At 53.7% G+C, this 56,481-nt stretch carries 58 protein-coding genes (1 of these 58 only partly in view); 42 read left to right on the top strand and 16 right to left on the bottom strand.

Annotated elements, in window-relative coordinates:
* From ACFPOF_RS13160 to ACFPOF_RS13110, 11 genes are all read left to right on the top strand, one after another.
* Positions 1-947 carry the 3' portion of a ribonuclease H-like domain-containing protein gene (locus tag ACFPOF_RS13160; protein ID WP_378133293.1) on the top strand. The gene continues 439 nt to the left of window position 1, outside the view, so only the last 947 of its 1,386 coding nucleotides appear in the window; the start codon falls outside the window, past its left edge; it ends in the stop codon at positions 945-947.
* 4 nt (positions 948-951) lie between these two features.
* Positions 952-1,833, top strand: coding sequence for an HAD-IIA family hydrolase (locus ACFPOF_RS13155; protein ID WP_378133291.1), 882 nt, complete (start codon positions 952-954; stop codon positions 1,831-1,833).
* 61 nt (positions 1,834-1,894) lie between these two features.
* A complete protein-coding gene (locus ACFPOF_RS13150; RefSeq protein ID WP_378133289.1) occupies positions 1,895-2,722 on the top strand; it encodes an Fpg/Nei family DNA glycosylase in 828 nt (275 codons plus the stop codon).
* Positions 2,723-2,765: 43 nt separating this feature from the next.
* Positions 2,766-3,116, top strand: coding sequence for a cyclic-phosphate processing receiver domain-containing protein (locus ACFPOF_RS13145; protein WP_378133287.1), 351 nt, complete (start codon positions 2,766-2,768; stop codon positions 3,114-3,116).
* Positions 3,109-3,429 carry a thioredoxin family protein gene (locus tag ACFPOF_RS13140; protein WP_378133285.1) on the top strand — a complete coding sequence of 107 codons (321 nt, stop codon included), beginning with the start codon at positions 3,109-3,111 and terminating at the stop codon, positions 3,427-3,429. Before ACFPOF_RS13145 ends, ACFPOF_RS13140 begins: the two co-directional genes overlap by 8 nt.
* Positions 3,426-4,205, top strand: coding sequence for an ABC transporter ATP-binding protein (locus ACFPOF_RS13135; protein ID WP_378133283.1), 780 nt, complete (start codon positions 3,426-3,428; stop codon positions 4,203-4,205). The genes ACFPOF_RS13140 and ACFPOF_RS13135 overlap by 4 nt, the downstream gene beginning before the upstream one ends.
* Complete coding sequence (locus tag ACFPOF_RS13130) at positions 4,172-5,224, top strand: SAM-dependent methyltransferase (protein WP_378133281.1); 1,053 nt, start codon at positions 4,172-4,174, stop codon at positions 5,222-5,224. Before ACFPOF_RS13135 ends, ACFPOF_RS13130 begins: the two co-directional genes overlap by 34 nt.
* A 111-nt stretch (positions 5,225-5,335) precedes the next feature.
* Positions 5,336-7,018, top strand: a complete 1,683-nt coding sequence (locus ACFPOF_RS13125) for a serine/threonine protein kinase (protein WP_378133279.1) — start codon at positions 5,336-5,338, stop codon at positions 7,016-7,018.
* A 110-nt stretch (positions 7,019-7,128) separates the two neighbouring features.
* On the top strand, positions 7,129-8,343 hold the full coding sequence (chrA, locus tag ACFPOF_RS13120) for a chromate efflux transporter (protein WP_378133277.1): 1,215 nt from the start codon (positions 7,129-7,131) through the stop codon (positions 8,341-8,343).
* A gap of 22 nt (positions 8,344-8,365) precedes the next feature.
* The gene (locus tag ACFPOF_RS13115; RefSeq protein WP_378133275.1) at positions 8,366-9,064 is read left to right on the top strand and encodes a response regulator transcription factor; all 699 of its coding nucleotides are present in this window, start codon (positions 8,366-8,368) and stop codon (positions 9,062-9,064) included.
* Positions 9,061-10,410: a sensor histidine kinase gene (locus ACFPOF_RS13110; RefSeq protein WP_378133273.1), complete on the top strand. Its 1,350-nt coding sequence runs from the start codon at positions 9,061-9,063 to the stop codon at positions 10,408-10,410. The genes ACFPOF_RS13115 and ACFPOF_RS13110 overlap by 4 nt, the downstream gene beginning before the upstream one ends.
* 68 nt (positions 10,411-10,478) lie before the next feature.
* On the opposite strand, the gene ACFPOF_RS13105 is transcribed toward ACFPOF_RS13110, so the two are convergent.
* Entirely contained in the window at positions 10,479-10,988 is a 510-nt protein-coding gene (locus ACFPOF_RS13105; protein WP_378133271.1) for a C40 family peptidase, read from the bottom strand.
* Between the two features lie 341 nt (positions 10,989-11,329).
* On the opposite strand from ACFPOF_RS13105, the gene ACFPOF_RS13100 reads away from it, so the two are divergent.
* Positions 11,330-12,004 carry a GNAT family N-acetyltransferase gene (locus tag ACFPOF_RS13100; protein ID WP_378134385.1) on the top strand — a complete coding sequence of 225 codons (675 nt, stop codon included), beginning with the start codon at positions 11,330-11,332 and terminating at the stop codon, positions 12,002-12,004.
* A gap of 1 nt (position 12,005) precedes the next feature.
* Positions 12,006-12,677, top strand: coding sequence for a GNAT family N-acetyltransferase (locus ACFPOF_RS13095; protein ID WP_378133269.1), 672 nt, complete (start codon positions 12,006-12,008; stop codon positions 12,675-12,677).
* A gap of 27 nt (positions 12,678-12,704) precedes the next feature.
* Here ACFPOF_RS13095 and ACFPOF_RS13090 read toward each other — a convergent pair whose 3' ends face one another.
* Genes ACFPOF_RS13090 through ACFPOF_RS13080 form a run of 3 tightly spaced genes read right to left on the bottom strand, consistent with a single transcriptional unit; the run spans position 12,705 to position 16,379 of the window.
* Entirely contained in the window at positions 12,705-13,865 is a 1,161-nt protein-coding gene (locus ACFPOF_RS13090) for a Ger(x)C family spore germination protein (protein WP_378133267.1), read from the bottom strand.
* Positions 13,866-13,878: 13 nt separating this feature from the next.
* Positions 13,879-15,300 (bottom strand): spore germination protein, encoded by a 1,422-nt coding sequence (locus ACFPOF_RS13085; protein ID WP_378133265.1) that lies wholly within the window; start codon positions 15,298-15,300, stop codon positions 13,879-13,881.
* Positions 15,297-16,379 carry a GerAB/ArcD/ProY family transporter gene (locus tag ACFPOF_RS13080; protein ID WP_378133263.1) on the bottom strand — a complete coding sequence of 361 codons (1,083 nt, stop codon included), beginning with the start codon at positions 16,377-16,379 and terminating at the stop codon, positions 15,297-15,299. Before ACFPOF_RS13080 ends, ACFPOF_RS13085 begins: the two co-directional genes overlap by 4 nt.
* Positions 16,380-16,470: 91 nt before the next feature.
* Between ACFPOF_RS13080 and ACFPOF_RS13075 the strand changes: the two genes are divergently transcribed.
* Complete coding sequence (locus ACFPOF_RS13075) at positions 16,471-17,244, top strand: MBL fold metallo-hydrolase (protein ID WP_378133261.1); 774 nt, start codon at positions 16,471-16,473, stop codon at positions 17,242-17,244.
* Here the strand turns inward: ACFPOF_RS13075 and ACFPOF_RS13070 are convergent.
* A complete protein-coding gene (locus ACFPOF_RS13070) occupies positions 17,241-17,915 on the bottom strand; it encodes a thiamine diphosphokinase (RefSeq protein WP_378133259.1) in 675 nt (224 codons plus the stop codon). The two genes, ACFPOF_RS13075 and ACFPOF_RS13070, sit on opposite strands and share 4 nt — an antisense overlap.
* A 135-nt stretch (positions 17,916-18,050) precedes the next feature.
* Between ACFPOF_RS13070 and ACFPOF_RS13065 the strand changes: the two genes are divergently transcribed.
* Positions 18,051-18,692 carry a trimeric intracellular cation channel family protein gene (locus ACFPOF_RS13065; protein WP_378133257.1) on the top strand — a complete coding sequence of 214 codons (642 nt, stop codon included), beginning with the start codon at positions 18,051-18,053 and terminating at the stop codon, positions 18,690-18,692.
* The gene (locus ACFPOF_RS13060; protein ID WP_378133255.1) at positions 18,689-19,165 is read left to right on the top strand and encodes a low molecular weight protein-tyrosine-phosphatase; all 477 of its coding nucleotides are present in this window, start codon (positions 18,689-18,691) and stop codon (positions 19,163-19,165) included. The genes ACFPOF_RS13065 and ACFPOF_RS13060 overlap by 4 nt, the downstream gene beginning before the upstream one ends.
* Here the strand turns inward: ACFPOF_RS13060 and ACFPOF_RS13055 are convergent.
* Positions 19,162-19,917: an alpha/beta hydrolase gene (locus ACFPOF_RS13055; RefSeq protein ID WP_378133253.1), complete on the bottom strand. Its 756-nt coding sequence runs from the start codon at positions 19,915-19,917 to the stop codon at positions 19,162-19,164. The genes ACFPOF_RS13060 and ACFPOF_RS13055 overlap by 4 nt on opposite strands.
* Before the next feature lie 243 nt (positions 19,918-20,160).
* Here ACFPOF_RS13055 and pdhA point away from each other — a divergent pair, with 243 nt between their 5' ends.
* The 15 genes from pdhA to ACFPOF_RS12980 all read left to right on the top strand — a co-directional run bounded on the left by pdhA (position 20,161) and on the right by ACFPOF_RS12980 (position 36,905).
* Complete coding sequence (pdhA, locus tag ACFPOF_RS13050; protein ID WP_378133251.1) at positions 20,161-21,264, top strand: pyruvate dehydrogenase (acetyl-transferring) E1 component subunit alpha; 1,104 nt, start codon at positions 20,161-20,163, stop codon at positions 21,262-21,264.
* Positions 21,265-21,296: 32 nt separating this feature from the next.
* Complete coding sequence (locus ACFPOF_RS13045; protein WP_378133249.1) at positions 21,297-22,274, top strand: alpha-ketoacid dehydrogenase subunit beta; 978 nt, start codon at positions 21,297-21,299, stop codon at positions 22,272-22,274.
* Between the two features lie 17 nt (positions 22,275-22,291).
* Positions 22,292-23,641: a dihydrolipoamide acetyltransferase family protein gene (locus ACFPOF_RS13040; protein ID WP_378133247.1), complete on the top strand. Its 1,350-nt coding sequence runs from the start codon at positions 22,292-22,294 to the stop codon at positions 23,639-23,641.
* Between the two features lie 2 nt (positions 23,642-23,643).
* Positions 23,644-25,065 (top strand): dihydrolipoyl dehydrogenase, encoded by a 1,422-nt coding sequence (lpdA, locus tag ACFPOF_RS13035; RefSeq protein ID WP_378133245.1) that lies wholly within the window; start codon positions 23,644-23,646, stop codon positions 25,063-25,065.
* A 144-nt stretch (positions 25,066-25,209) separates the two neighbouring features.
* Positions 25,210-25,704 carry an acyl-CoA thioesterase gene (locus ACFPOF_RS13030; protein ID WP_378133243.1) on the top strand — a complete coding sequence of 165 codons (495 nt, stop codon included), beginning with the start codon at positions 25,210-25,212 and terminating at the stop codon, positions 25,702-25,704.
* A 100-nt stretch (positions 25,705-25,804) separates the two neighbouring features.
* Entirely contained in the window at positions 25,805-26,599 is a 795-nt protein-coding gene (locus ACFPOF_RS13025; RefSeq protein WP_378133241.1) for a thymidylate synthase, read from the top strand.
* A 150-nt stretch (positions 26,600-26,749) separates the two neighbouring features.
* Complete coding sequence (locus tag ACFPOF_RS13020) at positions 26,750-28,390, top strand: plastocyanin/azurin family copper-binding protein (RefSeq protein WP_378133239.1); 1,641 nt, start codon at positions 26,750-26,752, stop codon at positions 28,388-28,390.
* Positions 28,387-29,094 carry a plastocyanin/azurin family copper-binding protein gene (locus ACFPOF_RS13015; protein WP_378133237.1) on the top strand — a complete coding sequence of 236 codons (708 nt, stop codon included), beginning with the start codon at positions 28,387-28,389 and terminating at the stop codon, positions 29,092-29,094. The genes ACFPOF_RS13020 and ACFPOF_RS13015 overlap by 4 nt, the downstream gene beginning before the upstream one ends.
* A gap of 61 nt (positions 29,095-29,155) precedes the next feature.
* A complete protein-coding gene (locus ACFPOF_RS13010) occupies positions 29,156-29,722 on the top strand; it encodes an RNA polymerase sigma factor (protein ID WP_378133235.1) in 567 nt (188 codons plus the stop codon).
* A 2-nt stretch (positions 29,723-29,724) separates the two neighbouring features.
* Positions 29,725-30,516: an anti-sigma factor domain-containing protein gene (locus ACFPOF_RS13005; protein ID WP_378133233.1), complete on the top strand. Its 792-nt coding sequence runs from the start codon at positions 29,725-29,727 to the stop codon at positions 30,514-30,516.
* Positions 30,517-30,644: 128 nt separating this feature from the next.
* Complete coding sequence (locus tag ACFPOF_RS13000; RefSeq protein ID WP_378133231.1) at positions 30,645-31,127, top strand: dihydrofolate reductase; 483 nt, start codon at positions 30,645-30,647, stop codon at positions 31,125-31,127.
* Between the two features lie 143 nt (positions 31,128-31,270).
* Positions 31,271-32,761, top strand: coding sequence for a glutamate synthase subunit beta (locus ACFPOF_RS12995; RefSeq protein WP_378133229.1), 1,491 nt, complete (start codon positions 31,271-31,273; stop codon positions 32,759-32,761).
* 92 nt (positions 32,762-32,853) lie between these two features.
* Entirely contained in the window at positions 32,854-33,183 is a 330-nt protein-coding gene (locus ACFPOF_RS12990) for a hypothetical protein (RefSeq protein ID WP_378133227.1), read from the top strand.
* Between the two features lie 76 nt (positions 33,184-33,259).
* Complete coding sequence (locus tag ACFPOF_RS12985) at positions 33,260-34,393, top strand: hypothetical protein (protein ID WP_378133225.1); 1,134 nt, start codon at positions 33,260-33,262, stop codon at positions 34,391-34,393.
* 220 nt (positions 34,394-34,613) lie between these two features.
* The gene (locus tag ACFPOF_RS12980; protein ID WP_378133223.1) at positions 34,614-36,905 is read left to right on the top strand and encodes a beta-glucosidase; all 2,292 of its coding nucleotides are present in this window, start codon (positions 34,614-34,616) and stop codon (positions 36,903-36,905) included.
* Between the two features lie 138 nt (positions 36,906-37,043).
* Here ACFPOF_RS12980 and ACFPOF_RS12975 read toward each other — a convergent pair whose 3' ends face one another.
* Positions 37,044-37,796 carry an HAD family hydrolase gene (locus tag ACFPOF_RS12975; RefSeq protein WP_378133221.1) on the bottom strand — a complete coding sequence of 251 codons (753 nt, stop codon included), beginning with the start codon at positions 37,794-37,796 and terminating at the stop codon, positions 37,044-37,046.
* Positions 37,797-38,002: 206 nt separating this feature from the next.
* Here ACFPOF_RS12975 and ACFPOF_RS12970 point away from each other — a divergent pair, with 206 nt between their 5' ends.
* The gene (locus ACFPOF_RS12970; protein WP_378133219.1) at positions 38,003-38,140 is read left to right on the top strand and encodes a hypothetical protein; all 138 of its coding nucleotides are present in this window, start codon (positions 38,003-38,005) and stop codon (positions 38,138-38,140) included.
* 82 nt (positions 38,141-38,222) lie between these two features.
* Here ACFPOF_RS12970 and ACFPOF_RS12965 read toward each other — a convergent pair whose 3' ends face one another.
* The gene (locus ACFPOF_RS12965; RefSeq protein WP_378133217.1) at positions 38,223-38,453 is read right to left on the bottom strand and encodes a hypothetical protein; all 231 of its coding nucleotides are present in this window, start codon (positions 38,451-38,453) and stop codon (positions 38,223-38,225) included.
* A gap of 137 nt (positions 38,454-38,590) precedes the next feature.
* Here ACFPOF_RS12965 and ACFPOF_RS12960 point away from each other — a divergent pair, with 137 nt between their 5' ends.
* Positions 38,591-39,319 carry a phosphonate ABC transporter ATP-binding protein gene (locus ACFPOF_RS12960; protein ID WP_378133215.1) on the top strand — a complete coding sequence of 243 codons (729 nt, stop codon included), beginning with the start codon at positions 38,591-38,593 and terminating at the stop codon, positions 39,317-39,319.
* Between the two features lie 83 nt (positions 39,320-39,402).
* On the opposite strand, the gene ACFPOF_RS12955 is transcribed toward ACFPOF_RS12960, so the two are convergent.
* A complete protein-coding gene (locus ACFPOF_RS12955; protein WP_378133213.1) occupies positions 39,403-39,543 on the bottom strand; it encodes a DUF6254 family protein in 141 nt (46 codons plus the stop codon).
* A gap of 133 nt (positions 39,544-39,676) precedes the next feature.
* On the opposite strand from ACFPOF_RS12955, the gene ACFPOF_RS12950 reads away from it, so the two are divergent.
* The 6 genes from ACFPOF_RS12950 (at position 39,677) to ACFPOF_RS12925 (ending at position 45,968) form a co-directional block, all read left to right on the top strand.
* Positions 39,677-40,348 (top strand): MOSC domain-containing protein, encoded by a 672-nt coding sequence (locus ACFPOF_RS12950; protein WP_378134383.1) that lies wholly within the window; start codon positions 39,677-39,679, stop codon positions 40,346-40,348.
* Between the two features lie 134 nt (positions 40,349-40,482).
* Positions 40,483-41,397: a polysaccharide deacetylase family protein gene (locus ACFPOF_RS12945; RefSeq protein ID WP_378133211.1), complete on the top strand. Its 915-nt coding sequence runs from the start codon at positions 40,483-40,485 to the stop codon at positions 41,395-41,397.
* Between the two features lie 150 nt (positions 41,398-41,547).
* Positions 41,548-42,552, top strand: a complete 1,005-nt coding sequence (locus tag ACFPOF_RS12940; RefSeq protein ID WP_378133209.1) for a 2-oxoacid:acceptor oxidoreductase family protein — start codon at positions 41,548-41,550, stop codon at positions 42,550-42,552.
* 58 nt (positions 42,553-42,610) lie between these two features.
* Positions 42,611-44,920: a thiamine pyrophosphate-dependent enzyme gene (locus tag ACFPOF_RS12935; RefSeq protein ID WP_378133207.1), complete on the top strand. Its 2,310-nt coding sequence runs from the start codon at positions 42,611-42,613 to the stop codon at positions 44,918-44,920.
* A 22-nt stretch (positions 44,921-44,942) separates the two neighbouring features.
* On the top strand, positions 44,943-45,242 hold the full coding sequence (locus ACFPOF_RS12930) for a hypothetical protein (RefSeq protein ID WP_378133205.1): 300 nt from the start codon (positions 44,943-44,945) through the stop codon (positions 45,240-45,242).
* Between the two features lie 327 nt (positions 45,243-45,569).
* Complete coding sequence (locus ACFPOF_RS12925; RefSeq protein WP_378133203.1) at positions 45,570-45,968, top strand: VOC family protein; 399 nt, start codon at positions 45,570-45,572, stop codon at positions 45,966-45,968.
* Here ACFPOF_RS12925 and ACFPOF_RS12920 read toward each other — a convergent pair.
* Both ACFPOF_RS12920 and ACFPOF_RS12915 read right to left on the bottom strand, forming a co-directional pair.
* Complete coding sequence (locus ACFPOF_RS12920; RefSeq protein WP_378133201.1) at positions 45,928-46,899, bottom strand: serine hydrolase domain-containing protein; 972 nt, start codon at positions 46,897-46,899, stop codon at positions 45,928-45,930. The two genes, ACFPOF_RS12925 and ACFPOF_RS12920, sit on opposite strands and share 41 nt — an antisense overlap.
* Positions 46,900-46,929: 30 nt before the next feature.
* Complete coding sequence (locus tag ACFPOF_RS12915; RefSeq protein WP_378133199.1) at positions 46,930-47,439, bottom strand: hypothetical protein; 510 nt, start codon at positions 47,437-47,439, stop codon at positions 46,930-46,932.
* A gap of 147 nt (positions 47,440-47,586) precedes the next feature.
* Between ACFPOF_RS12915 and ACFPOF_RS12910 the strand changes: the two genes are divergently transcribed.
* Genes ACFPOF_RS12910 through ACFPOF_RS12900 form a run of 3 tightly spaced genes read left to right on the top strand, consistent with a single transcriptional unit; the run spans position 47,587 to position 51,168 of the window.
* Positions 47,587-48,111, top strand: a complete 525-nt coding sequence (locus ACFPOF_RS12910; protein ID WP_378133197.1) for an ADP-heptose synthase — start codon at positions 47,587-47,589, stop codon at positions 48,109-48,111.
* 53 nt (positions 48,112-48,164) lie between these two features.
* Positions 48,165-50,129, top strand: coding sequence for a tetratricopeptide repeat protein (locus tag ACFPOF_RS12905; RefSeq protein WP_378133195.1), 1,965 nt, complete (start codon positions 48,165-48,167; stop codon positions 50,127-50,129).
* Between the two features lie 43 nt (positions 50,130-50,172).
* A complete protein-coding gene (locus ACFPOF_RS12900; RefSeq protein WP_378133193.1) occupies positions 50,173-51,168 on the top strand; it encodes a CobW family GTP-binding protein in 996 nt (331 codons plus the stop codon).
* Positions 51,169-51,200: 32 nt separating this feature from the next.
* On the opposite strand, the gene ACFPOF_RS12895 is transcribed toward ACFPOF_RS12900, so the two are convergent.
* From ACFPOF_RS12895 to ACFPOF_RS12875, 5 genes are all read right to left on the bottom strand, one after another.
* Entirely contained in the window at positions 51,201-52,376 is a 1,176-nt protein-coding gene (locus tag ACFPOF_RS12895; RefSeq protein ID WP_378133191.1) for a Ger(x)C family spore germination protein, read from the bottom strand.
* The gene (locus ACFPOF_RS12890; RefSeq protein ID WP_378133189.1) at positions 52,373-53,929 is read right to left on the bottom strand and encodes a spore germination protein; all 1,557 of its coding nucleotides are present in this window, start codon (positions 53,927-53,929) and stop codon (positions 52,373-52,375) included. Before ACFPOF_RS12890 ends, ACFPOF_RS12895 begins: the two co-directional genes overlap by 4 nt.
* Complete coding sequence (locus ACFPOF_RS12885) at positions 53,926-55,008, bottom strand: GerAB/ArcD/ProY family transporter (protein ID WP_378133187.1); 1,083 nt, start codon at positions 55,006-55,008, stop codon at positions 53,926-53,928. Before ACFPOF_RS12885 ends, ACFPOF_RS12890 begins: the two co-directional genes overlap by 4 nt.
* 196 nt (positions 55,009-55,204) lie before the next feature.
* Positions 55,205-55,711 (bottom strand): SRPBCC family protein, encoded by a 507-nt coding sequence (locus ACFPOF_RS12880; protein ID WP_378133185.1) that lies wholly within the window; start codon positions 55,709-55,711, stop codon positions 55,205-55,207.
* 63 nt (positions 55,712-55,774) lie between these two features.
* Positions 55,775-56,188 carry a GNAT family N-acetyltransferase gene (locus ACFPOF_RS12875; protein WP_378133183.1) on the bottom strand — a complete coding sequence of 138 codons (414 nt, stop codon included), beginning with the start codon at positions 56,186-56,188 and terminating at the stop codon, positions 55,775-55,777.
* Positions 56,189-56,481 lie beyond the last annotated feature (293 nt).

Below are 56,481 nucleotides of genomic sequence, written 5' to 3'. Positions count from 1 at the left end.
TCATGATCGGCTTTGGCTATTGCGAATCCAATGCGTTTGTCGTTGAACAGGCGCTTATTCGTCACCCGGGTGAAGAAAAGGCGATGCTCAGCTATCTGCTAGGCAAAATGGGCGAGCGCAGCCACCTCGTCACCTACAACGGACGGACGTTCGACTGGCCCGTGCTTGTGAACCGCTTTATATTAAACGGGTGGCGCAAAAACGGGACTGAGCCGGCCCATCTCGACTTTCTGCATCCGTCCAGGGCGCTTTGGCGCAATACGCTCGCTTCGTGCCGCCTTGCGACAGTGGAGGTGGAGAGGCTCGGATTCGTCCGCGAAGACGACGTTCCGGGTTCGCTTGCGCCCACTTTATATTTCCGCTATTTAAGCGACGGAGATCCCGAGCATTTGCGAGGGGTATTCGTTCATAACGAGCAAGATATTTTAACGCTTGCTTCCCTATCTGTACATTTTGGAGTATTGTTAAGCGAACGAGAGTTGGCTACACATGCGAACGAGGCCGGGAGCGAGGAATTGTACCGAACGGCGTGTTGGCTGGAGCTGCACGGCAAATCGGACATCGCGGAGACGTTGTTCGCGAGATTGGCGGAACGGGGCGACATTGGAGACGGCAATTGGTGCTTGGCGCTAGCATCCCGATACAAGAAAACCGGGCGCCATGAACTTGCCCTGCCGCTTTGGCAGCAAGCAGCCGAACGGGCGGAACAATCGGCTGCCCCGAAGCTGGAGGCGCATCTTGAACTTGCCATCTATTATGAGCATCGGGACAAGAGGCTCGACATCGCGATCGGCTACTCAGAGAAAGCACTGGAGCTCGTTCGTCGCCGGGCGAAACTTGTGGCTGCGAATGCGGCCAAGCATCGGGAAGAGAAAGAAAGCTGGCAGCGACGTCTGGCCCGGATTCGGGAGAAAGCGGCGCGGCTGGGAGAAAGGGAGAGGGAATGACCGCATGGCGTCTATCGCTTCACATACGCAAGAAATGAATTTAATGGCATTAAAGAAATTCCCGACTCCGTGCGCGCTGCTGTTCGACCTGGACGGCACTTTGTATCGCGGAGACGAGCCGGTGTCGGGTGCTTCGGAGCTTGTTGCATATGCGCGCACGAAATCGCTCACGCCATTATTCGTCACGAACAATTCTACGCGAACGCCGTCTGAAGTTGCCGATCATCTTCTACGAATGAATATTGTCGCGCATCATGAAGAAATCGTCACCTCCGCGCTGGCAGCCGCTTACGATATTCAAGCGAGGTCGCCAGGGGCTGCAGTGTTCGCGATCGGGGAACACGGGTTAAAGACAGCGCTTCGTGAAGCCGGACTGCGTCTAATTGGGGAACAGTCGGAGGAGGGGAAGTCGCGGGAGCTCGCCATAGCTGACTTTGTCGTGCAAGGCCTGGACCGAGCATTGTCTTATTCCCGACTGGCGGAAGCGACGAGACAATTGCTTGCGGGTGCCGGTTTCGTGCAGACGAACCCGGATCGGCTTTTGCCGGTTGGAGACGGTTTTCTCCCAGGAGCAGGCAGCCTCGGAGCGATGCTGGAAGCGGCGAGCGGCCAATCTCCGCGCGTCATCGGGAAGCCGTCGACGATCATTATGGACTTTGCCTTAGAACTCGCCGGAACGACGGCGGAACAAGCTTGGGTTATCGGCGACAACCCTTACACGGACCTGGCTGCCGCACGTAACTCGGGCTGTCCGTCCGTACTTGTGCTGACCGGACTTTGTACGCCGGATAATTGGCGAGAACTTTGCGTCGACGCGAATGTGAAGCCGGACGCGGTGTGCGAAGGTCCGGAACAAGTCATGCAATTGCTGGACAATATGCTATAATGAACGCCATCGAGGCAAGAATGAACATGCGCGCGGCTCAAGCGGAAGGGAAGATCACAGCATGCCGGAAATTCCGGAAATAGAGTATTACCGAACGAAATTGTCTGAAGGGTTGTGCGGCCGAAGCATCACGGATGTCGCCGTTGCAAAACCGGCAACCGTCAATGAAACACCCGAAGTGTTCGGTGAAGCGTTAAAAGGGCGAGTATTGCTGTTCGTTGAGCGGAAGGGCAAAATGATATTGTTCCATCTAGACGACGGTTATCGGCTTGTGATGACGTTGTCAGCTGACAGCAGGGTTCAATATGGCGATCTTTCATCCGATACGGAAGGAGTTCGCGTCGACATCGCGCTGACGTTCGATGACGGTAAATCGCTTCGGCTTAGCGGTATGAAAGCGGCGTATGTTCACCGCATGACTGCGAAAGCTGCGATCGAGCTGATGAAGCAGAACGGTCCCGACGCACTTGATTCAAGACTGACATTGGAAGTATTCGCGAAGCGATTGGCCGGTAAGAAGGGCAAGCTGAAGACGACGCTGACCGATCAACGGTTCGTGGCGGGAATCGGATCCATGTACGCGGATGAAATCGCTTTTGCGGCCGGTATACACCCCGGAACGCCTGTTAGTGCGCTTTCGTCGGAACAAACGGAAAAGTTGTACCGCGCCATGAGGGATGTTCTTGCGGAAGCGGCCGACAAGGGCGGTTGCGTGCTTCATCCGATGACCACGAACGATGATGATATCGCAGGCGGTTATCGGAAATATCTGAAAGTGCACGGCCGCGCAGGAGAGAATTGTTTCACTTGCGGCACGCCGATTCGTATGGAGACGACAGCTGGACGCAAAATGGAGTTCTGTCCCTCCTGCCAAGATACGGTCGGATAACTCGGATGGAAACCGCTTCGAAGCGAAACGGGGGGACAAACCGATGATCAACGTTTATTTGGATGACATCCGTGCTTGCCCAATAGGGTTCGTTGCCGCCAGGTCGGCGGAAGAATGCTTGTTGCTGCTTGCGGAGTGTGACGTGAACGTGCTATCGCTTGACTTCGAGCTCGGATATGGGCAACCAAACGGACTTGCAGTCGTTCACGGGATGGTCGTCAGAGGCTTGTATCCGAAAGAAGTATACGTCCATTCGTCCAGCTTGTACGGACGCGAGCAGATGGTGCGCGAGTTGCGTGCCGCGAATCCGGCGGGCGTCATCGTTCATGACGGACCGATGCCTCAGCGCGTGCTCGATGCCGCTGCGGCAAGCGGGGGCGATGCGAATGCGTGATTGGGAGCCGGCGAGTTGGATGAAAGAATGGTCGTTCGCCCCGGCGCCGTTCGCCGTTTTCGTGCACACGCCCTTATGCGGGACATGCCTGGCAGTGAAGAAAATGCTTGCGGTCGCGGAACAGCTTGTGCCTGAGCTGCCGGTGAATGCAGCGAATTTGAACGCGATGCCGGAGCTTGCTCAGAAGTTTCGCATCGAAAGCGTACCGTGTTTGCTTGTGAAGAAAGCTTCTGGAGAGTGGACAAAAAATTACCGTTTCCCTTCCGTTACGGAATTGGTAGAGACGATGAGAAATGCGAGGGATGAACGATGATCCAACTGCAAGGACTAACTTTCCGCAGAGAAGATCGTTTGATTTTGCAAGGCGTAGATCTGAATGTGAACCCGGGCGAGCACTGGACGCTGCTCGGGCGCAACGGCTGCGGCAAGTCGACGATATTGGAAATCATTACGGGGTATCAGTTCCCGACGTCCGGCACGGTTGATGTGCTCGGGGAACGTTACGGACAAGTGGACGTACGGGAAATGCGCAAAAGAATCGGTTACATAAGTCCTGCCCTGATCGAGAAAATGACGCTTCGCGACCCGGTGTGGGAAATTGTGGCTAGCGGAGCTTTCGCATTTTTGCGTTTTTACGTCGAGATTGAAGCTGAAGTTCGGGAGCGCGCGTTCGCCGAGCTAGAGAGAGTTGGCTTGCGTCATCTCGCGGAGCAGCCGTTCGGCACGCTGTCGCAAGGGGAGCGCAAGAAGGCCCTGCTTGCGCGTACGATGATGGCTTCCCCCGAGCTTCTAATTTTGGACGAGCCTTGCGCCGGCTTGGATTTGTTCGAGCGGGAGAAGTTTCTGGCGACGTTATCGGACTTATCTTCAAGATCATTGTCTATGCTGTATGTGACGCATCATATCGAAGAAATCATTCCAATGGTTACGCATGTAGCGCTTATGGCTGAGGGGCGTATTCTCTCCGCAGGGCCGAAGAAAGAAGTGTTGACGGCGGAAAGGCTTAAAGAAGCCTACGATTTGCCGATCGAAATTCGGTGGAAAGACGAGCGGCCATGGATCGAAGTTGGAAAGGTGACGAGCAAATGACGACTTACGCCGCAACGGCGAACCCGGGGTTCGCGCCTTACGCGATGGAAGAAATCCGCAGGCGCATTCCGGGGACTAAAGTGTCCGGACTGGCGCCGGGAGAAACGTTTACGTTCACGAACGGCGATGTTGAGCCCGAAGCGCTGCTAAAGGACTTGCGTAAGCAAGAACCGGTCTTTCTCCGGCATCTATTCCCGATAGAGCGAGAACTCGACGTTTCTGCCGATCCGGGTGAGACCTCGAAGGCGCTGCGCGATTATGCCGCTACTTTAGGCGAACGTGTGCGGGGAGCCAAAGTTGCGATCCAGGTTCGCAAGGAGCAGCATAGCCCGTTCCCCTTCGGATCGGCCGAAGGGCGAGACGAGGTTGCGGGCGTCGTTCGCGAATTGGGCGGCGAACCGGTCGCTCGAGAAGCGGACTGGATCGTAAGCATCTACGCGACGAAAAAGAAACTGTTTATGGGATGTTCGAAGCCTCGCGACAATTTGTCCGACTGGCCGGGAGGAGCACCGCGCTTTCGGAAAGACGAGGGGATGATTTCCCGAGCGGCGTTTAAGCTTCTCGAAGCCGAGAAGGCGTTCGGGTTGCCGCTTGATCGGTTTTCTCATGCACTCGATCTTGGCGCCGCGCCTGGTGGCTGGACATCCGTGCTGCTCGAGCGCGGCCTGAAGGTGACGGCAGTCGATCCGGCGGAGATGGATCCGTCGCTCGAGATGCATCCGAGACTACGCCATATTCGGCGCAATGCGGCAGAAATGTCGTTCCCGCCGGGTTCGTTCGACCTTCTTGTTTGCGACATGAGTTGGGATCCGCACCATACGTGCAACATTGTGAATGAGCTTGCGGATGCATTGTCCGCCGGAGCATCCGGCATCATTACGCTGAAACTCATGTATCGCAAGCCGTTCCAGAGCATTCAGGAGCTCACGAAGGAATACGGCCGCAGGTTCGATATATTGCAAGTGAAGCAGTTGTTTCACAACAGGGAAGAAGTTACAATGTGGGTAAAAAGAAAATAATTGGCTCGGCAGGGAAAGCATCCCGCGGCCGGACGATCCCTTCAATGATCGAAGGGGCGTCCCGCTCGCGGGATTTTTATGTTTGCGGCAGTAGACGAGGAGGATGAAGCAATGGAAATGGACGGGAAACATACGGGGAATGACCGTGACGAAGGGTTGATGCTCACCCCCGGGGAGCTGTTCGCGGGGCGTTATGTGATCGTTGCGCCAATCGGTCAAGGCGGAATGGGACGCGTCTATCTGGCGGAAGATACGCGGCTTGGAGGCAAACGTCGCGCGCTAAAGCTGACGCGTCCGTTACCAGAGGAAAGCCGTGCTTTCCTCCCGGAAGCGAGGCTGCTGAGCGAGCTGGAGCATCCGAGTCTGCCGGCGATCGTTGATTATTATTCGCCGGAAGAGAACGGCGGGGTCGCTTGTATCGTGATGGACTACATCGCCGGAGACACGCTGGCCGACAGATTCGAGAAATTTGGCCGCGATCTACCTTTTTCGCTCGTACTGCGGGCTGTCTCTGACTTGTGCGATGTGCTCGTCTACTTGCATGCACAGCGGCCGCCCATCGTATTTCGCGACTTGAAGCCTGCGAATGTGCTGTTGGATCGGAAAGGAACAGCGATACTCGTTGACTTTGGCATTGCCCGCCGTTACAGGCCTTGGGCGAACAAGGATACGTTAATGCTTGGCACACCCGGCTTCGCCGCGCCAGAGCAGCTTCGCGGGGAACAGTCCGATCAACGGACGGACTTATACGGACTTGGCGCGCTAGCCTACTTCTTGCTGTCGGGCGGTCAGTCCGCATTACGCTTGAAGGGGGTTATACGTGGCAAGCTCCGGGCCGATGTTCCAGAAACGTTCGTCCGCCTGTTGGGGGGGCTCTTGGCGGATGATCCGACTCACCGCCCGCAATCTGCAAGAGAGCTGGCGGACGAGCTGCGCCTGTGCTGCGACAGTGCTGACGGTTGGAGGCATCCGGAAGAGGCGAGAGAGCATAGGAGCAGCAGCTACAATGTAGGTGAACCAATCAATCGGAATGGGAGAAACGATACGTATATCATCGCGCTGGTGTCCGCTTATCCCGGTGCGGGCGCTTCGACGGTTGCGCTTGGTTTGTCAGCGACGCTTGACTCTATCGGTGTCACGCATGCACTCGTGGAATGGCCTGGCATCGAAGCTGAGCTATACGCCCGCCTTGACGGCGCGAAGCGTATGCCTGGAGGCGCTGTATTCTCCAGAGCGAACGGCGGGGAAGCTGCCGTGCCCGCCTGGCGATGCGGCAGGGCTGCGTATTATCCGAACGACCCCGAGGAACCGGCAAGCGGGGAAAGTCCGAGCGAGGCTTTTGCGGCATGGCTTGGCGTATTGGGCGTGCCAGTTGTCGTGCTTGACATCTCTGGAGGTTGGGATCGCTCCGAATCGGCGGAATGGCTAATGCGTCACGCCGACCGTATCGTTTTCGTGGCGGACTGCTTTCCGGTCAAGTGGACGGCGCGAAGGCAGGCGGCTTGCGAGGAAATTCATAGGGAAGCGGCCGATTACGGCGTCGCCTGCGATTGGGTTGCGAACCGGGATCGCGCATTCCGCGAACGGGTCGCATGGCTTCGCATGTTTCCATTCGCTCCAACGGTTTGTTTTCCGGAACTGCCGACGGATATGATGTTAAGCGCGTTGTGGAACGGAGAAGGGATTCCGGTGGACGAACGGTCGAAGCAAGCGATTTCGGGAGCGTTTACCGCATGGATATCGACCTGGAATGCCGCATCCGTTCGCATGGCAGCGAGAATCGACGGCAGGTGACGAAAACCCGGCATACCATGCTCTAGAAGCGAGAGTATGTCGGGTTTTGTCGGTTTTGACAGCCATGATACAATAGAGAAGGGAGAAGGCGTTGTCGAAGGAGAAACGGAATGGCACAAAAGCGGAAACGATTGTCGGTAGTCGGTCTGACGGCGTTACGGTTAGGCTTGACCTCGTTTGGCGGCCCTGTTGCGCACATCGGATATTTCAGGCAAATGTATGTGACTCGCAAGAAATGGATTTCGGATGAACAATTCGCGGATTTGACCGCCTTATGCCAATTTTTGCCCGGACCGGCCAGCAGTCAGCTTGGCATGGCGATCGGTATCGGCCGTGCGGGCTTGCTTGGCGGGATTGTCGCATGGCTTGGGTTCACGCTTCCGTCTGCGCTGTTACTGACTTTGTTTGCGTTTCTCTCCAGACATGGCGCCATCGCGGACGCAGGTTGGGTGCGCGGCTTGAATCTGGCTGCCGTTGCCGTTGTTGCTCAGGCGGTCTGGAGCATGGGCCGTACGCTCGCTCCGGACAAGCCTCGCATTGCGATGGTTGCGGCATCAGCCGCGTTTGCCATCTCCGTCCCGGGTGCCCTCGGGCAGCTGGCTCCGATTGCGCTCTGCGGAATTGCGGGAGTGTTGTTCCTTAAGCCGCGAGGAGAGGCGATGCCGCTGACCCCTGAGCGTCAAGAGCGGTCTGAGGCACGGCCTGCAAACCGCCGAACGGCGACTGGCGCGGTCGTCTGCCTTGTGCTTTTCGCGGCTCTGCTAGCCGCGCTTCCGGCACTTGCCGCAGCGTGGCCGCATGCTTCTGCCCGGCTCGCGGATATCGGCTATCGAGCCGGATCTCTTGTTTTCGGAGGCGGACATGTCGTGCTGCCGATGCTCCACGACGAGATCGTCGGGGGCGGCTTTACGGACGAGCGCAGCTTTCTCGCCGGATATGGGGCAGCTCAAGCCGTACCGGGGCCGTTATTTACGTTCGCGGCTTATTTAGGTGCGGCATCCGCGACTGGAACAGAAAGCATTTTTAGGGCAATCCTATTGCTGATCAGTATTTTTCTCCCGTCATTCCTGCTCGTTGCCGGCGTGTTGCCTTTCTGGAGTCGGCTTCGGGAATTTCGGACGACAAGAGCCGCACTCAGCGGCGTGAACGCTTCCGTCGTCGGCATACTGCTGGCGGCGTTATACGATCCGGTCTGGATCGGCACAATCCATAATGAAACGGAATTGATTGCGGCTGGTGTCGGGTTTCTGGCAATCGCCGTCTGGGGATGCCCGCCATGGCTGCTTGCCGTAGCGGCGGCCGTAACCGGCTTGCTGATTTATTGATGAGGTGAACGAGGTGAGCGAGATGAACAACGAAAATATTTTGATCATCGAGGACGAAGACGCGATCGCGCGAATTCTCCAGTTAGAACTTGAACACGAAGGATACGGCGTCGGGCGCGCGGCCGACGGACGCAAAGGATTGGAGATGGCGGTGTCCGGGGAATGGGATTTGATTTTACTCGACGTCATGCTTCCGCAGTTAAACGGCATTGAGGTGCTGCGCCGGTTGCGTCAAAACGACGGAGCCGTTCCCGTCATTTTGTTGACTGCCCGGGATACGGTACCGGACAAAGTAAGCGGATTCGAGCACGGCGCGAACGATTACATTACGAAACCTTTTGCAATGGAAGAACTGCTAGCGAGGGTGCGTAACTTGCTGCGTATTTTCAAAGCGTCGCGTGAAGGAGAGAGCGAGGACGTGCTGAAGATCGGCGATTTGTCGATTGAACTGCTCACTCGCAAAGTGTTCCGCAAAGATCATTCCATTGAATTGACTCCAAGGGAGTTTGAACTGCTGCTTTACTTGGCGCGGCATAAAAACACCGAGAAGACACGGGATGAGATTTTGTCGGACGTCTGGGGTTACGAATATATCGGCGATACGAATGTCGTAGACGTCTACATTCGTTATTTGCGTCAGAAGATGGACAAAGGTTACAGGCATAAGCTGCTGCACACGGTGCGCGGCGTCGGATATATGTTGAAGGAGCCGGATGCATGACGTTAAGATCCAGATTTACGCTATTTACCGTATTCTGGCTTATTTTTATTTTGATCTTATACAACGTGTTCGTGTACTTCTTCGTTATCCGAGTGACAACGCGGGGCGAACTGCAATTGCTGACGAACAAAGCGGATCTCGTTATCGAAACTTTGCGAAAGCAAGGGATGAGAGGGCTCGAAGATAAAAAGCTGTTGACGGACATGTACAATTATAACGAAATGCTCAGAATCGTTACAGGCGACGTCCGTGTCGCGAACCAGGTCGGGACGGACGAATTGCTGCTAAGCATCCCGCCGCAAATGCAGCCGTACAACTTGTCGGAGACAAGGCATATTAACGGTCAACGCGTTCTTTACTTGTCCGTGCCTTTCTTCGAGCAAGGGCATCTGATCGGAGCGGTTGAAGCGGCAAGACGGCTGACGGTGCTGGACAGCTATTTGCAAATTCTTGTAGGCGCGTTAAGCGTAACGAGCGTCGGTGCGATCGTGTTCGCTATATTCGGTACGTACTGGTTCACATCGCGGCTGACGGGACCGATCGGTCAGATGGTGCAGACGATGCGGGAAATCGACCGAAGCGGGAAATTGTACAGGGTGAAGCTGAACGGCCGTGAAGAATCGATCGAGCTGCAACAGCTCGTTCGGGCGTTTAACCAAATGATCGATCGGATTGACCGGACGATCGAGCACCAGAAGCATTTTGTCGCCGATGCGTCACATGAGCTTAAAACTCCGCTTACGGTTATTTCCAGCTATACGGACATGCTGAAGCGATGGGGCAGGGACAATGCCGAGGTGCGTAACGAGGCGATCGAGGCGATTGCGAAGGAAACGGAAAGGCTTCAGCACCTGATCCGCTCGATGCTGACGCTCGCGGAGGCAGAGCAGGACGATTGGATGAACGTTTCCCGTTTCGACGTGACGAGCGTTGTTAGGGAACTATCCGAAGTGCTCGGCAAGACTTTCCGGAGAGAAATTCGCGTGCATTCCGACAATGCCGTTTATATGAAAGGGGACAAAGAAAAAGTTCGCCAGTTACTGCTCATTCTGATCGACAACGCGATCAAGTACAGCAAAGAGCCGATCGATGTACGTATCCGACACTCCAAAAACACGATCAAACTAGAAGTGACGGATTACGGCATCGGAGTGCCCGAGAGCGAAATCCCGTATATGTTCGAGCGGTTCTATCGCGTTGACGAGGCGCGCCACAGGTCGACCGGCGGAAGCGGGCTTGGCTTGTCGATCGCGAAGAAAATAGTCGACATTCACGAAGGGACCGTCGAAGTGTACAGCAAGCAGGGGAACGGAACGACGATTGCAATTCAATTCCCGCGCAAATAGACGCAAAGAAACCGGTATCGGGTTTTGTTCCGATGCCGGTTTTATTTCTTACTGCCAAATGATTAAGATTAAAGGACGCGTCTTGCGGTGATGTAACGGGTGTTCCAATACTTCTCGCCGAGGGAGGAGATGGTGACGCCAGTAGAGCTGTACGTATGCAAAATTTTGTTATTCCCGATATAGATGGCAACGTGGCCGATTTTGCTACCGGTCCTCGGTACGCGGAAGAATACGAGATCGCCTTTTTTCAAGTCTTTACGGGCGATTTTAACGCCTTCCGTCGCTTGCGTGCTGGACACTCGAGCCAGCTCGATGCCGCTTTCGCCGAATACGTACTGCGTAAAACTAGAACAGTCGAACGCTTTCGTCGATCCTGGCGTAGCTCCGAACTTGTATTTGACGCCTATGTATTTTTTGCCAAGTGAAATGATTTTGTCCGCTTTGCTCGTTGCTTGTTTGCTCGTTGCTTGTGCCGCTTCAGCCCGCTGGCTTCCTCCAATGGCGGTCCCAACGAACGCGATCGTCGCGCTAAGCCCGACGACGGCGATACGGCGCAGCCATCCTTTAGTTCGAATCATTGCCTTACATCCGTCCTTTCGATGCGAATCCGATGTCGTTCGGTGTAATGTCTCGTCGTTCAGTATAACAAACCTGGAATCGACTATATTTTTCCAAGGAGAGCAGAAAAGGCATTAAAGCGGCGATTTCGAGCGTTTCTTAGAAAAAAATGAATGTTTTCTCATTTGTGCTCCCCATAGGGTGCGAAAGACGATGAATATACAGGGCGGACGATTCCTGCTTGCCCGGCTTTCGTCCTATCCTATAAGATAGGAGAAGAGTAAGGGGTATGAAGTCGTGCCGCTGTTATGTCGGTTACGACATCCTCCTTATGCACCCGGGCTTAAGAACTGGAGGCGATATGCACGTGTACAAAAGGTTCAAAATACCGGAGCTGGACCGTATGTTTGAGGTTACGATACGCAACTATGAATGGGGGGACTTCGCGAAGCTGATCGATCTTCAAGCGCAATGTTTTCCGCCTCCTTACCCGCCCGAGCTGTGGTGGAACGCTGAGCAACTATCCGAACACGTGAGTCGGTTTCCGGAAGGGGCGCTTTGCGCTGAAGTCGACGGCGTTATCGTTGGTTCGATGACCGCTCTCAGACGTAACATTCCAAATAACGGCCACGAAAGTTGGGCGACTGCGACGAACGAGGGCTATATCCGCAATCATGAACCGGACGGAGACACGGTCTATGTTGTCGATCTTTGTGTTGCGCCCGCTTACCGCAAGCTGGGTGTGGGTAAACAGTTAATGCAGGCGATGTATGAGACGGTTGTCCATTTGCGCTGTGCCAGACTGCTAGGGGGAGGGCGAATGCCCGGTTACGCCGCAGTGGCGGGCGATTTGTCGCCAGAAGCGTATTTGGCGGAAGTGTGCACGGGCAAGCGCCGGGATCCAGTCATTTCCTTCATGCTTGCATGCGGAAGAATGCCGGTTGGCGTTGTCGCAGACTATTTGGACGACGAGCAGTCGGCCGACTGCGCAGCGCTTATGGAATGGAGAAACCCTTTCGATAAGGAGAATAAATAAAATGGAATATATTCGAGTGACTTCGATTGAAGATGCGAACTTTGCCTCCATGCACAAAATGATGAGCTCGATTTTTCCGCCAGAGGAAGTCCTTGCGTTCGAGCTATGGAAGGAGCCGATCGGAGACCCGGACATTCACGTATACGTCGCCATACACGACGGGGCGGTTGTTGGCGCAACGGAATATCGCTATTATCCGGATTTGCGAGTCGCGATGACGGATTTTACGATTATTGGCGTCTCCAATCTGGGCGTCGGAAGATTTCTATATTTGAATAGGTCCAAAGATCTACGTAGGCTTGAGCAGGAAAGCGACACGTTATCGATCGGCATGTTCGCTGAAATCTATAAGCCGCATGCCGTAACGTCGCTGCGTTTCGGCAACGTGATTGCGATGCATCCGGCAGTCAGACGCGAAGTGCTTTCCCACCTCGGTTACCGCAAGCTGGATTTTCCGTACGTTCATCCGTCATGGGACCACGCCGGGAAAGCGGTAACCGAACTCGATCTCGGCTTCCTGTCCGCTGACGAAGAGGCCGAAACAGTCGATGCGGCGCTTGTGTCGCGTTTCCTGAAGAAATATTACGAGGCGCTGCCGAACCGCCCTCGCGAGTGGGAAGAGATGATCGCCAAGTTGGACGAGATGGAAACCGTCAATCTCGCGCCGCTTTAATGATTGTTCGCTGAAATCTTCGCGAACCTAGTAGACATACTCCTTGTATTTGCCCGAATGCGCGATGCTCGCTTTTACTTTTATATTCCTTAGCCTCGCCGCTTTCATTTTAGGGTCGTCTTTGACGTATTTGACCCAGTCGCGATGATGGAATTTGTACATGTCGTATTGCAAATTTAATACGTCCGTATCGATTTTTTTGCCGATTTCGTAAGTGCTCCTGATTCGCTCAGCGATGGCCTGCTTGAGTAGTCGCTTCATCCGTTCCTGGGAGATATTCTCCATCATTTCGTCGAGATAGGCTTTAACGCTTATCGTAATGTCGTATTGAACGGTGTTGTCTTCGATCTCGTAATCGATACGGACTTTTTTTGTATGAACTACAAATGTAACCGCAGGTGTCGTTTGATTCGTGTTATAGATTTTAATCGGCATCCGGATCATTTTCTGAGTCATGAAAGCTTTGCCCTCCAGCTGTTCGCCATTCAGCATGCCGAACAGCTTTTCGTTGCGAAAAAAGAAAGCGCCCACGATCTTTAGCTGAGGAGATGGTTTGGCGCCTTCTTCCCAAGATTTTTTGTCGTATGAGAGAATCGGCAGCATGGCGGTTTTCCCTTTCTCGTAAAAGTCCGACAGAAAGCGGTGCAAGAACATCGGAGCGATGAGGGAAAACTGCCGATAGGTTTCGTCCGGTTTCATCAAAATCGAGTCGAAGATGGATAGTCCAAAATAAGGCGCGTTGTTAAACAAGCGTTCCGGAGAGTCTTCTGTTCCGAAAACCCACAAGTTGTAACGCATTTCGCGGTACCGATTGATCAAATCGGTCAAATCGACAACTCCTGCTTTAAGGAGAGCTCTTTTCGTGCAGACGAGCGCCTTGATTTGTCCCCAATAGACACGCATTTGCGCCGTCTGGTACAAGTGAAAAATCGCGTCTCCGATCGTATTCCCTTTGCCGGTCCCGACGACCGACGTTTTATTGCCTTGTGGCTTGACGGATTCCGTTTTGGCGATATTCGTAAAGGTGTTCGCCTGCAAATAGACGACGTATTCTCCATCGATATAGTCGATCGCAAGCGCGGACAAATAGTTCATATGATTAACTTCTTTGAAGTCCCAGCAACCTGCCGTCGCCAAACATGACGAGAGGAAGACGGCAAGAGCGAGACAGCGCGTTACAGCTTTCACCTCGCTCAGTCCTTTATCGCTTTTTTCGTAGATATTTAGGTACCCTTCCGCGTACCGTTCTCGGGAATAACAGAAATGACCTAACAATATCCTTGGGCATAAACGGGGCTTCCGGTGCCAAGTAAGAGACGCCGAAGGAAGTTAATCCCGTTAAATATACAACGAGAATCAACACGCTTAAAATAAAACCATACATGCCTAAAATGGACGATATTAACACCGCAATCAGACGCAAAATGCTGACCGTGCCCCCGAGCGTCTGGCTGACGAGCGTCGAGCCGGCCACGATCGAGATGGCGGAAACGACGATCATCGCAGGCGACGAAAGGCCTGCGCGAATGGCGGCGTCGCCGATGACGATACCTCCGACGACAGTCAGCGTCTGACCGGCCATAGAAGGCAATCGGTATCCGGCCTCCTTGAACATCTCCAGCAGGCCGAGCACCAGCAGCATTTCAAGAGGGGTGCTAAGCGGGATGCCTTGCCGTGTCTGGACGATAGTCGCGAGCAAAGGATAGGGGATCTGGTCTTGGTGATAACCGGTCAGAGCGATGTATGAACCGGGTAAAAAAATGGCGACGAGAAGGCTGAATATACGGAGCAGCCGTCCAAAAGAAGCAGAGATGTAATTGAAATGGGCATCCTCCGGCGTCTGTAGCAGCATGTTCAGATTGGCTGGGGCAACGGATGCGCCCGGGACGCCGTCGATGATTAGCGCGAACCGTCCTCTTAGCACGCAAGAAGACACGTAATCCGGCCTTCCGGTATAGATTGTGAGCGGAAAAAGACTGAACGGTTGATCCGACAAAAGTTCTTCCGCCTGGGAGGCGGTCGTCAGCTCTTCGATCTGGGTTTCCAGCTCGCCTAACCGTTCATGGATTAAGCGAAGCGTCGTCGCGTTGATTTTCTCCGTATCATAGATGAGCGCGACCTGCGTCTTTGTCTTTGTGCCGATTCGGTAGAAGTCGAACGCGACCGTGTTCGTAGGCAATCTTCTACGGAGCAAGCCGAGATTTGTCTGAATGGCTTCGACGAACCCGTCGCGCGGGCCGCGGATCGATACTTCGATATTCGTCTCCTCGGTGTTCCGTGAAGGGATGCTCGGAGCGCGAAAAAGGTACAGAATGTCTTTGCCCGGCAGACCGATCAGCACGGCTCCGCCGAACAAGGCGTTGTCTGTCGCTTCCGGATCTTCGGCATCGACGGCGCCTAGACGAAAGGAGCGCGGCGTATCTTCTTCGTCGAATGCTTCCGAAGGAACGTTCTCAAGAATGTTTTGCAGTTCGGGCAGCAACGTACGGTTTAATTGCTGCATGTCGCAAAGCGAGCGGCAGTAAAAAAGGACGATATGAGACTCGTTCGTTATCGGAATATCTTCGCGCAAAACGTCAGCGCAACGCTTGTAACGTGCGGCGACCAACTCGAGCGCGCTCATGCGGGGTTCACCTTATTCGACTTCGACGGGGCGGGACGCTTGAGCAGAAGAAGGAGCAGGACTAGCGCCGCAACGATCATGCACACAAAGACTACAGGGAAGTAATAGACACGAAGATAATACACAAAGCTAATATCGCTTACAGGCAACATGACAAGCCCGAGCGTGAGCAGCGAACAAACCAGAAAAGCCCATCTGTTAAAGTTGAAAAATTGCCCGATGAGAAATAAAGTGAAACTGAGACGCACGAATGCGCCGCTTAGCCATTGAAAAATGGACAGGAAGTCTACGTGTTCGAAATAGGTGCCGATTTTGATCAACCTCCATTCTTCGAATGCCGGATAACGTTGCACTTTGCTTTCTAACGGACCGAATTCCGACAAACCGCCCATAAGGGGGCCGATCGTCAGGCCAATCAGCATCAATCCAAGCAGGAAAACTCCCCGGAACTTCATCGGCTTATCCAAGTACTGTTGCATGAATAACAGCAAGACAAGCTCGACAAGGCCGCTCCCGGCGTAAGTGATCCCGCGCCACATCGGTGCGACGCCGTGCTCGAAGAGCGGAAACAACAATCCGTAATCTTTGTGCGGGATGTTGGCTATCGATACGAAAAAACCGAGGAGCACGACAAAAGGAAGCAGGATCATGGAGGAATAGACGATAGAACGGATGCCATTCGCCGCAGTTGCGTAAGCCAGACCAATAAAAGTCGCCGCGATGACGAACGGCGGCGTCTCCGGCAAATAGGAGGAGTTCGTCCAAGTCGTCAAATCTTTGCTTGTCACGGCGGCGGATAGCAACAGATAGATGACGAATACGGAAGAGATGGCGAAAGCAAGCGTGCGTCCGTATCGATTTTTCAACATGTGCATAAGCGGCTTGTTCCCGATTTTGCCAGCGGCTGCGGATATGATCGCGAGAAGAGGGAGCAGCAACGCGAATGAGATGATCGCGGACAGCCAAGCGTCACGGCCGGAGACGCCGAGGAGCACGGGGATGACGAGCACATGGTTCAGAATGCCGATCGACATAATCATGACAAAGCTAAATTGCAGGAACGTATATGAAGGATTCAAATGGATGACCTCGGTCCGTGTAGGTTAGGAAACTCATGTAAATGATTTCCTGACGGGCCGATACCTATTCAGCATACGGGGAGATTGGAGCATGAACATCACGTTTATGGGGACTGGCGATTCAATGGGAACGCCTAGAGTATACTGCGATTGCGTCGTATGTGTGGAAGCAAGAGAGACGGGAGTCAATCGACGGCTCCGTTCTTCGCTGCTGCTCGAAGAAGAAGGGGAGGCCCCGCTTCTGCTCGATTGCGGACCTGATTGGCGGGAGCAGATGGAAGTCGCCGGTCTACGCAACGTGAAGCAGGCGTTGCTGACGCATGCTCACTTCGACCATATCGGCGGGCTGCCCGAATGGGCCGACGCTTGCCGCTGGACGCAAGCGGCAGCATCGATCGGCGCACCGCGCGAAGTGGTCCGCGACGTTCTTTCAAGATTTCCGTGGGTCGATCGTCAGTTTCGGTTCGAAACGAGCGACGAAGGGGCATCATACGGCGACTGGCGGATCATGTCGTGGCGGGTCAATCACGGCAAAAATGGCTACAGTTACGCATACCGGTTCGATCATGCCAGTCGCGGCGTGAAATGGGCGTATTGCTCGGATGCGATCGATTTGACAGAGGAACAAAAAGCGCCTCTCGCGGGGTTGGATTTGCTCGTTCTCGGGACAAGCTTCGTGGAAGAACCTTATCCCATGAATACCCGTTCTGTTTACGACATGAAGGAAGGGCTAGCATTGGTGAAAGAAATAAAGCCCGATTCCGTCGTATTTACTCATCTATCCCATGACGTAGATTTGAGATGCGATTACGGTCTTCCCGCTCATGTGCAGATCGCAAAGACGGGGTTGAAGCTGACGATCTAGGGCGTGTCCCGGGTGCGGATAACGAGGAGCAGCCCTTCTGTAATCGCGATCGTCCCGGACAGCGCGTCCAATACGTTGCTTACGCCGATGGAGGCGCCAGCGCGAATCGTAGCCTCGTGTAGCGGGTAACGGAAGCCGGTCAGCGTAATGCCTTTTACTTCGTAAGTGAGCGGAAGCAGGGAGACATGAGTATATGCGGGATCGAAGGTGAGCGTCATTCGGCTATCGCATAACCGGATTTCGTTGCGCTCGTCCACAATCGCTAGCGAACAATCCTGTTCATTGGCGTAGGCAAGCAACTGCACGTTGGCGAAACTATGATCGAAGCGGGTGCCTAACGCGCCGAGAAGATCGACTTGCCGATAACCTCGCGAGATTGTTTCACGGAGGGCAAGTTCCGAATCGGTCCAGTCTTTGTCCACTGCATCGAATGCGATGAATTGCCGGGAAATCTGACGAATACGTTCGAGCTGGCGTGCTGAGACCGAATCGAAATCGCCAAGCGCCAAATCGGGGGTTCGTCCATTCTCGATCAAGAAGGCGGCGCCGCGGTCTGCGCCGACAAGAAAATCTCCTTCTTCGATGCGGTCAAGCGCCCATTGGCCCAACGTACCTCCAGTGAATATCAGGGCGCGCTTATTTGTTTCCTCTTGATTTTCTTGTTGTGTCATCCTTGACCTCCGGGTTTCATTAATGCTTTTAGTATAACGAAAAAATAGCGATAAAGCCCGAAAAACCCCGTTGCGATCCGGCGTCATGCCCGCTACAATTGGGAGGATTGGAAAGGCAACGGAGGAGAGACCAGCGTGGGATGGGAATTTCAAGTATTTAGTATCGTCGGCGTTATCGCATTCGCGGTCAGCGGCGCAATCGTAGCTATGGAAGAAGCGTATGATATATTGGGCGTGTTCGCCTTGGGTCTTGTTACGGCGTTCGGCGGGGGCGTCGTGCGTAATTTGCTGATCGGCGTGCCTGTTACGACGTTGTGGGAGCAAAGTGTCTCGTTAAAAATCGCCGTCACCTCGATATTAATCGTCTTTCTATTACCTGCCGTCTGGATTGTTCATTGGAAAAGGGCCGAGGCGTTCTTCGATGCGATTGGACTCGGAGCGTTCGCCATTCAAGGCGCTTCATTCGCGGTGAACAACGGATTGCCGATCAGCGCGGTTATGGTCGCCGCCATGATGACGGGTATAGGCGGCGGTATGATTCGGGATATTATGGCCGGACGCAAACCGCTCGTTCTTCATGACGAAATCTATGCTGTGTGGGCGATACTGGCCGGACTTGCGCTTAGCGTCATTAAACTAGACAAGCCTTGGGAGTTGTTCGCGCTGTTCCTGCTTGTCGTCTTGTTCCGCATGTTATCGGTACATTACAAATGGAAGCTGCCTCGCCGTTCGTTGCTGCGTACGCCGGGAGGCCGCTCGCAAGGAGACCAAGGATGAGTTATTCTGTGCTGTTCGTATGTTTAGGTAACATTTGCCGCTCCCCGATGGCAGAAGCGGTCATGAAAAATCTCGTGCGCCGGGACGGGGTGGAAAATGACGTTCTCGTCGATTCCGCCGGCACGGGGGATTGGCACATCGGCAAACCGCCGCACGAAGGGACGAGAGCGCAGCTCGATCGCCATTCCATTTCGTACGAAGGGATGAAAGCCCGCCAGTTCGCGGCGGCGGACGGCGGGCGATTCGATCTGATCGTGGCGATGGACTCGAACAATGAACGGGATATTCGGAAAGTTATCGGCGCCGGGAGTGGGACGGAAGTCATACGGTTCCTGTCCGTCCTTCCCGAAGCGGGCATTAACGATGTTCCCGATCCTTATTACACAGGCAACTTCGACGAAGTGTACGATCTTGTGACAAGAGGCTGCGAACGGCTGCTCGCGTCGATCAAAGCAAAATTGAACGTCAATTAATCATGGAATGGAGAAGGCGTTGGTCCAAGAAAGACGGCCAGCGCCTCCGGCAGTTGTTGCTGCCAGAAGCCCCATTTGTGCTCCCCGTCTTTTTCCTCGTACAACAGTTTCGCGCCTTTGGCTTTCAATATTGCAACCGCCTCCCGGTTCAAAGCAACGAAATCGTATACCCCTCGGTCCGTTTCGTAAGCCGTTTCCTGCAATCCGACGACCATCCACAGTTTCAACCGGTTGAGTGGGCCTGCTGCTTTAATCTGTTCAATGTAGGAATCGTAGAAGGCCCCGGATAAGGAGACGATACGGCTGAACAAGTGCGGGTAGGCGAGGGCAAGAGACAGAGACACCGCGCCTCCGAGTGAATCACCAGCCAGCAATCGCTGCTCAGGCTCATCGCGAACCGGGTAATTTGTCTCCATCCAAGGGATCATTTCTTCGGCAAAAAACTTCATGTAAGCCGCATAGCGGTTACCGTCCGGGGCGTACTCGGACGTTCTTTGGCTTTTGTCGACTTCGACGCCGACGATGATGAATGGTTCCCAGCCTTCCTCCAGAATAAGGCGCTGAGCGTGAGTAGCGATCCTTCCAAAGTTAAAAAAGTCTTCGCCGTCCTGGCAATAGACGACGGGATAGCTGATCCAGGCCTGATAACCGGGAGGTAAATAAACGCGAAGGGTACGTTCTCCTTCCGGCAAATATCGACTCGGAATGACATGTTTATTAATCGTTCTTCTGTACAATGGATTGTCGCTCATCGGACAACCTCCTCCGGCACGTATGGGATAAGTCGGGCATGGGTAAACCAAATGAAGGCTAAAGGCAAAGTTGTATTACACTGTTACATAATAAATGTGCCTCTGTTATACAAACATGATTTTGTCAAAAGCTATATAAATAAAGGGTTTGTCGAGTTTTTCTTTGACCAAATCACTTAAACAGGGATATAATAATTCTATAACAGAAAGCCCTCTTCCACAATTCAAGATGAGGTGAACCTAATGAGCAAAGTATCCACGGAAGCGCCGGCAACGCTGAAAGGCGCTCTCTCGCATGAAGTCAGGTCGGAAAATGTCGCTCCGCTGCAAGTATTGTCTCCGGAAGGCGAAGTCGTCAATCCGGATCGTATGCCTAAGCTTTCCGACGAGCAATTGAAAGAAATTATGTACCGAATGGTTTTTACGCGCACATGGGACGACCGTGCCGTGAACTTGGGTCGTCAAGGCCGTCTCGGTTTCTATGCGCCGGTATCCGGACAAGAAGCGACGATGGTCGGCAGCGAATATGCACTGAACAAGGAAGATTTCGTATGCCCAGGTTATCGCGACATGCCGCAGATCGTCTGGCACGGATTGCCTTTGTACCAAGCGTTCCTGTATTCCCGCGGTCACCAGCACGGCGGTCAAATTCCGCAAGACGTTAACGTTCTGATGCCCCAAATCATCATCGGCGCGCAAATCTTGCACGCAACGGGCATCGCGATGGGCTTTAAGCTTAAAGGCGAGAAACGCGTCGCGATCACGTACACAGGCGACGGCGGCTCCTCCGAAGGGGACTTCTACGAAGGCATGAACTTCGCGGGTTCGTTTAAGCTGCCTGTCATTTACTTCGTTCAGAACAACGGTTATGCGATCACGACGCCGTATGCGAAGCAGACGGGAGCGCAATCGATCGCGCATAAAGCGCTGGCGGCAGGCATCCGCGGTATTCAAGTTGACGGGATGGACGTGCTAGCGGTTATCTCCGCAGTGCAAGAAGCGGCCGAAATCGGTCGGAACGGAGGCGGCGCGACGTTGATCGAGGGCTTGACGTATCGTTTCCGTCCTCACTCGATGGCCGACGACGCAAGCAAATACCGGACGAAAGAAGAAGAGCAGGAGTGGAGCTTGAAAGATCCTCTCGTTCGCTTCGGCAAATATTTGGAGAAGAAGGGCCTCTGGTCCGAGGAAGAAACTGCGCGCGTGAAAGAAGAAGCGAAAAACGCGGTGAACGAGCATATCAAAAAAGCGGAGCAAACGGAGAAAATGACCGTTGCCGGCTTGATCGATTCGATGTTCGAAACGACGCCGCCGCATCTCGAAGAACAAAAAGCCGATTTCCAATAAATGCAAGTTCAAAAGTGGGAGGGTTCAGCAGCATGGCTCAAATGAATATGAAAGAAGCGATCCGCGACGCGATGCGCGTCGAGCTGAAACGAGATCCTAACGTGATCTTGTTCGGCGAGGACGTTGGCAAAGTAGGCGGCGTATTCCGTGCGACGGAAGGGCTGCAAGCCGAATTCGGAGAGATGCGCGTATTCGATACGCCGCTCGCGGAATCGGCAATCGGCGGCCTTGCCGTCGGTCTCGGCACGCAAGGGTTCCGCCCGATTGCGGAAATCCAATTCGTCGGCTTCATCTACGAAGCGCTCGACCAAATGTTCGTTCAAGCGGCGCGCATGCGCTATCGTTCCGGCGGCCGCTATCATTCCCCGATCGTATTCCGTACGCCTTTCGGCGGCGGCGTTAAAGCGGCGGAGCTTCACACCGACTCTCTGGAAGGTTTGGCCATCCAGACGCCGGGCATTAAAGTCGTCATCCCATCCAATCCATACGACGCCAAAGGTTTGATGATTTCCGCGATCCGCGACAACGATCCGGTATTTTTCATGGAGCATTTGAACTTATACCACGCGTTCCGCGACGAAGTGCCGGAAGACGACTATACAGTGCCGATCGGCAAAGCAAAAGTCGTGCGCGAAGGTAAAGACGTCACGATTCTCTCGTATGGCTTGATGGTACACACGTCGCTGAAAGCGGCAGACGAGCTTGAGAAAGCAGGCATTTCTGCGGAAGTCATCGACCTTCGCACGTTGTTGCCGCTCGATATCGATACGATCGTCGCTTCGATTCAGAAAACGAATCGCGCGATCGTTGTGCAGGAAGCGCAAAAAACTTCCGGCGCCGCAGCCGAAATTATCGCCCAAATCAACGAGAAAGCCATCTTGCACCTGGAAGCTCCAGTGCTTCGTTGCGCAGGTCCGGATACGGTATATCCATTCGCGCAAATCGAAGATGCATGGTTGCCATCGGTTGCTCGTATCGCGAAAACCGCTACCCAGGTTGTACAGTTCTAATCGAGGGAGGACTCCAGGTGACGACGAGATTCGAATATCGGTTTCCGGAGCTCGGCGAAGGGCTGCATGAGGGCGAAATCGTCAAAATGCACATTGCGCCGGGCCAGACGGTGACAGACGAAGATATCATTATGGAAGTGCAAAATGACAAAGCGATCGTGGAAGTGCCTTGCCCGGTTAACGGCAAAGTAACCGAAGTGTTCGCGAAAGACGGACAAGTCATGCATGTCGGGGAAGTCGTCGCGATCATTGAAGCGGAAGGCGACGTGCCGGATCAAGGACATGCGGCTTCCGACAACCACGCGCAAGCGTCAGGCGGCGCAAGCGGCAACGAGGCGGTCGGCGGCGCCGATACGAAAGGCCAACCGGCGCAACAGCCTGCGGCGGAAGCGGCTCCTGCCGCACCGGCCCCGGCTCCGGCTGCTCAATCGGCAAACGGCGGCATCGTCCTCGCGACACCGAGCGTACGTAGACTCGCCCGCGAGAAAGGCGTTGCCATCGCCGAGATTGCCGGCAGCGGCAAGAACGGACGCATTACCCGCGAAGACGTACTCGGATTCTCCGGCGGCGGCGCTGCTCCGGCAGCTTCCGCAGAAGCGCCTGCAGCAAGCGCGGCTGCACCAGCGGCTGCTGCAACTGCCAAAGCGCCGGCCTCATTCGGTCCGGGCGTCGAAGAGCGCGTGCCGTTCAAAGGCATTCGGAAAGCGATCGCGAACGCGATGGTCAAATCCGTCTATACGGCTCCGCACGTTACGCTGATGGACGAAGTTGACGTATCCGGCCTTGTCGCATTGCGCGCGAAAGCGAAGCCGATCGCAGAGAAAAAAGGCGTCAAGCTGACTTACTTGCCGTTTATCGTGAAAGCTCTCGTCGCGGCCGTGCGGGAATTCCCGGTCATGAACGCGATGATCGACGAAGCGGCCAACGAAATCGTCTACAAGAAATACTATAATATCGGCATCGCTACCGATACCGACAACGGCTTGATCGTGCCGGTCATCTTCGACGCCGATCGCAAGAATGTCTGGTCCGTAGCGAATGAAATTCGCGATCTCGCCGCTCGCGGACGCGACGGCAAGCTGGGCGCGGCCGAACTGAAAGGCAGCACGATCTCGATTACGAACATCGGATCGGCTGGCGGCATGTTCTTCACGCCGGTTATCAACTTCCCGGAAGTGGCGATTCTCGGCACGGGACGCATTACGGAGAAGCCGGTCGTCAAAAACGGCGAAATCGTAGCGGCACCGCTTATGGCGCTTAGCTTAAGCTTCGATCACCGCATCATCGACGGCGCTACGGCGCAAAACTTCTTAAACTACATCAAACAGCTGCTCAGCGATCCTGAACTGCTGGTCATGGAGGTATAATTATGGTCGTTGGAGATGCTTCTTTAGATATCGATTTGCTCGTCATCGGTGCCGGTCCTGGCGGTTACGTCGCAGCGATTCGCGCCGCTCAATTGGGTCAAAAAGTCATTATTGCGGACAAGGGCAAGTTCGGCGGCGTATGCTTAAACGTCGGCTGTATTCCCTCCAAAGCGCTGATCAACTCGGCGCACCACTACGAAGCGATGCAGCACGCGGCAGACTACGGTCTGTCGGCGGACAACATCAGCGTTGACTTCGGCAAAGTACAAGCGTACAAAACATCGGTCGTCAACAAAATGACGGGCGGCGTAGAAATGTTGCTGAAGGCGAACAAAGTGCAAATGTTCCAAGGCGAAGCGATGTTCATCAACGAGAACGAAGCGCGTCTGTTTAACGAGAACGAAGCGCCTCGTTACCGTTTCAAAAACTGTATTATCGCGACGGGGTCCCGCCCGATCGAGCTGAAGCCGTTCCCGTTCGGCGGACGCATTCTGTCTTCGACAGAGGGACTGAGCTTGCCTGAACTGCCGAAAAGCCTTGTCGTCATAGGCGGCGGATATATCGGCATCGAGCTCGGCCAAATGTACGCGAAATTCGGCGTGCAAGTGACGATCCTCGAAGGCGCGGATACGATTCTTCCAGGCTTCGACAAAGACATGAGCCAGCTCGTTGTCAAGAAGTTGAAGAAATCAAACGTCGAGATCGTGAACGGCGCGCTGGCCAAAAGCGCGGAGCAAACCGACAAAGACGTTACTGTTACTTACGAAGTCGGCGGGGAGCAGAAGTCGGTTACGGCCGACTACTTGCTCGTCACTGTCGGACGTCGTCCGAATACGGACGGCGACCTCGGCCTTGAGCTTGCGGGCGTTAAAGTCGGCGAGCGCGGTCTGATCGAAGTCGACGAACAATGCCGCACGAACGTGAAGCACATTTTCGCGATTGGCGACATCGTTCCAGGCGCTGCTCTTGCGCACAAAGCTTCTTACGAAGCGAAAGTCGCGGCGGAAGCAATCGCCGGCCTGCCTGCTAAAGTCGATTATAAATGCATCCCGGCTGTCGCATTCTCCGATCCGGAATGCGCGAGCGTTGGCTACACCGAGAAGGAAGCGAAAGAAAAAGGCTACAAAGCGAAGTCCAGCAAGTTCCCGTTCGGCGGCAACGGCCGCGCGGTTACGTTGAACGGCGCCGACGGTTTCCTGAAAATCGTTCATGACACGGACACTGGCCTCGTCCTTGGCGCGCAAATCGCCGGTGTCGAAGCTTCCAACATGATCGCCGAGCTCGGCCTGGCGATCGAGATGGGCGCAACGATCGAAGACATCGCGCTGACGATCCACGCTCACCCGACGCTTGGAGAAATCACGATGGACGCCGCAGAGCTTGCGATGGGTCATCCGATCCACACGATCGCTCCGAAATCTTAATCCGGCGCAAGGGCGGTGTGAGATGCCCCTGAGTGGGTTTGCAGACACGCCCTCGCCGCATAACCTTTACGAAGGAATGGCGCTTCATGTGAAGTGTTCGTCCTTCGTAAAGGTTTTTTTCATACTCGCCAGGGGGTGGAGCAGATGGATAACGTTGAGGCCCGTCCCATGGGCCGGTCCCGTTCCATTATGACGGAGCTCGTATTTCCGACGGACACGAACCATCACGGCACGATGTTCGGCGGAACATTGATGAATTATATCGACAAAATTTCCGCGATCGCTGCAATGAGGCATTGCGGCAAGCCGGTCGTGACGGCATCGACGGACAGCCTGGACTTCCTAGCGCCGATTCGGATGGGCGAGACGGTCGAGCTGGAAGCGTTCGTTACGTGGACGCACAGAAGCTCGATGGAAGTGTACGTCGTCGTGCGGGCGGAAAATCTGTTTAGCGGACATCGCCGGGTGACGTGCACGGCGTTCTCCACGTTTGTCGCCGTCGACGAGCAGGGGAAGCCGGTAGCTGTGCCGCCCGTCGCGCCGGAAAACGACGCGGAGCGCAAGCTGCACGACAGTGCGCCTGAACGTTACGAGCAACGCAAGAAACGCCGCGCTCAGCGCTTCACGACGACGGAATGAATCCGTCATTCCATCCCGGCGGAATCGGTCGTTCCGCACATCGACAGTCGGCGATCGGGATGATACAATAAGCAAAAAACTTCGGTCGAGGTGTGTTTCATTGCGTAATTATTTGGATTTGCTTCAAGATGTACTCGATAACGGCGTACAGAAAGGGGACCGGACCGGAACGGGGACGCTGTCGGTGTTCGGTCGGCAGCTTCGATACGATTTATCCGAAGGTTTCCCGCTCGTAACGACAAAACGCATTCATCTGAAATCGGTCGTCCACGAATTGCTTTGGTTCCTCAGGGGCGATACGAATATTCAATATTTGAAGGATCATGGCGTTCGCATCTGGGATGAATGGGCGGACGAGAACGGCGATCTCGGCCCGGTGTACGGTTCCCAGTGGCGCGCATGGGAGACGACAGACGGTCGGACGATCGATCAGATCGCACAAGTCGTCGACGGTATCAAGAACAACCCGAACTCCCGCAGACATCTCGTCAGCGCCTGGAACGTCGGCGTCATCGAGGAGATGAAGCTGCCTCCGTGCCATTTCGTGTTCCAATTTTACGTTGCGGACGGGAAGTTGTCTTGCATGTTGACGATGCGTTCGGTCGATACGTTCCTCGGTTTGCCGTTTAACATCGCCTCCTACGCGCTGTTGACGCATATGATCGCTCAGCAATGCGGGCTGGAACCCGGCGAGTTTATATGGTCCGGCGGCGACGTGCATATCTACAGCAATCATCTCGAGCAGGTGAAGTTGCAGCTTTCGCGTGAGCCTTTACCATTGCCGAAGCTCGTTATCGCTCGCAAGCCGGACTCGATTTTCGATTATGTATTCGAGGATTTCATCTTCGAAGGATATGAGCATCACCCTTCAATCAAAGCGACCGTGGCCGTGTAAACGGATTAACCCTGTCATTTTTGGAATCGTCTTGTTCGTCCTTTTGCGGACGGCAAGGCGATTTTTTATTTTTTTCAAAACCGTCAAACCGTAATCCCATTTCTTCCGTTAGCTCATGTGCATTGAAATCGGAAAGGGGAGAACTTGGGAATGTTCAAAGGAAAACATGGGGTGATCACGATCTGCTTGGCCATTCTATTGTCGCTTACACCAGTTGGGTCGATCGCGATGGGGGAGCAAGCTGAGGGAGCAGGTTCAGTGCCAACGGTACAGACGACGTCTGCGTCGGATGCGATCGCGAAGCTTGGGGTATTAAAAGGGGACGGTCAAGGAGTAACCGACGCATACTTAAGCCGGACGACGACGCGGATTCAAGCAGCCATCCTGCAACTTAGGCTTATCGGCAAGGAGCAAGAGGCTGCAAGTTTCGCAGGGATGAACAATTTCAAGGATTCGGCTCGTACGGGCAAGGCAAACCGACCGTTCCTCGCCTACCTTAAAGCCCATCCGGAGCTTGGCTGGAACGGAACGGAGAACGGGGAATTCCTGCCGAACGCGCCGCTTACGCCGCAGCAGCTGTATAAGGTCATGCTGGAACTCCTTCGTTATCGTTCGGGGATGGAATTCGCATACAAGGATACGCTGACTTTCGCGGCTTCCATAGGCATCTTCCGCGCGGCAGCCGTTACACCGTTTACGAACCGCGATTTGGCGATCGCTTTGGCGGAGACGCTACAGGCAAAACCTAAGGGCGCGGAGTCGACTTTGTTGCAGGAGCTCGTTGACGAGAAAGTCGTCGACGCCGAGAAAGCAAAGCTGCTCGGAGGCGCTCGGATCGACGTTCGCAAGGCGGCGGACGGTTCGGAGTATCTCACGGACGGGCATGGCATGACGCTTTACCTGTTCACGAAGGACATGGCCGATCTGAGTACCTGCCAGGGAGCATGTTTGACGAATTGGCCGGTTTTCTATTCTGACCGGTTAATCCTTCCGGAAGGCGCACCGGCTTCTGATTTCGGTGTGTCGGTCCGTTCCGATGGAGCGAAGCAGCTTACGTATAAAGGTTGGCCGCTCTATTATTTCGCGAAGGACGCGAAAGCCGGGGATACGAACGGGGAAGCGGTCAACAACGTCTGGTATTCGATCAAGCAGCCGTTCTACTCGGTCGTACTGGGAACTGACGCGAATCTCGGCAACTACCTGGTCGACGATCATGGGGTTACGCTGTATTACTTCGATAAAGATCCTAAAGGAAGCAGCGTATGCGCCGGCGATTGCTTGGCGAAGTGGCCGGTTTTCCATGCGAAGTCGGTCGTCGCGCCAAAAGGGGTGAATTCGTCCGATTTCGGTGAAATCACAAGAAGCGATGGGGTTAAGCAGACAACGTTCAAAGGGTATCCTCTGTATTATTTCTTCCAGGATTCGAAACGAGGAGGCTTGAAGGGGCAGGGCGTCGGCAATGTTTGGTTCGTCTTGAATCCGGCAACGTTCGCAGGTACGACCGCAGGCAACGCTACGCCAGCTGCGGAACCCGTTACGGACAAGGTAACGATCGAAATGAAGGACTTTTCCTTCACTCCGACGAAGCTGACGGTGAAAGCAGGAACGACGATCGAATTCGTCAATCGCGACGATATGAAGCATAACGCCGTTGCCGTGGACGGATCGTTCAAGATCGATCTGTTGGATAAAGGGCAATCCGCAACGATTAAGCTCGACAAGCCGGGAACATACGAGTATTACTGCGAGCCGCACAAATCCTTCATGAGAGGAACGATTACCGTCCAATGAAAAATCGCTTGAAGCGTAGTTTAGCCTTTTCGGTATTGGCCGGTTTGATCGTGGTCTTGTCGGGATGCGCTTCTTCCGGGAAGGAGGAAGGGCAGCAGGCGTCGAATAACGTTCATAGCGAGTCGGCCCATACGTCTGTTCCGTCGGAGACATCGCAGATTTCCTCGGAAGCGAGCTCAAGCCCGAGCCCGAGCGAAAGTTCCAGTGTCAGCACTCATGAATCCGTCGGTAAGGATCACGGTTCGAGTCCAGGTGCTAGTGAAAGCGCAGGCACGAAACCGAGCACTCAGGCAAGCGAAAGCACTAAACCAAGCGCTAAGCCGAGTGCCAAGCCGAGCTCTAGTCCGAAGCCAGTTTCAAAGCCGAGCTCGGAGCCAAGCGCAAGCACGGCTGCAGGCATCGGGGCCAAACCTGCCGAATCGGCGCAAGCCAGCGCCGAAGCTTCCGAGAAAGTGGTCATCGTCGAGATCAAGGATTTTGCTTTTTCTCCGTCCGAGGTAACCGTGCGCAAAGGTGCGACGGTAAAATTCATCAACCGTGACGACGTGAAGCATACGGCTACGTCGAACGACGGCATCTTCGATACCGGATTGCTCGGGAAAGACGTCGCAGAAGAAGTAAAGTTTGACAAAACAGGTGAGTACGCCTATTACTGCACTCCGCATCCAGGCATGACGGGGACAATTAAAGTAGAAGACGAATAGAATGGCGGCGGATGGGAGGCAGCTTCCATCCGTCTGTTCGATTACAAGGAGTAATGGCCTGATGCGAATGCCATCCGATGGGGAATTGATGCGTTTGGTCCGAGAAAACAATCAAGAAGCTCTTTCCGAGCTGTACGACCGCCATGCCCGTCTCGTCTATTCTTTCGCCTATCGGGTGACTGGAGACGAGGCGCTTGCGCGAGAAACCGTACAGCTTGTTTATACCCGTCTATGGACGACGAAGGCGGAGTACGATTCGAGTAAAGGCCAATTTTCAAGCTGGCTATTGACGATGACGAGGAATATAGCCATCGATGTCTTAAGGCGCGAGCGAAGGCATCGTTCCATGGTTCCGATAGATGAAATGCACAATATGACAAGAGACCCCGATACGGAGGCCCCCGAAGCGATGCTGGAGCGCAGCGACCGGAGATCGGCCATCGCGTCGGCTTCAGGCCTATTAAGCGCTGCGCAGAGAAGAGTGATCGACATGTTGTACTGGCAAGGCTACACGTTGCAGGAAATCGCGGAGTTGGGCGAGGAGCCGATCGGTACGGTCAAAAATAGGCTTCACCAAGCGCTTAAAGCGCTGCGCCGCCATCTCCGCGACTTGAAAGGGGAACGCTGACGATGAGAGACCGGGAAGTGGCCGCATGCGATTGGCTATTCGAATATATGTCGGGCGAAGGCTCGGACATGCAGCGCAAAAGATTCGAAAAGCATTTGTCGGCTTGTCCGAAGTGTTTGGAAGAGTCGAGCTTATGGCGCGAAGTGTGGGACCGACTCGGTGAAGACGTCGAGTTGCTGGAACCGCCTGCGGATTTGAAGGAATCTGTGATGAAGCCATTGATCGGAAACGAGATTACGAATCCGGCGAAGAGCAACCCTGCTATAAGCTTTAGGCCGTCGGGCAAACGTTCGGCTTTCAGCCTGAGACGCGTAATTGCTGGGATGATCGGAATCGCCGTATTATTAATGGCGTTCCTGTCCGGATGGTTGTTCAGGGATGCCCAAACCGAACAGACGGGGAAGGGGCAGCCGTTCGCGGCAGTTTCCCCAGCGAACATCGAAGCGGTCTATAAGCTTAACGCCAATCGAGCGGACGGAAAATTCGAGGATCATCCGCGCGCGTACGGTGTTGCATGTTTAGTTCGGACGGATGGCAAAGAGCAGTTGGTCGTCTACGTGTTCGGAACGCCGGAGACGAAGGATACAGAAGCCTATCAGGTTTGGCTATTGAAGGACGGCAAACGGACGAGCGCAGGCACGTTCACGGTCGGGGAGTCCGGCATCGGCATCACGACGCTGCCCATGGACGACCAAGCGGTTTCCTTCGATACAGTCGGCATCACCTTAGAACCCGACAGCCATTCTTCCGCGCCTCGAGGGCCGAAAATGTTCGGCTCCGACAAGCAAATATAAGGGCAGACTTAAGCGGGCGGCTTCGGTCGTCCCAGTTTCTTCAAACCCTCTCCGGTAGGCACGGTTGGGGCGCTGTGGTATGATATTCGTATGGCTTCGTCATATTTTTTTGCAAAGGACAAATGAAAATGACCGTGACCCTAATCGCCGCCGTCGCTTCGAACGGCGTTATTGGCAACAACAACGAACTCATTTGGCGGCTGCCCGCCGACATGAAATATTTCAAGCAACAGACGATCGGCAAGCCGGTGCTTATGGGGCGTAAGACGTTCGAGTCTCTTGGCAGGCCGCTAAAGGATCGGACGAACGTAATCCTATCTCGAAATCTGACGGATGCGCCGGAAGGCTGCGTGCTAGTCGGTTCGCTTGATGAGGCATTGTCGCGCTATGCGGACGAAGAGCTCATGATCATCGGCGGCGCGGAGATTTATGCCCAGTCGCTGAAACATGCGGACCGTCTCCTGCTGACGGAAATCGGGCAATCGTTCGAAGGAGACGCCTATTTTCCGACATTCGACCGCACGCAATGGAAGCTCGTTTCCCGTACCGAAGGTGTGCAGGACGACAAAAATACGCTGCCATACGCATTTTGTGTCTATGAGCGCGAATAGGCTCGTATTCTGTTAAAAAGTACAAATCTTATTGCGCATAATACATTGTAGCAATAGGCCCGCTTTGTTAAGATAATCAATTATTAACCTAGAAATCGCATGTACGCGCTCGAGCGATAAGACCGACAGATGGAGGAAATGAGATGTCGACACCTACGGGATTTATGGAATATAAACGCGAACTGCCGACGGATCGCGATCCGCTCGATAGAATAAAGGACTGGAACGAGTTCCACAAGCATTTCTCCGACGACCAGTTGCGCACGCAAGGCGCTCGTTGTATGGATTGCGGCACGCCTTATTGCCATACCGGCATCGAGCTGAGCGGCAATGCGTCAGGTTGCCCGATCAACAACCTCATCCCGGAGTGGAACAATCTTGTTTATCGCGGGCTGTGGAAAGAAGCTTACGAGCGACTGTCGAAAACAAACAATTTCCCTGAATTCACCGGCCGTGTGTGCCCTGCACCCTGCGAAGGCTCCTGTACGGTTGGTCTGATCGGCGACGCGGTTACGATCAAGACCATCGAGCAAGCGATCATCGATCGCGCCTTCGAGGAAGGCTGGGTCGTTCCACAAATTCCGGCTGTTCGCACGAGCAAGAAAATCGCGGTTATCGGCTCCGGTCCTGCGGGTCTTGCGACGGCTGCTCAGCTTAACAAAGCCGGTCATACGGTCACTGTATACGAGAGGTCGGATCGCATAGGCGGCTTGCTCATGTACGGCATTCCGACGATGAAGCTGGAGAAGGAAATCGTTCAACGCCGCGTTGACTTGCTGGCAGCCGAAGGCGTACAGTTCGTCGTCAATACCGAGATCGGCAAAGACATTACCGCCGACGAGATTTTATCCCAGTTCGATGCGGTCGTACTGTGCGGCGGCGCAACGAAAGCGCGTCCGATCGGCAACGTCGAAGGACATGAGCTGAAAGGCATTTATCCGGCGATGGATTACTTGAACAGCACGATCAAGAGCTACTTGGACAACGGGCTGCAAGAAGGCACGTACTTGTCCGGCAAAGATAAAAACGTTATCGTCATCGGCGGCGGCGATACGGGCACGGACTGCGTCGCAACGGCGCTTCGCCACGGTTGCAAATCCATCACTCAATTCGGTACTCACGCCAAAGCGCCGCTGCAGCGAGATTCTGCTAGCAACCCTTGGCCGGAATATCCGAACGTCTATACGCTCGACTATGCCCACGAGGAAGCGAAAGCATTGTACGGCGAAGATCCACGCGCTTTTTCCGTATTGACGAAGAAGTTCGTCGGCGACGAGAATGGCAACGTGAAAGAGCTGCACACCGTGCAAATCCGTCGTTACGTGGACGAGCAGGGGCGTAAAATTTACGAGGAAATCCCGGGCACGGAACAAGTATGGCCTGCGGATCTCGTCCTTGTAGCGGTCGGCTTCGAAGGTCCGGAACGGACGCTTGTCGATCAATTCGGCGTCGAGACGGATCGTCGCACGAACGTAAAAGCGAAATACGGCGACTATAAAACAAGCGTAGACAAAGTGTTCGCCGCAGGCGACATGAGACGCGGACAAAGCTTGATCGTCTGGGCGATTAACGAAGGCCGCGAAGCGGCGCGCGAAGTCGACAAGTTTTTGATGGGCAGCACGCAATTGCCATAATGTCGTGCTAGCGAAGGCGAAGAGGCCGTTCCCGAGAGGGAGCGGCCTCTTGCGCAATGCTGGCGGTCTGCGATAATCTAGCAGTGGAAAGGATGAGGCATGTGATTCGGTACGGAGACGAACAGTGGCGCGAGCTGAAGTTTATCGGTTTTCGACATGAGGTAGAGCGGCGAGACGCGCAGTGGGTGGACGTTATTTTGCGGGTGGACTTGTCGGCAAACACGCCGCTGCCTGACGATTTGATCGACTTTTCGATATTGGCCGTATGTACGCATGCGGGGCATCCGATTCAACTCGTCACGCAAGACGAGGAGATCGATTGCGAATATCAACTGACGGAGAGTGAGCAGGAGCAGATTAACGCGTACCTTCGATCTGCGCGAGTACAGGCGGATATCGTCGAAGCAGCGTTGGTTCGATAGGCAGGGTTCCCCCAAAAGTTTCCTCATGATACACTGGTATGGACAAATATCGGGTTCGGAGGGGGAGGCTGGATGCATGGATAACGCCGTATTGTTGTCGCCGACGGATGTCAGTACGATTCGCCGTTATGTCCAGACGAAATACGCGCCGCTCCCCGGCAATCGCCGTGCGGAAATCGTTGCGGACGCTATTCGCCGAACGTTGCGTCAGCGGCTTCCCGATCTGCCCGAAGTGCAGAAGGAAGAGCTTGTCAACCGTTTGATCGCGACTTGTTTACTCACCGAACGGAGGGAAATTCGGCCTGACGATGTGCTGGAATTATGCGTTGAGGAGCTTGCGAGCGCAAACAACAGCGATGACGTTCGGCAAGAGGAGCTTGTACGCGCATTGACAAACTGGGCAGAGCAGCGATACCCGGGCAGGTGGAGCGCGGAACAGATGGCGAGGAGGCTCAACCGAAGATCGGGTATGCCGCAGCTCGCACTCGTCGCTTCGTCTACGTCTGTGCAGGTTGGCGGGGATCATGGAATACCTGACAATCATGTATGGACGGCAGCATTGCAGCTTGTAAAGCTCGCGGCGCGCAGATTGGCCCGTCCGTTCCCTGCGATTCTGCTGACGACAATCTTGATTGGCGGAGCCGGCGTGTTCGCGGTGCTGGCGCTGCGGCCGTCTGCGGAGCCGCAAGCATCGGATCCGCGTCTTGAAGTCGCTGTTCCAGCCCCTGTCGCGCCGCTTGACGTTGGGATGCCGGACTATTTGCGTTACGCGGACATCGACTCCAAGTCGTTAAAGACGTATTTGAAAGGAAGAGATTCGTTGCTTGCCGAGGAACCCTACTTTGGTGCGATTGTCGCTACGGCCAAGCAACATAATATCCATCCGTTGTTTCTGTTTGCGATTACGGGGCAGGAACAAGGTTTTGTGCCGAAGTCGTCGAAGGACGCGCTAAAAATCGCGAATAATCCTTTTAACGTCGGACATAGCTGGATGGAATACAATACCGATATTCAAGATTCGGCAAGTATCGCATCCCGGTTTTTATTGAAACTGGCGGACAGCCGGCCGGATGGGTACGACCCGTTCGAGTGGTTTAATCAAACGTATGCCGAAGACCCGCTGTGGTCTGATGGGGTACGCAAGTTGTTCGCCAAGCTGTCTAGCTTGAGTGGAACGGGTGCAGACCATATCGTTACCGGGAAAAAATAAGCAAAACAAGAAAACCGTTCTTTGGTAAATGGAAGCTTGATCAACCATTTACGGAAGGAACGGTTTTTTATGTCTACACGCTCGGTCGTGTCAGAGTCGTCATTCGCTCAACAAGTCGGAAAAGTGAAAGCAGGAAGTCGTATTTCAAGTAGTTGCTATACTTCGCCTCATTTTACAATAACGATATGTCCATCAGTTTGAGGAAGGAGCAAATATCGCAATGGAACGAAATATGAATGAACTGCTCGCCGCAATGACGTTAGAGGAAAAGGCAAGTGTATGCTCGGGCCGCGATTTCTGGCATACGCAGGGCATTGAAAGGCTAGGCATCCCGTCCGTCATGGTTACCGACGGTCCTCACGGGTTACGGAAGCAAAGAGCTTCAGCCGACCATCTCGGCGTATTCGACAGTGTTCCGGCGACTTGTTTTCCTTCGGCCGCCGGTCTCGCAAGCTCGTGGGATCGCGAACTTGTCAAGAAGGTCGGCGTCGCGCTCGGCGAAGAATGCCAAGCGGAGGAAGTCGCCGTGCTGCTAGGTCCGGGAGCGAACATTAAACGTTCGCCGCTTTGCGGCAGAAACTTCGAATATTTCTCGGAAGACCCGTATTTGTCGTCGGAACTGGCGGCCAGCCATATTCAAGGCGTGCAAAGCCAAGGCGTCGGCGCTTCTTTGAAGCATTTTGCGGCGAACAATCAGGAGCATCGGCGAATGACGGTCGACGCGATCGTCGATGAACGTACGCTGCGCGAAATTTATTTGGCCAGTTTCGAAGGCGCGGTCAAGCAAGCGCAGCCTTGGACGGTTATGTGCTCCTACAACAAAGTAAACGGAGTATACGCGTCAGAGAACGCGTATTTGCATACGCAAATCTTGAAAGAAGAGTGGGGCCATGAAGGGTTTGTCGTTTCCGACTGGGGGGCCGTTAACGATCGGGTTCCCGGCCTTGCCGCAGGAATGGAGCTCGAAATGCCGGGAAGCGGTGGATCGGGCACTCGCGCAATCGTTGCAGCCGTACAAAGTGGGGAATTGTCCGAAGAAGTGCTCGACCGTGCGGTTCTCCGCATATTAACGGTCATTTTCAAGGCGGTAGACGGCAAACGCGAAGGCGCGACGTACGATCCGGAAGCGCATCACCGACTGGCGCGCGAGGTGGCTCGGGAGTCGATGGTGCTGCTTAAAAACGACGATAACCTGCTGCCGCTCGCCAAATCGGGCCGTATAGCGGTTATTGGGGAGATGGCCAAACGACCGCGCTTTCAGGGTGGAGGAAGTTCGCACATTCGCCCGACGAAGCTGGACGATATCGTCGATGAGTTGATCCAATCAGCAGGAATCGGGACCACTGTCGTCTATGCGCAAGGCTACGTTCTGGACCGGGACGAAGAGGAAGAGCGGCTCGTCGCGGAAGCTGTTCAGGCCGCTATCGCTGCGGATACGGCGATCCTATTTGCAGGGCTGCCCGAGCGGTTCGAGTCGGAAGGTTTCGACCGAACGCATTTACGCCTGCCGGACAATCAGGTGCGGCTCATTCAAGCTGTGGCGAAAGCGCAGCCGCGTCTCGTCGTCGTGCTCAGCAACGGCTCCGCCGTCGAAATGCCGTGGCTGGACCAAGCGGGGGCTGTTCTTGAAGCATATTTGGGCGGCCAAGCGCTGGGCGGAGCGATTGCAGATCTGTTGTTCGGAGATGTGAATCCAAGCGGCAAGTTGGCGGAGACATTCCCTGCGCAGCTTAAGCACAATCCGTCCGCGCTGAACTTCCCGGGAGAAGGAGATCGCGTGGAGTACAGAGAAGGGCTGTTCGTCGGTTACCGTTACTATGATGCCAAAAACATCGTTCCGCTGTTTCCATTCGGACATGGTCTTAGCTATACGACTTTCGAGTACACGTCGTTAACGCTTGATCAAAATCAAATGAACGATACGGAGACGGTTAACGTGCAACTTAGCGTCAAGAACACGGGTAGCCGACAAGGCAAAGAAATCGTTCAGCTTTACGTGAGAGACGTGAAAAGCTCCGTCATTCGTCCGGAGAAAGAGTTGAAAGGGTTCGCGAAAGTCGAATTGGCGCCGGGAGAAGAACGTACGGTGACAAATGTTTTGGATAAACGGGCATTCGCGTATTACGACGTCGAATCGAAAGACTGGCGCGTAGAAAGCGGTGAATTCGAGATCGCGGTCGGCAAGTCTTCGCGGCAAATTGAGTTAAAGGAGTCTCTCGTCGTTCGATCGAACGCGCTTCAACGAAAGGCTTACACGAAAAATTCCACACTCGGAGAATTGTTGTCGGACCCGCAGGCGTTGCCCATCGTTCAAACATTGATCGCACAATCCCCATTCGGCGCTGTGACCGAGCAATCAGGCGAACATGCGCTGGCTGGGATGATGGCAGCGATGATGCAATCTATGCCGCTTCGCGCGCTGGCTGCGTTCAGCGGCGGCGCATTCACGGAAGAGGCGATGAATGGATTGCTTGCCCGATTGAATGATGAATCGGTGGCGAGCCGAACGTAAACTTGAAGCGTGGGAACGCCAATCTCCTTCGCTTGCCAAAACCAAACACAAGTAGGGGATGCACCACAAGTCATAAAATGACTTATGGGCATCCCCTGTTTGCAACGATTGCTTCATGTGCCTTGTAATTGAACCTGTTTAGACCGATTTTCTCATCGCGGTGCCGGATAAATAGTCGGTAATCGCTGGAGGTACTTCCGGCAAAGCAGTCAGCGTCAGCATTGCGCCGGACGGCGACGTATCAATCGGAATAATGTTGTACTTCCATTCTTCTTCTTGTTTCAAGTACACGGCGTTCAAACCACAACTGAGGGCAGGCACGACGTCGGTCCGAACCGAGTTGCCGATCATCCACGTATTCGTACGGTCGAACCGGCCGGTGGACAAAATTTGTTCCAACGCTTCCGTATTTTTATGCTGCCGCACGTAGATGCGCTCTTCGAAAAAACGGTCAAGGCGCAAGCTTTCGATTTTCCGATATTGGATGAGCGTGTCGCCGCCCGTATATAAGTGCAATTCGTTGCCGTCGTTCGCAAGCGAGTAGAGCGTCTCTTCCATCATCGGATAAGGCTCGACTTCGATGCCGTATACGCTATTGCCAAGCTTCCACAGCTTCTCTTCTTCTAGAGCGGAGGACGGGCGTCCGGTAACGTCCCGGAAATATCGGTAAGTGTCGATGAACGATTGTGGGAAATGATCGGGCTGGAAACCGACAATCTGCACGCCTGCGATGTCGATCTCTGCTTGCTTGGCGGCGATGGCTTCTCGCGTAATGCCTGCCGAGGCATACCAGACGCTCATCTCGCCAGCGAACCGATCAAGAACGTCATTGAAATATTTGTTGCAATAGACAAGAGTGTCATCCAGATCGAAAAAGATCGTTTGCTTCATCGTTGGGCCTGTCTCCTTACGCAAACGCGATTCATTCGGCTTGCAATAGAATATCCCGGCTGCCGCGCAACGTGACTATACGATGCGAAGACGGCCGTCTTCCCATTATGCGGGGTGCGCAAGGGTTTGTAAATGCGTGGAAAGTGGAAAACTAAGCATACAGCCTTCCGGCGTCTGTCAAGCCGCAAGGCGGGAGGTGAACGTGGATGGCGAACCCGCAAGGCGCAAGAAACGAAATGGGAAGAGGCGCATCGTCAGGCAGAAACAACGACAAAGGGCTCAAAATGAACAAAATGATCAAATATCCGCCCAGTATGAACGGAATTAACAAAAACTTGCCGTAAATGGACCAATTTAGCGAGCCGAAATGAAACGGAACGGGGCTTGGCGAAGGAACGATCAGGTTCCTTGCGCCAAGCCCCGCGTTCATGCGTACTTGCGAATCTTTGCTTCCAAGTCGCGCCGGATCAACCGCATGCGCTGGCGGACGTAGAAATCATAGCTGCCCCCGGTCAATTCGCGGGGATACAACGTGCTACCGGTGTCGTTATCGATGATGACGAGCTTGCCGTCTTCGTAAAATTTGAAAGTAAGATCTCGAGACGGCCGCGGCCCTCTGGCAGGTTCCAAGTAACGGAGATGTTCGCAGTTCACCATCCATTATCCCACCTATCGAGTAAAGTAGAATAGAACACTTGTTCTTGTTTTGATTATATCAAACATTTGTTCGTATGGCAAGAGATGACATTATGGCTTACACTAGATGAATATTGGACTGAAGGGACAGGACATCGATGATCGTCATTTACGGATTAACCCGAACAATCCCCGATGGGAAAACGATATTGAATCATATCAACGTCAGATTGGAGCCCGGTACGTTCGTAGCGGTTGTCGGATCGAGCGGCAGCGGCAAGTCGGCGTTGCTGAAGGCACTCGCGCTGAAAGAGCCTTGGACTTCAGGCGAATATAACGTAGACGGCAAAGATATTATGCAGGCCGGGTTCCTAGCGAAGATGAAGCACCGCCGCAAAGTCGCCTATTTGGAACAGCGACCGATTCTTCTAGAGAAGAAGTCCGCGTTAAAGAATGTACTGGTCGGAACGGCGGAGCAAAACCCGCTCTGGCGCCGGGTAACCGGTATCGCGAAAAGCGATGATCATATGGGTGCGATGGACATGCTTGAGAAAGTCGGACTGATGGAACGTTCTTCCCAGCAAGTCGAGAAGATGAGCGGGGGAGAACGGCAGCGCATCGCCATCGCGCGGGCGCTTGTGCACGGCGCCAATCTCGTACTTGCTGACGAGCCGGTATCGGGTCTTGATCCCCACACGTCGGAAGAGATGATGCAGACGTTAAAGAAGCTGTGTCACGAGAAGGGGGCAACAATCGTTGCGGCATTGCACAGAATGGAACTGGCGGAGAAATTCGCGGACGAAATTTGGGGATTGCATGAAGGGCAAATTGTCGTAAACATTAAAGGCAGAAGGCTGACTGCAGCCGAGAAATTACGGCTGTCCTGATCGCATAAGCAATGCTGAGAGCCTGGCACAATGCTTTTTCCCGAATCTGGGACCAAGCAGTGCCAGGCTCTCGGCATACGCGGTTAAGTGTCGGAACTTTCCGGCTTCGCGTCCGGCGATGATTCGTTCGCCAGTTCATGTAACGATGTGATTTTGCCGTGCGGATGCTGATTCTGCTTGCGGCTTTTCCAGGCGCTTTCCCTTCGTCGTTTGGACGGGGGCATACGACTCCACCTTTCGCCGTTCGGATTATTAATGGTGTTGCCTCCTTTAGCGTGGCGCAGGAGTCGTCAGGTTATGCGTAAGTACGATTATAGAACAGCAGGAGATGGTGTGATGACTGCGACAACTGTGACAATGACAGAACAATCGTATCCGATCGTATCATTGAACATAGGTGTCGCCCGGGCAGGGGAATATAAAGGCAAGCCTGCAGTATCGGGCATTGTCAAGACGGCTGTTGACGGGCCATTGGCACTGTCCGAGACAGGATTGGACGGCGACGAACAGGCGGATCTCGTGAACCATGGAGGCCCCGACAAGGCCATTTGCGTGTACAGTCTGGAACACTACCCCCATTGGGAGAAAATGCTGAACGCAAAGCTGCCGCTTGGCGCATTCGGCGAGAACTTCACCGTCGGAGGTCTGAACGAGCGGGATACTCGCATCGGCGACGTGTATCGCGTCGGCACGGCTGTCGTTCAAGTCAGCCAACCCAGGCAGCCATGCTGGAAGCTGGCGATGAGGTGGGGGCTCGACGAACTGCCGCTGCTGGTGACGGAAACCGGAGCGACCGGATTCTACTTCAGGGTGCTTACGCCGGGAACCATTCAGCCGACGGACACCTTAACGCTTATCGCCTCGCATGATGCGGGCATTACGATCGAAGAGGCGAACCGGGTCATGCACAAGGACAAGGCGGATGCGGTTGGAATTCGGCGGATACTGGCGCTTAAAGAGTTGTCGGAAAGTTGGAGGAAGACGTTATCGGCAAGATTAGCTCGTATGGAAACTGACGCTTCCCATTAATTCATAATAGAGGTTGTTAAATAGAACCGGAGAGGTTCTATTTTTTTATGAGCTTGTGTCGTCACCGTGCGGCAAAAGTTGAGCAATGCGCGGCCATTCCGACATATATATGAAGAACGGGGAGGCGATGACGGATGAATACGGCGCAGCGGCTTGGGTACGACAAGGACGAGAAGCTGTTGATCGTCAACGCGGATGATTTCGGGCTCTGCAGAAGCGTGAATGAAACAGTGACGGATTTACTGACCGAAGGTGCGATCGGTTCCGCGACGATTATGATGGTATGTCCATGGTCATCGGGAGCGGCGGCTATGTTGAAAAAGGTGTGCCCGGACGCCGATGTAGGCGTGCATTGGACGCTAACGAGCGAATGGAAGGGCTACAAGTGGGGGCCGCTGTGTCGAACCCGTTCCGTGTCATCGCTAGCCGGACCGGATGGCTGGTTCCCCGAGACGAGCGGCGAAGCGGAGCGGAAAGCAGATCCCGACGAAGTGCGCCAGGAGTTGATCGCGCAGACGGAAGCAGCACTGAAAGCTGGCATTCGATTGTCTCATGCGGACAGTCATATGGGCAGTTTGTACGGATTTCATACAGGCAACGATTTGCTTCAGGTGGCGTTCGACGTCTGCGTCGTGTTCGGATTACCATTTAGACTGCCGCGCAAGTTGATGCCGGTTGGAGGAAGGCGTATCCCGAACGAGATTATGGATCGGGCCAAAATACGCGTGCGCCAAGCGGAAGATCGAGGCATCGTGCTGCCGGATTATGTCACCGGACCGGACTACGATCTGAACGAAGGGGATACGTACGAGGCGGCGAAAGCGGAAGGTATGGCGCTGCTGCGCGGTTTATTGCCCGGCGTTACGGAATGGATTGCGCATCCTTCCCGGGAGACGGAAGAATTGAAAGCGTTCCATGGCCAGCCAGCCAAGCGTGAGATGGAAGCCGATTTCTGGCGAGACGGCGACGTAAGGCATGTGTTGGCGGACGAGGGCATACGTTTGATCGGGTGGAGAGATTTGCAGAGGCTGCAAGCGAGCCTTGTATGAGCAGTTGATGTTAATAGAAGCGTTTTTCAACCCTATTTATGCAGTTTGAGAAGGAATTTGCTCACGAAGATCGAAATAGATCATGTTTGAACTATTTTAATTTTTCTGAAAGTTCCTTCATTTCATTGTGAAAGGGGATTGCGGAACGACATGGTTAATCTGCCTAAGGTGAACGAGCTCGGTTTTTTTGAAATTCGTCTGGAGTCCATCGGTGGGCTTGGGGCCAATCTGGCAGGCAAAATGTTAGCCGAAGCGGGCGTCATGGGCGTCGGACTGAACGGCGTCAGCTTCAGTTCGTATGGTTCGGAGAAGAAAGGTTCTCCGGTCAAGGCGCACATCCGATTCTGCGACATCGACACGAGAATCAGGGACACGTCGCCAGTTGAGCGGCCGCACGTCATCGGGATTTTTCACGAAAACTTGTCCAAAACGGTGAACGTCATCTCCGGTATGCGCGAAGACAGTATCGTACTCGTCAATTCCAAGCAGTCCCCGGCGCAATTGAAGGATAAGCTAAAGTTAAAGGGCGGCGTCATCGCCGTCGTCGACGCTACGGGAATTGCGATGTCCGAGAACAACCGCGTCAATATGGCGATGCTGGGCGGGTTGTTCCGTTTGTGCGATTTCCTGGATGCGGAATTTATGAAAGGCGTCATACGAAAGTCGCTGGAGAAAAAGTATCCCGGAGCGGTTCAGCCTGCGCTGAATACGTTTCAACGCGGGTTCGATGAAGTGCAGTTCCAGACGTTCGAGCTGGCCGAAGGGGACGTGATGCCGGACTTTGTCCGAATGGACACGCCGGTGCTCGGCTATGAGACGCAGCCGATTGGCGGCTTGATTACGAATCCCGGCAACAGCATCTTGAAAGATTTAAGCATTTCGCGTGCGGGAATGATGCCGCATTTCGCGGACGACAAATGCATCCATTGCGCCGCTTGCGACAACGTATGTCCCGACTTCTGCTTCGTCTGGGAGGAACTTCCGGATAAGAAAGGACGCCCTCAGATGTTCTTGCAGGGGATCGATTATCAATATTGCAAAGGCTGTCTCAAGTGTGTCCAAGCTTGTCCGACCGAGGCGTTGTCTTCGGAATTGGAAGAAGGCGGATACGCCGATGATCATCGGGTACCGCATCGCTTTCATCTGGCCATTTAAGAGATAGAACACGAAGCGTTCTTGCAACGAGAAAACGATAGGAAAGGTGGAGTCTCACATGTCGATCGACATTCGCAAGGAAACAGCGAAACAAGGCACCGTCGAACAACGGATCGTCTACGAATCGGGCAACGAGATGGCAGCATACGCAGCGCACCAGATTAACTATCACATTATGGGCTACTTTCCGATCTCGCCTTCGACGGAAGTGGCACAGTTTCTCGACTTGATGAAAGCGAACGGCCAACACGACATCGTCCTTATTCCGGCGGACGGAGAACACGGTTCCGCGGGCGTCTGCTACGGCGCATCGACGGCCGGCGGCCGCGTATTTAATGCGACGTCTGCGAACGGGTACTTATACATGCTTGAGCAAATGCCTGTCCAATCGGGTACGCGTTTCCCGATGGTCATGAACTTGGTATGCCGGTCGGTTTCGGGTCCGCTCGATATTCACGGCGACCATTCCGACTTATATTTCGCATTGAACACGGGATGGCCGATCGTGCTGTGCCGCGATCCGCAAGCAGTGTACGACATGAACATCATCGCGCTGAAGCTTGCGGAAGATCCGGAAGTGCGTTTGCCCGTGCTCGTCGCTTCGGATGGTTACTTCACGAGCCATCAGAAGCGCCGCGTCATGACTTTTACGCACCGCGAAGACGTGCAGCGCTTCGTCGGCGAGCATCCGCCGGAAGGATTCGCGCACGTGCTTGATCGCAACAATCCGATTACCGTCGGCCCGTACATGAACGAGCCGGATTATATAAATAACTGTTATCAGCAAAGTCAGGCGATGTATCGCGCCGAAGCGGTGTATGACCGCATCCAGAAAGAGTACGCGGACTTGACCGGCCGCGAATACCCGATTCTCGAACTGTATCGAATGGACGATGCGGAAGTCGCGGTATTTTTGCTGAATTCTTCGGCGGAGATCATTAAGGACGTCGTTGACGAGCTTCGCGCGAAAGGCGTGAAAGCGGGCGCGATCTCGCCGAACATCATCCGGCCGTTCCCGGCGAAGGCGATTGCGGAAGCGCTCGCCGGCGTGCGGGCAGTGACGGTTGGCGACCGCGCGGACTCGTACGGTGGGCACGGAGGCAATATGGCCATGGAAGTACGGGCTGCCCTGCAGCAGTACGGCAACTCGACAACGATGGTGATCAGCCGCATTTATGGCTTGGGCGGCAAAGATTTCTACGCGGAAGACGGTCTCAAGATGTTCGAGTTCGCTACCGATGCTGTCAACGCGGGGAAAGTGGAGAAGCCTTACGATTATCACGGGATTACGGCAGGCGACCCAGCGAAAGCGCCGAAACGTGTGCTCGAGCCAATGCCGTATGAAGCGCTGAAGACGGGGCTGATTACGGTGACGCACGACGAGGAGACGGGCAAAGTGAATGTCAAAGTGCCGCCGCTCCGTCAGCTTACGAAGAAGCCGAAACGCATCGCGCCGGGGCATGGCGCTTGCCCGGGCTGCGGTATTTTCTCCGGATTGGAGCTGTTCTTCAAAGGGATCGAGGGCGATATCGTTGCATTGTTCCATACTGGGTGCGCGATGGTCGTTACAACGGGTTATCCGTACTCAGCACACAAGGCGACGTATATTCATAACTTGTTCCAGAACGGTGCAGCCACGCTGTCGGGCGTCGTCGAGATGTTCCACGAGCGCAAACGGCGCGGAGAACTGGACGATCTCGGGTTGAAGGACGACTTTACGTTCGTCATGATTACCGGAGACGGCGGCATGGATATTGGCATGGGACCGGCAATCGGTGCCGCTCTACGTAACCATCGGATGATCATACTCGAATACGATAACGAAGGCTACATGAACACTGGCGCGCAATTGTCTTATTCGACACCGATGGGGCACCGGACATCGACATCGAACGTGGGTAAGCACCAAGGCGGCAAAGTGTTCCATCACAAGGACACGGCGCAAATTATGGCGGCGACGAACATTCCGTACGTGTTTACGGGAAGCGAAGCGAGCCCGATCGATCTCGTGCGCAAAGGTGCGAAAGCGCAATGGTACGCGCAGAACGTCGGCCTTGTATATGGCAAAATTCTGATCACTTGTCCGCTCAACTGGTTGTCGGAGGATAAGGACGGCTCAGATATTATCGATCATGCGGTCAACACGTGCTTCTTCCCTCTGTATGAGGTCGAGCGCGGCGTTACGACGATTACGTATAACCCCGAAGAGAAGGGCAAACGGATACCGGTCGGCGATTGGCTGAAAATGATGGGCAAAACGAAGCATCTGTCCAAGCCGGAATACGCGGAGACTTTGCGGGAGTTCGAGCATGAGATCGAGCGGCGGTGGAACATGCTGAAGGCGAAGCACGAGAGCCCTTATTTGTGAGAAAGCAGGGAGGCGCATTCGAATGCCGTATGTAATGAGACATGCGCCTTCTGGCACGCTGCTTGCCGCCGTGCAACGCAACGGGTATCAGCTCGCCTATTACGGGCTTGTGTTATGGGAGCAGTGTCCGGAAGAAGCGCGCATGGCGGAGGCGCTGGCGCAGGCGGCCATTGAACAGGGAGACGCGGCCGGGCGGTTGTCGGATTGGGAGACGCTGGAACTGACTGAGCACGAGGCGAAAATGGCGAATGTCAAGCTGCGCAATGATCCGCGCAGAGTGGTCTCTTACCGAGACGGCGTTCTTGCGGCGACGGATGGATAGGTAAGGTGTGGAGGAGCCGATGTGCGTCGGCTCCTTTTATTTTTGGTTCGGTGGGCTTTGGTCGATAGCGTCGCTGGGTTCCTTACTATTGCGTTTTTGAGTGTTCTCGGTGGGTAATAGCGTTGCTGAGTACGTTACTGGTGTATTTTGGGGTTCGTGGCGTGCAATAGCGTCGTTGGGTTAGTTATTGGTGCGTTTTGAGTGTTCTCGGTGGGTAACAGCATCGCTTGGTGCTTTACTGTCTAGCAAAAGGGATATATAAGTATTACAATTATTAAAACGAAACTTAGTTTCATCAAATGAAACAAAAAAAGCGAGGGAAATATTATGAATTACGAATTTGAAGGCATCGACCATGTGCAATTAGCCGCTCCGGAAGGGTGCGAGCAGAAAGCGAGGAATTTCTTCGCAGGGGTGCTGGGATGGGAAGAGATTCCGAAACCAGAGATCCTTGCAAGGAGAGGCGGGGCCTGGTTCCAATGCGGCTCTCAACAAGTGCACATCGGAGTGCAAAGCAAATTTGTTCCCGCAAAGAAGGCACACCCAGCGTTTCTTGTTCGAAACTTGGACCGATTGCGGGAACATTTGCAGCAGAACGGCATTCCGATCGTGAACGATGACGCGAGGGGTGGCGAAGGCATCGACCGTTTTTACGTCGACGACCCATTCGGCAACCGGCTAGAATTTATGGAAAGCGCGGCTGAGCATCCGTCAACCATTCCCTGAACAGCTTAAGCGGCAGAAGTTTCTTCTTGCCGAGCGAGCTTGCGAAGACGGCAACGAGTTCACGCTCCGGCGAGATGAAGATGTATTGTCCGCCGAATCCGACGGCGAAGAATACGCTAGGCGATAATGGCGTGCGGACACGGCGATCCGAATCGCGGTCGGCGAGCGCCCACCAATGATAGCCGTACATGCCAATGTTGTCGTAACCCTTGAAGCGCGGCTTCGTACTCTCGACAATCCACTCGGCAGGTACGATCTTTTCGCCGTTCCATTTACCGCGCTGCAGCACAAGCAGGCCAAGCCTCGTCAGATCGCGCGGGCGCAGCTCGAGGGCGAATCCGCCGATGCTGATGCCTTGAGGATCGGTCGGCCAATGAAACTGTTCGATGCCAAGAGGACCGAACAGATAGCGCTGCGCATAGGCCGCGGCCGTCATTCCAGTCGAACGCTGTAACAGGGCGCTGAGCACCTGGGACGAGCCTGAGTCGTAAACCATTCGCGTACCAGAAGAGCGAACGAGCGGCCGAGACAGCACAAAACGTACCCAATCCGTACTTTCCGTCATCGGGTAAGGCAAGCCGTGCCAATCGCCCATTTCTTGCCAGTCCCAGCCTGGCGTCATCGTTAGCAGATGTTCGACGGTCAGTGATTCTAACGTCGGGTTGTCCTGCGCTTCGATGAAATGGTCGGTGATCAGGGTGTCGAGCGAAGGGAACTCTCCGCGTCCGATGGCGATACCGATCAGAAGGGATAGTACGCTTTTCGTAATCGAGTTAACCTTATGCAGGTTGTCTGCTGAATGACCTTCACGCGAGTGCACGAGCAGCGTCTCGCCGTACTCGAGAATTTCGCAGTAGTCAATCCGTTCACCTGCGATGCGTCGGGCAAGCTGCTTCGTTCGCGCAGTCGAGAAGTTAAAAGTTTCTTTCATGTGTGCAGTCTCCGGATGCTTGTCTTATGATTAGTCGGGCAGAATGGAAGCTTCCTTGCGGCCGTTCGTCTGCAGGATGACGGATACGCGCTGGAGTCGCAATAGTTCGTGAGGCTTCAAATCCCGCTGAAAATATCCGTATAAATACGATGCCTCCAGGAAAGGCAGCGCCGTATAACAGACAACGGAATTGTGGGAATACGGGTTATCGAGAATAATCTGCCACTCGCCGTCTCGCTCTGTAGCCGAAACAGAAGCGAGCGCTTCGTTCTTCGCTGCGATAATCATTTCGAATTCATCCCATAGTCCACCCCAAGAAGGGCTGAAACGCTCCGGTAAAGGGAACAATTCCCGACTGCGTGCGAGCAGTCGAGCGAACAGCTCGATTTCACTGTCTGCATACCCGCGCAACCCATTGCGAAAATCTTCGACGAACGTGTAGAACGCGAAATATCCCGCCTTTTCCATCGCCTCTTTGTATGTTTGCTCTAGTTGGCTGGAATTCATTCGCATATAATGGTGAAAGGCAAGCTCGGACATAACTAGCAGTCCCTTCAGACACAAAATGGGAAACCTACAACATATTATACGCTACGGCTCGAGCGTGCGCCCGAATTTTTATGCTATAATGAAAAGCAAAATGCTCGGAAAGACCGGGCGATGCTTTATAGGGGGGACAGGAACAGGATGAGCCGGCGTTTCGTCATCGAAGCCGTAATGATCGCGATTTACGGACAATTGCTTCAGCCGCGGGAATCAGTAGAATACCGAATTCCTTACACGTCGGTTATGGAGCTTTACGATATGAAAGAAAGCCCGGAACCGGTAATGCCGGAGCCGGACGACGATACGTTCGTCAAAAGCAAAATTGCCGAAATGATTGCGTATTTCGAGGACCCGTTTAACAAGAAAAAAATCGAGAGATCGCTGATGGCGCCTTGGCGCGAAAGTCCGCCGCTTCCGATCAACGACAAAGTGACGCTAGTCGTCGTCAATTCTTCTGAAAACATGCAATACGGTGAACAATTCGATCCCATCGAGACAGAGATTATGCTTCTCGCACTGAAGAGCCAATGCCCGGTGCTGACCGATCAGATTGAATTCCAGGACAAAGTCGTGCAGAATGCCGTTCCGGTGCAAGTGTTCGACATTGACGATTTCGAATTTGCAATCGAGGAAAGCGTTGACGCGGCGAGTGACATACAGGATTAACCGAGCTGCCGAGTCTCTCGGCAGCTTTTGCGTCAAGTGAAGGAGGCGGGTGAATGGGCACACGATTCGCGAGATGGATGGCGACAAGACAGCATAAACGTCAGAAGCTAATGTCCGCACTGCGGTGGTACGTCCGTTGGGGCGAAGAGCGTATGACCGCCGAAGAGAAAATCAATTATGCGGTTCTGCTGCATGATGTCGGACAGTCCGATCGTGCCTTGGCTTTGCTCGACAGCGTCCTGGACAACGGCGATTACGCGCATGCTTATGAAAGACGAGCGCATATTTACAACGAGCAAGGACGAGAGCAGGAAGCGATTGCGGATATGGATCAAGCGATCCGAATCGACTCTACTCCTTATATTTATTGGTATACGCGAGCGGTCGCGCAGCACAATCTCGGCCGTTACGAAGAGGCGGTGGATGATTTCAAGGAAGCATTGCGCCGTCGGGATGACTCGAAGGCATCCACTTATTACGAATTGGGTAATGTTTATATGAGAATGGGGCGTGTCTCGGAGGCGCTGGACAATTACTCGCAAGCAACGGCTGATCCAGATAAGGTGATTCCGCATTATTATTACCGACTCTCCCAAGCGCTGGAACAATCGGATCGCCTCCCGGAAGCGCTGCAAGCGATTGAAACCGGTATTCGTCTGCATGATGAATGGTGCGCGTTAGAAGACAAGGGAGCGGCGCTCCTGAAGGAGCGAACCAATTATTCTGCTTCTGCGGCGGCAAGTTTCGTTGCAAGCGCGGATGACGAGTACGGTTTTCGCCCTTATTGCGCCCGTCTGCTTGAGGCAGCGGGGAAGTTAGACGAAGCGGTGCGGGTAATCGAACAGACCCTTGTCTATTATCCGGATGAGCCGGAGCTTCAGGTTCGCCGGGGCAGCTTGATTCGCGATACCGGGCGATTACCGGATGCGGCCGAAGCGTTCAAGCAGGTAGTCGACCGTAAGCCATCATTTCTGCCTGCTTATATGGAGCTGGCGACAACGCATCGGATGACAGGTGATTATAAGATGATGGTCGATACGTTGCTCGCTGCGAAAGAACGTTATCCCGAGCATACGGTCGTCCGATATTGGCTCGCAGACGCCTATCGCGAACATGGAAAACTCGAACTGGCGAAAATCGAGAACGATCAACTGGCCGAGCTTGAGCCTGATGACCCGTTGAACTGGAAGCAGCAAGCTGAAATCGCGATTGACGGTGAGCGATACGGGGACGCGGATGAAGCACTGACGCGGTCGATCGCCCTGGATGACACGGCGGACGCGCGTATGAGACGCAGCTTCTCGAGATATATGGCCGGGCGATATGAGGAAGCGATGATGGATATTCAAGAAGCAGTTCGACTCGACGAGAGCTTGCTCCAAATGAGTAAGACCGCTTATGCGATGGGCGAGTTGTTCGTCGGTATGGACAATTGGGAGCTTGCAGACCAACAATTCACGCGTGCGATCGAGCTGGAGCCTAATAACGCGCAATTGTTCGAGCGTCGCGCACGCGGACGTTTCTCGGAGGGCCGCCTGGAGGGAGCAGAAACGGATTGTAATCAGGGGTTATTGATCGATCCGAACCATGCGGGCTTGAACTGGCTGCGCGGATTGATTCGGTACCGGATGGACGATTATGCCGGGGCACTTGCCGACTCTCTTGCTTATGCCGCGCTCGCACCTGAGGATGCCCAAGGTTATCATAATCTCGGTTTGATATACAGCCAGTTGGACCGAAATGACGATGCGATCAATGCGTTCTCCAAGGCGATCGAACTTCAGCCTTTCGAGGCACAGGCGTATTTGGAACGGGCAACAATTGCTTATCGTTACTCGTTCGACCGTGTTCAGGCAGCGGACGATCTGGCGCAGTGGTTGCTGTATACAGGCGGGGAACCGATTAAAGGCGACCGGTTCGCGTTGCTTGCAGAAGTTCCGGGGATCGACGACGACATGAGAGAACGCGTGAAAGAACAATTTCTACTCCGTTACGGCGGCAATCGCTATCTTTCGTAACGGGATAAACTGGACGGATTGAACGGAAGGCGAGTGGAAAGAGATGAGATCTGCAATTCCCGTGTACGTATTGACTGGATTTCTCGGCAGCGGCAAGACAACGCTGCTAAGCCGTGTTCTGGATGACGCGAAGGCGAGAGGAGTGCAGCCGGCGATCGTCATGAACGAAGTCGGCGAAGTGAATGTCGAAGGTCAGATCGTCGACGCCGACGTGCCGATGGCGGAACTGCTTGGCGGTTGCATTTGTTGCACGAGTAAAGGAGACTTGGGGCTAGAGCTGGTACAATTGGCGAAGCAAGAAAAGCCGGACGTCATCTGGATCGAATCTACGGGTATCGCTCAGCCGCTCGATGTCGTCGAAGGCGTCACCGAAGCGTCATTGTATGCGAATTTAATGTTGGCGAACGTCGTGACGGTTGTCGACGCCCGTCATCTCCTCGATCGGCTGAGAATCGGCAGCGGCAAGACATTCCGTCTGATGAAGGAGCAAATTCGCGCTGCGGACATTCTCGTACTTAACAAGCGCGATCTGGTCGGACCAACAGAACTCGAAGAACTTCGAGAGGCGCTTGAGACATGGAATCCGTATGCGGCGATACATGCGGTGGCGCGCGCGGAGCTGGATCCACAAGCGCTATATGCGAGCACCTCGAGCAACGGCAGACCGAGAGACACTCTTCGGCAGCAGGAGAACGAGTCGGAAGTTGCTGATCAAACTGCTTCCGAAGGCCGATTCAAATTTGCGCATGCTTCGGAAGGTCACGCCCATGTGAACGCGTTGACTTACTTTTTCGACAACGATATCGATAGCGTACGGTTCGAACAGTTCCTCAAAGAATTGCCGGACAACGTATACCGAGCGAAAGGCATCGTTGGATTCCGAGATACGGCCAGCCTGTTCTTGTTCCAACATGCATACGGCGAATCCGACTTCCTGCGCATTACGCCACAGAAACCCGTCAACCGCGTCGCCGTGTTTATCGGGGAAGGGTTCTCACGGGAGGATCTGCAACAACGGCTAAGAGAACTCGAAGCATGAAGAGGGCGTTGAAGCGCTGCTCCCTTCCTCAATCACGGGGCAGAGAAAGGCTTTAATTGCCGCTTCAGCTTAAACATGCCGGATTGGACGATATGAACTTTCACGTTAACGTCACCCAGTGCGAGCGTTCGGAGCGGCAACCTTCCTTCCTGGGTTAGCGTTTTCCACGTTTTGAATTTTTTGCGATACAGCCGATGCTCCAGATCGTAAAGATCAGCATGGCCGTTCCTCATTCCTTCCTCGAACGTCGAGCGGATTTCGCCGGCGACGGCATCGGCTGCCAACTTGGATAGTTTTTCCTCCGACAACTCTTTGCCAAGTTCGTAAAGGGCGGCGTTGACTTTGACATCCACGTGAAAGACAGGTTCCCCGTTTTTGATCTCCATTTTCACTTTGGCTTTCGGATGGCCCATCTTTAAAGTCGCCAGCATTTTGCCGTTGTCCGTCAAAGTCATTCTTCCTGCCGGCGTATGCTTGACGAACCAACGAAGCCCATTTAGCTTACTATCTTCCAGCCACCCGATATAAGTGTCATTATGCATGGCGAAGACGCCGTCTATTTCGAGTTTGGGGTCTTTCTTCTTATCTCTTGCCCACGTATCTTTGGCAAGGCCGATCGAGGGCACGAGCACCGTCTCGCCTGGCTCACGCAATTCACGCGCGAACGCGTTCAGGCGCATCGGGGCAATGATCGGCCATTGCTCATAACTCGGCTTCGGCGAATACAAGATGGAGTTCATCGGAGACAGGTTAAAGAATGGCTTGGTCGAAAACAGTTTGGCGATATCCGTCTTGGTGCTATAAATCCATGGCGTATATCGAATTTCCGGCGAGCGGATAATCCGATCGAAAATGCTAATCAGATCGCCGGAGCGAAGAGCCGCCTCGGAGAGAACGACACATTCGAGATGGCCCCAGAACACGGTTTGTTGTGCCGTCTGATACAGCTTCATAGTGGCGTCAGACATAGATGCGCCTTCCGTTTGACCTACCCATACCGTTGCCGGATTTGACGTTTTACCTGTATCAGATTTGGCGACGTTGGAAAAATCGAGCTGTTGGACGTAAATGCGGTATTTCCCGTCCACGTAGTCGATGCCGACACCTGTAAAATAGTTCACATCCTGTAACGTTTTGACGTCCCAGCATCCGGTCAGCGGGAGGATGAACGCTGCGCATAGCGATAACAGAAGCGCCCTGGCCCTCATGAGTTTTCTCCTTGTCTGTTCGGGTCCTTCGGCTTGTAGATTGTCGCTCTTTCCTTAGATGCCTTCAGCGGAAACCGTAGAATGCCAAACATTGTATCCCGAAAACGAAACGGCGAAATCGGGGCAAGGTACGGGAGTCCGAACGATGTCAGCGACGACAGATAAATGACGATGCCGAACATGGACAAGAAGAAGCCGAGCAGGCCGAATGCGCAACTGGCTGTCAGAACGGCGAAGCGGATTACGGTGACCGCGCCGCTTAACGACTGATTGACGAGCGTAAACGTAGCGACCGCTGTCACCGCGGAGACGACAAGTGTCGTCGGGCCGGTGAATCCGGCGGAAATCGCCGCTTCGCCGACGATCAACCCGCCGACGACGGCTACCGTCTGCCCGACAGCTTTCGGCAGTCGCATGCCCGCCTCTCGAAACAGTTCAAACATCCCGATCATGAGGAACAAATCGATTGGCCCGGATAACGGGAGACCGAGTCTCGACACAACTACCGTTGCGAGCAAAGGGAACGGAATTTGATCTAGATTAAATGCCGATACCGACACCCAGAAGCCCGGCAAAAACATGGCGATAACGAGCCCGAAGAGCCGCAGTACTCTTTCCATGAATACATAATAGAACGGCAAGTGCAAGTCTTCGGGCGATTTAACTAATGCCGTTAAATTTGTTGGCCCCACAAGCACCATCGGAGAACCGTCAACGACGATCGCGAACCTCCCGAGAAGCAAGCTTTCTGTGATGTAATCCGGACGGCCCATATACTCGATCAAAGGAAAGAGGGAGAGGGAAGCGTCGGAAAGCCCCTCCTCAAGCTGCTGGCTGGAGATCAGACCGTCGATTTCGATTTTCTGTATTCTTGTAGATGCTTCACGCACCAGATTGTCATCCGCGAGATCCGTCATGTACAAAAGCGCGACTGCCGTTGCACTGCGCTGACCTACTTGAAAGTAGCGGATGGCGAGTTCCTGCGTTTTTAATCTTTTGCGGATAAGGGCGATGTTCGTTTCGAGCGATTCGGTGAAGCCGTCCCGCGGTCCTTTGACCGAAATTTCTGTGTTCGATTCGCTTGGCGAGCGTTGGGGTGGATTGCTCATCTGAATCGCGAAAGCTTCACGAGAGAGTTCGAAGAACAGGACGAGATTGCCGGACATCACTTGCCGAACGAATTGTTCGACGGCGTTCGGTTCGCGGATGCGGTAGATGTTCTGCGATACGAACGGTGGTTCAATATTCGGCGAGGAGGAGTCATTGGACGGATCGGCGAGAAGACGAGGCAGCTTCGTATACAGAAAGTCGCTCAATAAGGCGCCGTCGATCATACCGTCGCAGTAGACAAGCAGCGGATTCAGCTCGCGCGGGGAATTACCGTTCGTAAAATGATGCACGTTGACGTCCCTGGAATGTTCGAATAGCTTGGAGACGCCTGCGTTATCCAGTTGCTCGAGCTTGACATCAGGCTTTGAACCGTCGTTATTGCCACTCGTTTGATTTTCACCGCCGCTGGTTGTCGCATTACGATACAAATTTTCAATGCTCATGAAGACTCCCTCTTTCTCATGGCGATCAGCAGCAACAAAACAAACGGGAACAAGTAGAAAAACACCATCACTGGAGGGAAATAGTACTCTTGAAGGAAATGGAAAAATTTCGCATCACTCAGGCTGCTCTGGCTGACAGCGACGACCTGGAGAATGGAGAAGACGATCATCCCTATCGTTCTTGCGATGCCTGAACGAAACCGCAGTAAGTCAAAAAAAAGAAACAACGCCAGAGAAATGCGAATGAGCGAACCCGAGAGCCACTGATAGATCGACAAAAAGTCCAGATGGGCGATGAATTTGCCGATCATCACCATCCGCCATTGCTCGAAAGCCGGATAACGCTGGTCCGCCGATTCGTAGGGGCCGAAAATGGCAATGGATGCAATGAGCGGACCGAACACAAGCCCGGTGACGCTGAGCATAAGAATCAGTAATATCCAGTAGCGGAGAGGTTTGTTCATATGTTGCTGAAAGGCAAGGAGGAGAACGAATTCTACAAGTCCTCCGAGCGTGTACATTGTCCCTTTTAAGATCGGTTTCTGCCCTTGCGTGAATACGGGGAACAAGTAAGAGTAATCTTTGAATTGGAAATTGACGGTCATGACAAACAAACCAAATGCAATGACGCCGGGAAGCAGGATGCCTGCTGCAATCGCAATCGTCCGTAGCCCTTTATGAGCGGCATAGAAGGAAAACAGCATGTATAGGGAGGCGGTTAACGGGAACGGCGTTTTTTGCAAATAGGTTGTTTTTGTCCAGGCGCTCGTATCTCTTAAAGTGACGAAACAAATGAAAAGCGTCAAAAGAAGCAGCGGTGTAACGACCATCCAGGCGACGACGGGGTTGTAGCGGGATTTGAACCAGTCGAACAGCGATTGCTGCTTTGTCATTTTCATAATCCAATAAATGAGGGTGGTCCAAAGAATTAGCGGGGGGATGGAGTATAGGGTACTAACCCATGCATCTCGGTGGGAGGCGTCCAGAACGAGAGGGATAATGAGCACATGGTTCGTGAGGCCGACGGCCAGAATCAACAGGGTCAACGATTGAGTGATACTGATGCGTGAAGTGGCCATGGCGTTATCCTCCATTCACTGGGCAAGTCCCCTTATTATGCCAATGAGTATGGGGGATTATCCGGAAAATGCCACTGCGGCACTCTTTGTCGAGGATTTCGGGTATGTTCGGGGGCGGGAGTTTGTTCGGGGGCTCGGAGTTTCGACTTGTCTAAAAATTGCTGAAAAAGGCGCCCTTCGATTGGGCGCCTTTGCGTTATTGAACTTCCAACAAATATTGTTCGAGCTGGTCGAAAGTGCCGCCGAAACCTTGTCTCATGGAGTCGAACATGCCTCGGAAAAACTCATGCTGCTCCGGCGTAGCATCGTACGGTTCGCTATTCAGCTTCACGATAGTTCGATTATCTTCTTGAGTGAACGTTACGACATTCGACACTTGCAGTGGGAAGTCTGCAAAGTCGGGTCCGAACGGCGCGGGAACAGTGTTGCCCTCTGCATCGGAGAAACCGTTAAGAAATACGAGCCGTACCGGAGCAACAATTTCCTGATAAATAAATTTGCCCCACATAACATGTCCATCGGGACTTGTCATGCTGTAATGGAAAATGCCTTTGGGCCGAAGTTCGTGTTTGGCCACATGAATAGATGTCCCTTTAGGTCCCCACCATTTGGCCAAGTGCTCCGATTCCGTCCACACCTGAAACACAAGCTCGCGGGGGGCGTCAAATGTCCGCGTAATTTCAAGTTGTCTTTCCGTCATCATGTTATTCCTCCCAATCTGATGATTTTCTCATCCTGGATTTGTTGTCGATTGCTAAATTATTTCTTAATCGAACACATACTGCGATTTATTATTTGTAAAGCCGATTCGATTATAGAATTGGACGGCATCTGATCTAATCTGGTTGGTACGCACTCTAATTTTTGTGAAACCGGATTCAGCTGCCCATTGCTCACACGCTAGTACTAATCGTTTGCCAATCCCATTTCCTCGAAAGGCACTGTCGACGACAAGTCCAGCTATCTCAACAAATGGTGGGGACTCGATTAAGAAGCGCACATTAGCATGAATCCATCCGGACAAAACGTAGTTAGACTCCATCACATACATAATATGGTCGCTGTGTGTAGAAATAAATTGAAGTCTCTTTTCAAGTTGAGTGACATCCACTGGATAGCCCAGTTGGCTTGAGAGCCTAGCGATCTCTAAGGAATCGCTTAGAGTTGCTTTTCTAATCAAGTAACAACACCTCACGATGAAAGATATCAAATCGGATACTAGCATAAATGTATGGCAATTCTGTATGGGAAAATATGACGATTTTCACCATTCTTGTGATATGATTGTGGTGGATGAAAGGCTTGTACAGTAAAAAAATACGAATGTGAGCACTTCGCAAATATTACGTTAACTGAAATCGCCCTAAGGAATAAAAAAAGGAGATAAACGAAATGAAAATAGAACTTACCAAAAAACAATACAGAGATTTAATTGAATTATTATTTCTTGGGAACTGGCTTGCTAATGCTTCT

The sequence above is a fragment of the Cohnella soli genome, assembly GCF_042655525.1.
Lineage (GTDB): Bacteria > Bacillota > Bacilli > Paenibacillales > Paenibacillaceae > Cohnella > Cohnella soli.
The sequence above is the reverse complement of the archived record's forward strand: the minus strand, read 5'-3'. Positions and strand labels throughout refer to the sequence as shown.

Excerpts from the sequence above, each read along its gene's own strand:
- ACFPOF_RS12975 (WP_378133221.1), bottom strand. The coding sequence starts at position 37,796 with ATGAAGCAAACGATCTTTTTCGATCTGGATGACACTCTTGTCTATTGC.
- ACFPOF_RS13045 (WP_378133249.1), top strand. The coding sequence starts at position 21,297 with ATGGCTCAAATGAATATGAAAGAAGCGATCCGCGACGCGATGCGCGTC.
- ACFPOF_RS12930 (WP_378133205.1), top strand. The coding sequence starts at position 44,943 with ATGCCGTATGTAATGAGACATGCGCCTTCTGGCACGCTGCTTGCCGCC.
- ACFPOF_RS12885 (WP_378133187.1), bottom strand. The coding sequence starts at position 55,008 with ATGGCCACTTCACGCATCAGTATCACTCAATCGTTGACCCTGTTGATT.
- ACFPOF_RS13130 (WP_378133281.1), top strand. The coding sequence starts at position 4,172 with ATGGATCGAAGTTGGAAAGGTGACGAGCAAATGACGACTTACGCCGCA.
- ACFPOF_RS13085 (WP_378133265.1), bottom strand. The coding sequence starts at position 15,300 with ATGAGCGCGCTCGAGTTGGTCGCCGCACGTTACAAGCGTTGCGCTGAC.
- ACFPOF_RS12910 (WP_378133197.1), top strand. The coding sequence starts at position 47,587 with ATGAGCCGGCGTTTCGTCATCGAAGCCGTAATGATCGCGATTTACGGA.
- lpdA (WP_378133245.1), top strand. The coding sequence starts at position 23,644 with ATGGTCGTTGGAGATGCTTCTTTAGATATCGATTTGCTCGTCATCGGT.
- ACFPOF_RS12955 (WP_378133213.1), bottom strand. The coding sequence starts at position 39,543 with ATGCCCCCGTCCAAACGACGAAGGGAAAGCGCCTGGAAAAGCCGCAAG.
- ACFPOF_RS12880 (WP_378133185.1), bottom strand. The coding sequence starts at position 55,711 with ATGATGACGGAAAGACAACTTGAAATTACGCGGACATTTGACGCCCCC.
- ACFPOF_RS13140 (WP_378133285.1), top strand. The coding sequence starts at position 3,109 with ATGCGTGATTGGGAGCCGGCGAGTTGGATGAAAGAATGGTCGTTCGCC.
- ACFPOF_RS13150 (WP_378133289.1), top strand. The coding sequence starts at position 1,895 with ATGCCGGAAATTCCGGAAATAGAGTATTACCGAACGAAATTGTCTGAA.
- ACFPOF_RS12960 (WP_378133215.1), top strand. The coding sequence starts at position 38,591 with ATGATCGTCATTTACGGATTAACCCGAACAATCCCCGATGGGAAAACG.
- ACFPOF_RS12900 (WP_378133193.1), top strand. The coding sequence starts at position 50,173 with ATGAGATCTGCAATTCCCGTGTACGTATTGACTGGATTTCTCGGCAGC.
- ACFPOF_RS13070 (WP_378133259.1), bottom strand. The coding sequence starts at position 17,915 with ATGACACAACAAGAAAATCAAGAGGAAACAAATAAGCGCGCCCTGATA.
- ACFPOF_RS12985 (WP_378133225.1), top strand. The coding sequence starts at position 33,260 with ATGGATAACGCCGTATTGTTGTCGCCGACGGATGTCAGTACGATTCGC.
- ACFPOF_RS13000 (WP_378133231.1), top strand. The coding sequence starts at position 30,645 with ATGACCGTGACCCTAATCGCCGCCGTCGCTTCGAACGGCGTTATTGGC.
- ACFPOF_RS12935 (WP_378133207.1), top strand. The coding sequence starts at position 42,611 with ATGTCGATCGACATTCGCAAGGAAACAGCGAAACAAGGCACCGTCGAA.
- ACFPOF_RS12940 (WP_378133209.1), top strand. The coding sequence starts at position 41,548 with ATGGTTAATCTGCCTAAGGTGAACGAGCTCGGTTTTTTTGAAATTCGT.
- ACFPOF_RS13075 (WP_378133261.1), top strand. The coding sequence starts at position 16,471 with ATGAACATCACGTTTATGGGGACTGGCGATTCAATGGGAACGCCTAGA.
- ACFPOF_RS13055 (WP_378133253.1), bottom strand. The coding sequence starts at position 19,917 with ATGAGCGACAATCCATTGTACAGAAGAACGATTAATAAACATGTCATT.
- ACFPOF_RS12920 (WP_378133201.1), bottom strand. The coding sequence starts at position 46,899 with ATGAAAGAAACTTTTAACTTCTCGACTGCGCGAACGAAGCAGCTTGCC.
- ACFPOF_RS13105 (WP_378133271.1), bottom strand. The coding sequence starts at position 10,988 with ATGATTCGAACTAAAGGATGGCTGCGCCGTATCGCCGTCGTCGGGCTT.
- ACFPOF_RS12925 (WP_378133203.1), top strand. The coding sequence starts at position 45,570 with ATGAATTACGAATTTGAAGGCATCGACCATGTGCAATTAGCCGCTCCG.
- pdhA (WP_378133251.1), top strand. The coding sequence starts at position 20,161 with ATGAGCAAAGTATCCACGGAAGCGCCGGCAACGCTGAAAGGCGCTCTC.
- ACFPOF_RS12905 (WP_378133195.1), top strand. The coding sequence starts at position 48,165 with ATGGGCACACGATTCGCGAGATGGATGGCGACAAGACAGCATAAACGT.
- ACFPOF_RS12895 (WP_378133191.1), bottom strand. The coding sequence starts at position 52,376 with ATGAGGGCCAGGGCGCTTCTGTTATCGCTATGCGCAGCGTTCATCCTC.
- ACFPOF_RS12915 (WP_378133199.1), bottom strand. The coding sequence starts at position 47,439 with ATGTCCGAGCTTGCCTTTCACCATTATATGCGAATGAATTCCAGCCAA.
- ACFPOF_RS13095 (WP_378133269.1), top strand. The coding sequence starts at position 12,006 with ATGGAATATATTCGAGTGACTTCGATTGAAGATGCGAACTTTGCCTCC.
- chrA (WP_378133277.1), top strand. The coding sequence starts at position 7,129 with ATGGCACAAAAGCGGAAACGATTGTCGGTAGTCGGTCTGACGGCGTTA.
- ACFPOF_RS12950 (WP_378134383.1), top strand. The coding sequence starts at position 39,677 with ATGACAGAACAATCGTATCCGATCGTATCATTGAACATAGGTGTCGCC.
- ACFPOF_RS13010 (WP_378133235.1), top strand. The coding sequence starts at position 29,156 with ATGCGAATGCCATCCGATGGGGAATTGATGCGTTTGGTCCGAGAAAAC.
- ACFPOF_RS13100 (WP_378134385.1), top strand. The coding sequence starts at position 11,330 with ATGCACGTGTACAAAAGGTTCAAAATACCGGAGCTGGACCGTATGTTT.
- ACFPOF_RS13135 (WP_378133283.1), top strand. The coding sequence starts at position 3,426 with ATGATCCAACTGCAAGGACTAACTTTCCGCAGAGAAGATCGTTTGATT.
- ACFPOF_RS13155 (WP_378133291.1), top strand. The coding sequence starts at position 952 with ATGGCGTCTATCGCTTCACATACGCAAGAAATGAATTTAATGGCATTA.
- ACFPOF_RS13020 (WP_378133239.1), top strand. The coding sequence starts at position 26,750 with ATGTTCAAAGGAAAACATGGGGTGATCACGATCTGCTTGGCCATTCTA.
- ACFPOF_RS13125 (WP_378133279.1), top strand. The coding sequence starts at position 5,336 with ATGGAAATGGACGGGAAACATACGGGGAATGACCGTGACGAAGGGTTG.
- ACFPOF_RS13005 (WP_378133233.1), top strand. The coding sequence starts at position 29,725 with ATGAGAGACCGGGAAGTGGCCGCATGCGATTGGCTATTCGAATATATG.
- ACFPOF_RS12970 (WP_378133219.1), top strand. The coding sequence starts at position 38,003 with ATGGCGAACCCGCAAGGCGCAAGAAACGAAATGGGAAGAGGCGCATCG.
- ACFPOF_RS12995 (WP_378133229.1), top strand. The coding sequence starts at position 31,271 with ATGTCGACACCTACGGGATTTATGGAATATAAACGCGAACTGCCGACG.
- ACFPOF_RS12890 (WP_378133189.1), bottom strand. The coding sequence starts at position 53,929 with ATGAGCATTGAAAATTTGTATCGTAATGCGACAACCAGCGGCGGTGAA.
- ACFPOF_RS12980 (WP_378133223.1), top strand. The coding sequence starts at position 34,614 with ATGGAACGAAATATGAATGAACTGCTCGCCGCAATGACGTTAGAGGAA.
- ACFPOF_RS12990 (WP_378133227.1), top strand. The coding sequence starts at position 32,854 with ATGAGGCATGTGATTCGGTACGGAGACGAACAGTGGCGCGAGCTGAAG.
- ACFPOF_RS13030 (WP_378133243.1), top strand. The coding sequence starts at position 25,210 with ATGGATAACGTTGAGGCCCGTCCCATGGGCCGGTCCCGTTCCATTATG.
- ACFPOF_RS13115 (WP_378133275.1), top strand. The coding sequence starts at position 8,366 with ATGAACAACGAAAATATTTTGATCATCGAGGACGAAGACGCGATCGCG.
- ACFPOF_RS13110 (WP_378133273.1), top strand. The coding sequence starts at position 9,061 with ATGACGTTAAGATCCAGATTTACGCTATTTACCGTATTCTGGCTTATT.
- ACFPOF_RS12965 (WP_378133217.1), bottom strand. The coding sequence starts at position 38,453 with ATGGTGAACTGCGAACATCTCCGTTACTTGGAACCTGCCAGAGGGCCG.
- ACFPOF_RS12945 (WP_378133211.1), top strand. The coding sequence starts at position 40,483 with ATGAATACGGCGCAGCGGCTTGGGTACGACAAGGACGAGAAGCTGTTG.
- ACFPOF_RS13015 (WP_378133237.1), top strand. The coding sequence starts at position 28,387 with ATGAAAAATCGCTTGAAGCGTAGTTTAGCCTTTTCGGTATTGGCCGGT.
- ACFPOF_RS13145 (WP_378133287.1), top strand. The coding sequence starts at position 2,766 with ATGATCAACGTTTATTTGGATGACATCCGTGCTTGCCCAATAGGGTTC.
- ACFPOF_RS13060 (WP_378133255.1), top strand. The coding sequence starts at position 18,689 with ATGAGTTATTCTGTGCTGTTCGTATGTTTAGGTAACATTTGCCGCTCC.